This is a genomic window from Streptomyces sp. NPDC001606 (assembly GCF_053596835.1).
On record NZ_JBSFHC010000020.1, the window covers coordinates 110,384 to 164,361 of the forward strand.

The following is a 53,978-nucleotide window of genomic DNA, read 5'->3' on the forward strand; positions in this document are numbered from 1 at the left end:
GCTCCCATGGCCGACATCGAACTCATCAGTAGCGCGTTCAACGACCACGCCGTGCTGGAGCGCCGGTATGCCTTCGAGGGCGAGAACGTTTCCCCGCCCCTGGCGTGGAGCGGTGTTCCGGACGGGGCGACCGAGCTGGTGCTGCTGTGCGAGGACCCCGATGCACCCTCGGGCACCTTCGTGCACTGGGCGGTGGTCGGTATCGACCCTCGCAGCGGGGGCACGGAAGCGGGAAAGAGCCCGCCGGGCGGCACGGAACTCGTCAACGGCTTCGGCGAGCGAGGCTGGGGCGGTCCGCACCCACCGCCCGGGGACGACGCGCACCGGTACTTCTTCCGCATCTACGCGCTCGCGGAACCGTGTGTCCTTCCGGACCAGCCCAGCGCCGAACAGGTGCACCAGGCCGTGGAGAAGCACCAGCTGGCCAGTGGCACCCTGGTGGCGCTCTACCGGCGCTGACCAGCACGGGTAGGCGCCGTCTCCTGGGCCTTGCGGGCGGAGCGGACGCGCTCGTCGCACCACTGCCGGGCCGTCTCGGCGACCTGTTCCAGCGCGCCGGGCTCCTCGAACAGATGGGCGGCGCCCGGGATGACGTGGAGGGCGTGCGGGGCCGACAGCCGGCGGGCCGCTTCCTCGTTCAGTTCCAAGACCTGCTGGTCCTGGCCGCCGACGATCAGCAGGACCGGTGATGTCACCTGTTCCAGGGCGTCGCCCGCGAGATCGGGCCGGCCGCCGCGCGACACCACGGTGAGCACGCGCTCGGGGCGCTCGGCCGCGGCCACCAGTGCAGCGGCGGCGCCCGTGCTGGCGCCGAACAGGACGACCGGCAGGCCACGGGCGTCGGGCTGGGTGTTCAGCCAGTCGATCGCCCCCACGAGCCGTCGGGCGAGGAACGGGATGTCGAAGCGGTGCTCGGCGGTGACCGCGTCGTGCCGCTCCTCCCGTTCGCTGAGCAGGTCCATCAGCAGCGTGCCGAACCCGGCGGTGCGCAGTTCCGCCGCGACCATCCGGTTGCGTGAGCTGTGCCGGCAGCTGCCGCTACCATGTGCGAAGAGCACCACGGCCCGTGCCGGTGCCGGTACGACGAGGTCACCGGAGAGCGTGGCATCGCTGGTGTGCACCAGAACCATGTCGGAGATCATCGGCCTCAACCTTCCACGCCTGCCGATCATGCGGGTCCTGACGACCCGGGTGTCCCCCCACCGCGTACCCACCGATCGGCTGCGGATCCATGGATGCCGGGGTCGCCGACGATCGGGGGGCGGTGGCTTCAAGGGGCCCGCTGCCGTACCGGGGGCGAAGCCGTTTGGGTGTCGTACGGCAGGAAACCCCGGACAGGGCACCGGTCGGATGACACCGTCGGTCCGGCTCAGTCGTACGCGGAGAGCAGGTGAGCGGTCATGCGCTTCCAGGACCGTCGCCACGCGGGCCGGGAGCTGGCCGCCCGGCTGGTGGAGTGGTCGGCCGACAGTGGTCTCGTCGATCCTCTCGTCCTCGCGCTGCCCCGGGGCGGTGTCCCGGTGGCCGCGGAGGTCGCCCGGGCGCTCGGGGCACCGCTCGATGTGCTCGTGGCCCGGAAGATCGGCATCCCCGGCCGCCGGGAGACCGGCATCGGTGCGCTCGTCGCCGACGATCCGCCGCTGTTCGACGCGCGGGCACTGGAGATGCTCGGCCTGAGCGAGGAGCGGCTCGCCCCCGATGTGGCGCGGGAGCGGGCGGAGCTGCACCGTCGCGAGACGCGCTACCGCGGTGAGCGGCCCCGGCCCCGGATCGAGGGCCGGACCGTGATCCTCGTCGACGACGGCCTCGCCACCGGTGTCACGGCGCGTGCCGCCCTGCGCCATCTGCGGAGCCGGAAGCCGGCCCGGCTGGTCCTCGCGGTCCCCGTCTGCGCGCCCGAGGCGGCGGCGGAGCTGCGGGCGGACGCCGATGACCTGCTCTGTCTCCGTCAGCCGTCGGGCTTCCGGGCGGTCGGCCTGTGGTACGACGACTTCGACCAGGTCGGTGATGACGAGGTGGTCGCGGTGCTGCACCGGCACGGCGCCGCTGCGGGCACGGGCTGACGGCGCCCCGCACCGGGACGGACGCCGGGCCGGTCAGCGGCGGGAAGTGGGGCGGGTGGGGGTGGCTATGCGCACCCGCTGCTCCTCCGGGGCGTTCTCGAGGTCGTCGAGCTGAGCGACGATCGTGCTGCGCAGGTCGTCGTAGTCCGCGAAGGAGTAGTCCTGGAAGAGCGTGTAGCCCGTCCACATCAGGTTGGCGCACACGCGGGCGGGGACCCGGCCGGTCTGGGCGCCCATGCCCACCAGGGCGACCGAGGCGATACTGCCCGGCGCCTCGGCGTTCTGCCGGTGGATCGCCTGGAACGCGGCGGCGCAGGCCAGGGCCACGTTCAGGGTCTCGCTGACGTTCTGTGACGACTGTTCCATGGTCGGCGTCGAGATCAGGAACCTCGGGTTGACCGCGCCGGACGGGACGCACACGGCGCTGCCCACCGGGAGGCTGCCGGCGAAGCGGTCGCGGATCGCCCGCTGCACGCGCAGCTGGATGCCCGCTCCGAGGTGCCGCTTGATGGCCGCGTCGACACCGCCGTCCATCCGGCCCCTGGAGTTGGTCGGGGTGACCCAGGCGTCGGCCTTCTCGGTGAGGATCGAGCCCTTGCGGATCTCGATCTCGGGCATGTCGGCGAACGCCGCCCGCCAGGCCTCCACCACACGGGTGTTGATGTCGGTCAGTACCACCCTCAGCGGTGACTGCGCGCGGTTCTCGGTCATGATGCACTCCCCTCGGGACACGGCTCGTCCACTGATCACGACGCTACCGTGCCGCACTGACAACGCCCCTTCGAGCAGGGGCGTGTGACGCACAGTCACGGTTGCGCGCCCGGCGCCCCGTGCTAGCCTGCCGCCAGATTTCCGCCGACCGAGCCCGTGGTTTTGGCGCCGAGGACGTGTGCGTCACCGGTCCGCCAGGACGTCGCTCGACTTCCTCCGCCCTCATCTCTCCCGAGCACGGCGCGGAGATCGAAGCAGACCGGGCGGGACCGCCCTCGTTCCCGTCGCATCCCTGTCCGTACGGTTCGACACTTCGGAGCCTTTTTCGCGATGAGCGCTGCCAACACGCCCGCCCAGCCCGACCCGAACGACCCGCTGGCCCTCACCGAGCTGTTCCAGGGCGGCGGTGAACCGTGGCTTCCGCTGCTCAAGCCGGTCATCGAGGCGCAGCCGGACGCGGCCTCGTTCATCGGTCCCCACCGGGGGCAGGATGTCGTTCCCGTTCGCGAACTGACCTTCCAGGCGCTCAAGCCCAACCCGCCGCACAAGTGGAAGGTCGTCGTCTTCGGCCAGAACCCCTACCCGCGGCCGGAGAGCGCCACCGGCATCGCCATGTTCGACAACACCTTCCACGACTGGAAGGACAGCCAGTTCGGCAGGGTCGTCAGCATCCGCTGCATCATCAAGGCGGCGGCGATGTGGAAGTACGGCATACCCAAGAAGACCCCGATCGCCGACATCCGCGCGCTGTTGAAGAAGCAGGACACCGTGCAGCCGCCGGAGTGGTTCCAGGCGATGCTCACCCAGGGCGTGCTGCTGCTGAACGCGGCGCTGACCGCCAGCAGTGACGGGCCGCGGGGCGCCGACCCGCACACCGCTTTCTGGCGACCGGTCGCGGAGCGGATCGTCGAGGAGATCCTCAAGGCCAAGCAGGACGCCGACCCCGAGGACCGGGGTGTGGTGTTCGCCTGGTGGGGGGCGCACGCCCGCAGCCTGAAGAAGGTCGTCCTCGAGCTACAGAAGAAGTATCCCGAGGTCGAGGTCCGGCACATCGACCACTGCAACCCGGCGGCGCAGGGTGACATCTTCTGCGACGGCGAACACTTCGCCATGGTGAACGACGCCCTCGCCTCGCTGGGCGCCGAGGGGATCGACTGGCTGCCGAGCACGGGGTGGGACGCGGCCGCGGCGGAGGCCGACGGGACGGACGGCGGGGTCGCGGAGCGCATGGGCGCGTTCATCGCGTCCACCATGGAGCTGCACCAGCTGTATCTGGAGCGGCTCGCTAGCGTCAAGGACGAGGGGCTCGCCCTCCCCGAGATCACCGGGGTGTTCGACACCCCGCTCATGGAGTTCCGGGACGCGGTCGCGCCGGTCGCCGCGCTGCTGCCGGGTCTCGACCGGCACATCGGGCTGTCGCACGAGTTCGGCAAGCGGCGCTCGGACGACCCGGCCGGCAAGGGGCTGTCCGCCGACGCGATCGCCGCCCTGTACCTCTACACCTGCGAGTCCGCGTTCTACCGGGAGATCAACGCGATCCTGCGTGCCCCGGACCGCAGCAGGGTCGTACCGTATCTGGCCTATCTGCGGCTGCTGTTCGCTGCGGTGTCGGAACTGCCCGCTCGTACCGAGCCGTTGTGGCGCGGTGTGGCACTGGACCTGCGGGGACAGTACCCGCTCGGCCGGACGGTGACCTGGTGGGGTGTGTCCTCCTGCACCTCCCAGCTCCATGTGGCGCGGTCGTTCCTGGGGAGCCGGGGCAAGCGGACGCTCTTCGAGGTGGTCCCGTCCCGGGCGGTGGGCATCCGCGACTTCTCCGCGTTCACGGGTGAGGAGGAGTTCCTGCTGCTGCCGGGTACGCAGCTGAAGGTGACGGATGTGAAGGCGGAGCGCGGCGGGCTGTGCACCGTACGGCTGACGGAACTGGACGAGGCGCCCCTCGTCTCCTGAGCGACCGGTCGCGGCGGGCGGGGAGCGGTTGGCCGCTCACCGCCGCCGGACCGGCAGGGCGTCCGAGAGGCGGACGAAGGTGTGGCCGCGGGACAGCAGGTGCGGCACGGCGGTCGCGATGCCCTGGGCGGTACCGCCTTCGGGGTGGTTCATGTGGCACAGCACGATCGAACCGGCCGGCGCGGCGGCGACCGTGGAGTGGACCTGCTCGGCGGTGAAGGTGGCGCCGCCGTCGCCGTTGACGGAGAAGCTGGCGAAACGTTCACCCAGATCGCCGACGACCCGTGCGGCGACGTCGTCGCAGTAGGCGGTGCCCGACCGGAAGAAGCGCGGGGGCGCGCCCAGCAGCCGGGTGAGCTTGGCCCGGTTGCCGGCGATCTCGTCGTACACCTCGCCGACGTTTGCGGTCCCGGGGATGCCGTAGGCGGAACGGCCGGAGACGGACAGCGGGCGGTGCCGCGTGCCGTGGTTGGCGATCTCGAACTGCGGCTCGGCCGCCAGCCGGTGGAAGACGGCCGGGTTCTCGTCGATCCAGCGGGAGTTGAGGAACAGCGTCGCCGGGATGCGCCGCTCGCGCAGGAAGTCGATCAGATCCTGGTCGTAGTCGCCGCCGCCCGGGCCGCCGCAGGCGTCGAAGGTCAGCGCGATCTCGCGGCGCGCGCCCGGCAGGGAGTGCACCACTCCGGGAGCGTCGAAGCCCCAGGAGTGCGGTGTGCGGTGCCGGTACCGGGCCACGATCTCCGTACGGGTGACGGCGGGAAGGGCGGCGGGGGCCGGTGCCGAGGGGGCGGCGGCCGGGGCGTGCGGGGCACGGGTGCCGGACGTGGGCGACGCGGCGGAGGGAGCGGCGGCCCCGTCGCCGTGCGGCCCGGAGGGCCCCGCACAGCCGGCGAGCACGCTGCCCGTCATCGCAGCCAGCACTGCGCGGCGACTGGTCGTCATCCGCTCCTCCACACCTCATCGCAGCCGTTCAGGGGCGCCTGACCGCCCCTCAGGGCAACCGTACGCACCGGACGGAGCGCAACCGTGCAGGCAGCGGTAAGAGATCTTCCAGAATCCCCTGCGCGGCCCAGCCCGCCGCCGCGAGGCCGAAAGCCGTGGCGCGCACTGCCGCCGGAGCGGCGGCGGGCCTATGGTGAGCGTCCTGTGTGTCTGCGGTGAGGGGAACTGATGGTGCCCGGAACCAGCGTCCTGCGGTACGCCGCCGTGTGCGCGGCAGCTCTTCTGGCCTGTGCCGGACCCGCCCTGGCGGCGACCTCCGGCGGTGCTCCGGCCGACCCCGACCCGGACGCCGTACGCCTCGACGCGTACTGGACCCCCGACCGCATGGCCGCCGCCCTGCCCGCCGACATGCTGAAAGGCACCGACACGGAGGTCTCCGCCGCCGCGCCCGCCGTGGACGGGCCCCAGCCGGGCGAGTACATCCCGCCGAGCCGGAGCTTCGAGGGGATCCCGCAGGCCGGCACCTTCTTCTGGACGGACGCCACCGGGACCGGCCGTACGTGCAGCGGCTCCGTCGTCCGCAGCCCCGGCCACGACCTGGTCCTCAGCGCGGGGCACTGCCTGAAGGGCTACTCCGGTACGGCCCCGCGCCGCCGCCTCGCCTTCGTCCCGCAGTACCACGACGGCCTCAAGCCCTTCGGCATCTTCCCGGTGCGCACCGGCGGGGTCTATGTCCCGCAGGAGTACTACGACCTGGGCGAGCACGCGGGCGCCGCGTACGACCTGGCCTTCGCGGTCACCGAGCCCAACCAGGACGGAACCCTGGTGCAGGACGCGGTCGGTGCTGTGCAGTTGCTCACCGGGACGGGTTACCGCCATGTGCCGGTGCGGATGATCGGCTACCCGGCGGGCGCCGAGAGGCCGCTGGAGTGCTGGAGCCGGACCACCAGGTGGGTCAGTGACGACCCGGCCGAGCCGGGGGTGTTCCCGCGGATCGCCTGCGACGGGTTCGTCGGCGGGACCAGCGGCGGCCCGATGCTCGTGCCGTGGCCCGGCGGCTGGGCGGTGATCGGGGCGATCGGCGGACTGCACACTGGCGGCGACACGCCCCAGGTCTCCTACAGTGCCTACTTCGGCGAGGCCGCGCGCTCCCTCTACCTCGCCGCGGCCACCGGCGCCCCGCCGGCGGGGGCCGGTGCGAGGCCGTAACTGGTGACGACGGGTTGCGCGGCGGATCACCCTGAGTGCGGGTTCCTTCAGCCGGACCACCCGTGGGCCCCGGCTCCTTCCGTTCGGGCCGGGGCCGGGAGCGGACGGCGTCGGCCGTACCGCCGCCGCCGTCTGGGTGCGCCGTCCGGCCCCCGCGGGTGTGCCGGGTCAGTCGAGGGCCAGGACGTCCGCCGTGCGCTCGGCCATGCCCTGCTCGCCGAGGGCGTTGGGGTGGACGGGGACGATGTTCTGGCCGAAGAGGAGCGGTTCGATCCACCGGGTGCCGACGGCCTGGCACGCGTCGTGGCCCGCGGAGGCCTGGGAGAAGTCCACGAAGGTGGCGCCGGTCTCCTGCGCGGCGCGCTGGACGACGGCGTTGAGGTGGGCCTGGAGGGCGTGCAGGTACGGCACGTCTCCGGAGGCGACCGGCAGTTTCGCGTAACAGGACGGGTCGGCGGTGGCCGGCGTGATCCACGGGTAGCCGAGGATCGCCACCCGGGCGTCCGGCGCCTTGGCCTCGACGGTGCGCAGGGCGTTCTTGAGCGCGGGGTAGGTCTTGGCGTCGATGGCGTCGTCGAAGGAGGTGCCGTAGGTGTCCTTGCAGGGGCTGCCGGTGCCGCCGCTGAGGACGCCAAGGCTGCCGCAGGCCAGGATGGCGCCGATGAAGGTGTTGTTGTCGTTGCCGCCGATGGTCATGGTCACCAGGTCGGTGTCCGCGGTGACGGCGTCGGCCTGCGGGGCGACCCCGGGGTACTGCGAGGCGGTGAAGTCCTTGGTCTGGGCAGCGCCACAGGTGACGTCGGTGAGGTGGGCGCCGGTGCGGGCGGCGATGACGTGCGGGTAGTTCGCCGTGGAACGCAGGCAGACCAGATGGCCGAGGTCGACGGGCAGGACGCCGGAGGCGGCGCTGTAACTGTCGCCGAGTGCGACGTAGTTCAGGGGCTCCGTGGCGTGGGCGGGGCCGGCGGTGAGGCTGAGGGCGAGGGCTCCGACGACGGCGGAGGTCGCGGCGAGGACACGGCGCAGTGCGGGCATGGGCATGTGCTCTCTCTTCTCGGGACGGGGAGTCACCGGGGCGTGCGGGCATGGCGGTGCCCGCAGGCGCACTGGTTCGCGAGAATGCGGCGGCTCGAGCAGGTGGGGGTGCCGGCTGCCGTGGCGTGGGTGGGGACGCACGCCGGACGACGGCCGGGACGGACGGGGCGCGGGATTACCGCTGGGTTTTACCGATAGGTAATGTGCGGCCACCGGGTGGCCGAGTCAACCTTGTTGACCGAACTTCTTACAGCCTTCACCCATCTCGGTGGCCCTCGCCGACGACCCGGGGCGCCGGGTTGCCGCCCTGGCCGAATTCCACCGGGCGGGCCCTGCGGTCCGGCGAATGGCCGACTGTGGTGGGGGCATCGGGGCTGGGGAACTGATAGCTCCTTGAGGGACAGCCGATGCCGAGGGGAAGGAACGCCATGGCCGCCACCATGGACGGAACCGGGGCCACCGCCGGGCCGCCGAGTCTCCAACTGCCCGGCATCGTGCTGGGGGTGGGGCTGGGCGGGTTTCTCGACGGCATCCTGCTGCACCAGCTCCTCCAGTGGCATCACATGCTCAGCAGCACCAACCACGACCGGATCGGCGTGCGCTACTACGACCCGCACACCGTGTCCGGGCTGGAGATGAACACCCTGTGGGACGGCATCTTCCATGTGGTGTGCTGGCTGGCGGTGCTGACCGGCCTGGGGGTGCTGTACGCGCGCGTGACGACGGGCCGGCGCCGGGTGTGGGGCTCGCGGGTGCTGTGGGGGTGGATCCTGGCCGGCTGGGGTCTGTTCAACCTCGTCGAGGGCCTGCTGGACCACCAGATCCTGGGCATCCACCATGTCCACGGCGGTCCGCACCAGCTCTGGTGGGACCTCGGCTTCCTGGCCCTCGGCGCGCTGCTGGTCGCCGGCGGTCTGCTCCTGCGGCGCGGCGCGCGGCCCTTCGAGCCGCAGCCCGTCGACTCGGGGCGGGCGGGGCGGTCCGCCTGATGCACCACGACGGCCCGCACCCCGGGCACATGGACGGCACCGGTCCGCTGGAGTTCCTGCTGCCGTCGCTCGCCCTGCTGGTGTGCGCGGGCGGCTATCTGCGCCTGGCGTCCCGGGCGCGGCGCCGGAACCCCGGGCGCGGGTGGCACCGCTGGCGCACCGTCAGTTTCCTCGCCGGGCTTGCCCTGCTGGCCCTGGCGCTGCTGCCGCCCCTCGCCGGAGTGGCCCACCGCGACTTCCGCGGCCACATGGCCCAGCACCTGCTGATCGGCATGTACGCCCCGCTCGCCCTGGTGCTGGGCGCCCCGGTGACCCTTCTGCTGCGCGCCCTGCCCGCGTCCCGCGCACGGCTGGTCACCGGGGCGCTGCACAGCCGTCCGGCGCGGCTGCTCGCCCATCCGGCCGTCGCCCTGCCGCTGTCCACGGGCAGCCTCGCGGTCCTGTACTGCACACCGCTGTACAACACGGCGATGGCCCATCCGGCCGGTCACTGGCTGCTGCACGCGCACTTCCTGCTGTCGGGCTGCCTGTTCGCCCATGTCATCGCGGGCCCGGACCCCGCTCCGGCCCGTCCCGGGGTGCGGGCCAGGCTGGTCTGTCTGGGCTGCGCCATCGCCGTGCACGCGGTCGTGGCGCAGTTGATGTACGGCGGGTTCTGGGTCGACATCCGGGCCCCCATCCCCGAGGTACAGGGCGGCGCGGAGATCATGTACTACGGCGGTGACATCGCCGAACTCCTGCTGGCGGCGGCGCTCGTGGCCACGTGGCGGCCGGAACGCGGCGTACGCCGACTGGCGGCGCGGGCGTAGCGCGCCGACGGTCGCGATAAGGCCCGCTTCTCCGCCGTTGACAGGGCGGCCTCCGCGGCCAACAGACCCGCTCCAAGTGATTGACGCGGACATGGTCACGTCTTACGGTCTGACCGGTTAACCGAACCTTGTTCGATATATCGTCACCTGGAGTGCGTATGGCCCACCGTCCCCTCCCCTCGCGCCGCTCCTTCCTCGGCCTGGCCGCCGCAACCCCGCTCGCCATGAGCGGCGCGCTGAGCCTGGGTGCCGGAACCGCGCACGCCGCCGGATCCGCCTACGCGATGGCCTACTTCACCGAGTCGCCGAACGGCACCGGCACGGACTACGGGCTGCACCTGGCCGTCAGCACCGACGCCCTGAACTGGATGCCGCTGAACCAGAACAAGCCAGTCGTCACCCCCACCGAGGGGGCGCTCGGTCTGCGCGATCCGTTCATCCTTCGCAAGCAGGACGGCACCTTCGTCGTCCTCGCCACCGACCTCAAGGGCACCGACTGGAGCTATGTCAGCCAGTACGTGCACGTGTGGAACTCGCCCGACCTGAGTACCTTCACCGGCTACCACCGGCTGAAGGTGCACGACATGAACACCCACGCCTGGGCGCCCGAGGCGTTCTGGGACGCGAGCCGGGGCCGGTACGCGCTCATCTACTCCGCGGTGAACAGCAGCGGCCACAACGTGATCATGGTGAACTACACCACCGACTTCGTCACCGCCTCGGCGCCCCAGGTCTTCTTCGACCCCGGCTACGACGTGATCGACGGTGACATGGCCGTCGGGGTGAACGGCGTCAACTACCTGTACTTCAAGAAGAACCAGACGCTGGTCGGAGCCCGCTCCACGAGCCTCGACCCGGGCAGCTTCACCGAATTCAGCACAGGTGTCGCGCACGGCGGCACCGAGGCACCCACCCTGGTGAGGTCCCAGACGTCCGGGAGCTGGTACCTGTACGGGGACACCTACACGCCCAACGGGGTGTTCTACGCCTGGCAGAGCAGCGACCTGTCCTCGGGCACCTGGACCCCGCTCGACCAGAAGACCTACACCCAGCCGGTGAACTCCAAGCACTGCGGCATCACACCGATCAGCACCGGCGAGTACGACAACCTCGTGGCCGCGTGGGGCTCCCCCGCCTGGAACCGGCTCAAGTCCTACAACCACCCGTCCCGCTACGTCCGCCACGCCGACTACACCGGCCGCATCGACGAGTACCCCTTCGACCCGTACACCGACTCCCTGTGGAAGCTCGTGCCGGGCCTCGCCGACAGCTCGGGGGTCTCCTTCCAGTCGGTCAACTTCCCGACCCGCTATCTGCGCCACTACGACTACCAGCTCCGGCTGGACGTCAACGACGGCACGTCCACGTTCGCGGCGGACGCCACCTTCCACCGCGAAGCGGGCCTCGCGGACGCGACCTGGTCGTCGTTCCGGTCGCACAACTTCCCCACCCGCTACATCCGCCACTCGGACTATGTGCTGCGGATCGACCCGGTCGCCTCGGCCACCGACCGGCAGGACGCGACGTTCCGGGTCGGCTACTGATCACCGTAGGTCCCGGCTAGGGCCTCCGCGTCTCGCCGGGCGGGGGCTCCGGGGGCGGGCCGAAGCGGACCTGGATCTTCTCGAAGCCCTTGAAGGCCTCGGTGGTCGCGTACGACCGGTAGGCGCGGCGGTCGGCCGGGCTGAGCCGCACCCGGTCGGTGAACGGGGTCAGCAGACTGCGCGGCCACAGTCGCAGCACCCGCACCGCACCCACCTGCACCGTGATCAGGAAGATCAGCGCCCCCAGGTACAGCCACGCCAGCAGGCCGAGGACGATGCCGAACATGCCGTACGTCGCCGTGGCTCCCTTGAGGACATGGCTGACGTAGTACGAGCCGCCCCACTGGAGCACCTGCCAGGCGCAGGCGCCGCCGCAGGACGCCCAGGCCAGCCGGCGCAGGGGCAGCTCGCGCTCGGTCAGGACCCGTTGGCTGAGCAGCAGCAGCCCGGTGTTCAGCGCCACCGCCGCGACGACGGCGCCGAACCTGGCGCCGGTCGCCGGGCGGGTGCCGAACACCGTCGCCGTCGACACCGCCCAGGACAGCAGCGTGGTCACGCACAGCCCGAGCCCGAGGATCACCAGGAACAGCAGCCCCCGCAGCCGCGAGCGGAGCGGGTCGGGGCGGGCGTGCCGGGGCACGGCCCAGATCTTGTTCAGCGCGTACTGCGCGGCCTGGGCCACGCCCAGGGCGCCGTAGACACTGCCCACCACACCGACGGCCAGGGCGAGGCCGTTGCCGTGCAGGGAGTGCACGTTCCGGCCCAGCTCATCGCCGATGACGGGGAACTGGGCCAGCGCGGAGTCGAACACATGGCGGCGCAGCCCGGGGTCGCCGCTGAGCAGGGTGCCGAGCACGGAGACCAGGATGAGCAGCAGCGGGAAGAGGGAGACGAAGGCGTAGTAGGCGAGCAGGGCGGCGAGGTAGGTGCCCTGGTCGTCGTAGAACTTGTAGACCACGGCCAGCGGGAAGCCCACCCAGCGGTGGCGGCGCTGGTACGCGTCCGTGCGCCCGACGAACCCCATGGCATACGAGTGCCCCGCTCCGGCCCCCGCATGAGCCGGCCCGCAGGCCTGGCGCGCCTCGGCCGCGCTCGTCAGGGATTCCGGGCGTGCCTCACTGATGCGGCGACGCGCTCGACGAGTTCGGGGAGTGCGGCGCGGACGGGTTCGCTCAGGCCCCTGCCCAGCCCGGTGTCGGCCACCTCCATGGCATGGACGAGGAGCCTGGGCGGCAGCCGGTCGAGGGCCTCGGCGAGGGCGAGCGTCTCCCCGAGGCCGAGGGCGTGCGTGCTGGCCGTACCGCCGGGCCGGGCCGCGGCCTCGGCGGCCGACAGGGTATGCAGCCGGCCCGGTGCGGCGGGCCGGGTGCGCAGCGCCTCCACCAGGACCACCAGACCGGCGTCCCGCCACAGGTCCAGCAGCCGGGCCGGTTCGCCGTCGCTGACGACGAGGACGGTGCCGTGCGGTACCCGGTCGCGCAGCGCCTCCACCACCGCCGGGCCCACCCCGTCGTCCCGGCGCAGGGGGTTGCCGACTCCGATCACCAGGGTCGGCGCGGCCGTGCCGGTCATGCGCGCTCCACCGACAGCCGCAGGAAGTGGGCGGAGCAGGAGATGCAGGGGTCGTGGTTGCGGACGGCCCGCTCGCACAGGACCGTGAGCTCCTCGTCCCCGGCGTCGGCCGCGCGGTCGAGACGCCGCTGTACGGCCCGGCGTACGTCGTCCTCGATGGCCGTCTGGTTCTGGGCGGTGGGCGCGATGATGCGGGCCTGGGTGAGGGTGCCGTCGGCAGCGAGGGCGTAGCGGTGGTAGAGCAGCCCCCGGGGTGCCTCGGTGGCGCCCGTGCCGGTCGCCGCGCGGGGTGGTACGTCGACCGACGGGCGGGGCGGGGGTTCGTACGCCTCGATGATCCGAAGCGCCTCCTCCACGGCATGGACGACCTCCACCGCGCGGACGGCGATGCTGCGGAAGGGGTTGCGGCACACCGCGCCGGCCGCCGGATCGCCGAGGCCGGCCTCCCGTGCGGCGTCGGCCGCCACCGGATGCAGCCAGCGCCCGCTGACCGCGTAGCGGGCGAGCGGGCCGGTGAGGTAGCGGCGGCCGTCGAGGGCGGCGGTGCGGGCGGTGGAGTGGGGGACCTGGTCTTCGCGGGCGTGCTGTTCGAAGGCGGACACCGGGAACTCCCGGACGGTCACCGCAGGCCCGGCCCCGCCCTCCTGCGGTGCCGCGATCACGGCAGGGTTTCCGGAGTCGACGGCGTAGCGGCCGGGGTCGCGCAGGGCGAGCAGGTCGTGGTCGCAGTCGGCGTCGGGGAAGTCGAAGCCGGCGACCCAGCGGACGGTCTCCACCGCGTCCTCACGGGCCTGGCGGAGACGTTCGGCGAGCGGGTGGAGCTCCCCCGGCGCCGGCACCCGGTGGAAGCCGCCGACGCGGATGTTGACCGGGTGGACGGGGCGCCCGCCGAGCTGTTCGACGATCGCGTTGCCCGTCTGCTTCAGCCGCAGCCCGCGCTCCACGGCGGAGCGCTGGAGGCGGGCGAGTCCCACGGCGTCGGGCTGGCCGAGGAAGTCGGGTGCGTGCAGAAGGTGGATGTGCAGGGTGTGGCTCTCGATCCACTCACCGCAGTAGAGCAGGCGGCGCAGCTGGGCGAGCGGGCCGTCGACGCTGATGCCGCAGGCGTTCTCGATCGCCTGACAGGCCGTCATCTGGTAGGCGACCGGGCAGATGCCGCAGATGCGGGCGGTGATGTCCGGTGGCTCGGTGTGCCCCCGGCCGGCCAGCAGGGCCTCGAAGAACCGTGGGGGTTCGTAGATGCGCAGCTGGGCCTCGGCGACCCGGCCCTCGTGCAGGCGCAGCCGGAGCGCGGCCTCGCCCTCCACCCGGGCCAGTGCGTCCAGCCGTAGGACGCGTTCTCCGCTCTGGCTCATCCGGGCCTTCCGTCAGGCGTCGTGCTGGGCGTCCGTCCCGGCCTCGGGGGTGTCCGGGCCCTCGGCCAGGAGATCGGGTACAGAGGCATACTCCGGTGCGGCAGCGTTGAAGGTGCGGAAGACACGCACGACGTCCCGCTCGCTCATCCCGTCGCGGCGCAGTTGTCCCACCATGGCACGCAGGTTGGGTTGGGTGCTGGGGCCGAAACAGCCGTAGCAGCCGCGGCCGTACGCCGGACACAGCGCGCCGCAGCCCGCGTGGGTGACGGGACCGAGGCAGGGGGTGCCGTGGGCGACGGTCACGCAGGTGGTGCCGCGGCGCTTGCACTCGAAACAGACGCTGTGGTCCGGGATGCCCGGCCGGCGTCCGGCCAGGAAGGCGGTGATCACCTCGAGGAGCTGGCGGCGGTCGACGGGGCAGCCGCGCAGTTCGAAGTCGACCGGCACATGGGCCGAGATCGGGGTCGAGGTGCCGAGCGTGGCGATGTACTCCGGGCGGGCGTAGACGGCGGCGCGGAACGCGTCGACGTCCGCGAAGTCGCGCAGTGCCTGGATGCCGCCGGCGGTCGCGCAGGCCCCGATGGTCACCAGGCGCCGGGACACGCGCCGGACGTGCCGGATCCGTTCGGCGTCCTCGGCCGTGGTGACGGAGCCCTCGACCAGGGACAGGTCGTAGGGGCCGCGGCCGGCCGCCCGCGCACGTTCCCCGGCGGGGCCCTCGGCGGAGGACATCTCCAGGAAGTGCTCGATCCGGACCCGGCCGGCCAGGTCGAGGAGTTCGTCCTCGCAGTCGAGCAGGGTCAGCTGGCAGCCGTCGCAGGAGGCGAACTTCCACACGGCCAGCGTCGGACGCCGGTCGTCGTCCGGCGACGTGTCCGCACCGGGGGCCGGGGCCTGGGCGGGGTCCATGGTCACAACTCCCTCACCAGGAGCAGGGATCCGAGCCTGTCGTAGGGGACGACCGGGCCGTCGCGGCAGAGCAGGAGCGGGCCGAGCTGGCAGTGGCCGCACAGCGCGGTGCCGCAGTGCATGGTGCGCTCCAGCGACACCTGCACCCGGTACGGCGGCACACCCCGCTCGGTCAGGTCGCGCGCGGTGTGCCGCATCATCACCTCGGGCCCGCAGACGAACGCGCACACCCGGTCGGCGGCGAGGCCGAGCCGGTCCAGGAGCGCGGTGACCACGCCGACCGCACCGGACCAGCCGGGCGCGGGCCGGTCCACGGTCACGGCCACCGTGGCCCCGGCGGCCCGCCACTGGTCCAGCTCCTCCCGGTAGAGCAGGTCGCCAGGTGTGCGGGCGCCCACCAGGACCGCGAGCCGCCCGTATCCGGCGGGCCGGTCCAGGACCGTGTGCACCAGGGGCCGCAGCGGCGCCAGCCCCAGTCCGCCGGCGACGAGGAGTACGTCCCGGCCGGCCGCCGCGCCGAGATCCCAGCCGGTGCCGTACGGTCCGCGCAGCCCGACCGGGTCCCCGGGGCGCAGCCGGTACAGGGCGGTCGACACCGCGCCCACGGCCCGCACGGTGTGCACCGGCCCGCCGTGGCCACCGTGCAGCGCGCTGACCGAGACGGGGATCTCCCCGACCCCGAACGCGTACATCATCGCGAACTGCCCGGGTGCGTACGGGGCGAGCGGCGGGCCGGCGGGGGTCACCTCCAGCGACCGGGTGTCCGCGGTCTCCTCCCGGGTGGCGGCGACCCGGTACGGCAGTGGTGGTGAGGCCCAGCCGGTCACGGCCGCTCCTCCGGCTCCCCCGACCTGGTCCAGTCGTGGAGGGCGGCGGCCTCCTCGGTGATGTCGATACCGACCGGGCACCACACGATGCAGCGTCCGCAGCCGACGCAGCCCGAGGAGCCGAACTGGTCGTACCAGGTGCCGAGTTTGTGGGTCAGCCACTGGCGGTAGCGGCTGCGCGCCGAGGCGCGGACCGGTCCGCCGTGCAGCTCGGAGAAGTTCAGGTCGAAGCAGGAGTCCCAGACCCGCCACCGTTCCGCGTGGTCGCCGGTGAGATCGGTGACGTCCTCGGTGCTGGTGCAGAAGCAGGTCGGACACACCATCGTGCAGTTACCGCAGGTCAGGCAGCGTGCGGCGACATCGTCCCAGCGCGGCGCGTCGAGCGTGCCGGCCATCAGTTCGCGCAGGTCCGCCTCGGGCATGGTGCGGCCCATGTGTGCCGCGGCGGCGTCCACCGCGGTGCGGGCGGCGTCGCGGGTCGCGGGATCCACCGGGTGCCCGGCGGACAGCTCGGCGAGGATCTCGGCGCCTTCCGCGCTGCCGCCGCGCAGCCAGAAGCGGTGGCCGGCGGCGTCGACGACCTCGGTGAGCACGAGGTCGTAGCCGGGCGAGGCCGCGGGTCCGGTGCCCATCGAGACGCAGAAGCAGGTCGCTCCGGGCTCGGTGCACTCGACGGCCACCAGCAGCGCGCCGGTGCGCCTCGCCGTGTAGTCCGGGTCGCGGTGGCGGCCACCGGTGAGGACCCGGTCCTGGACGGCAATGGCCCGCAGGTCGCACGGGCGCACCCCGAGGAAGGCGTAGCGGGTGGCCGGGGGCTCGTCGGCGGTGACGACCATCCCGCCGTCCGCGGTGTCGGCCTGCCACTGCCGGATCCGCGGCGGGTGCAGGAACCGCTTCCACGCCTGCGGGCCGGCCGCGTTGGCGAAGGCGGCGCCGTCCGGCCGCTCGCGCAGCCGGTAGCGGCCCGCCGCCAGCTCCACGCCCCAGCCGTAGGGCAGCTGGTCGGCGGAGTCCAGCTCCGCCAGCACGATCGCGCCGTCCCTCACCGTGGGTCCGACCACCGTGAACCCGCGTCCGGTCAGCAGGTCGACCAGCGCGGCCATGCCGTCCTTGTCGATCACCAGCTCCTCGGCGGACGCGGTGGGGGCGACGGGAGCGGTGGGGTCCGTGTCCATGGATCCTCCTTCCTCGGCCTCCCTCGGTGCCGGTGGGGCCCGGTGCTCGGTGCCGGTCATCCCGCGTGGCGCCGGTTCCACCTGCGACGGTGGTGCGGCCGGAGCCCGGGGAGAAGGGCCGGGAGGGACCGTTCCGGGGCCGTTGGGCCCCTCGATCCCCGTCACGGGATGACGATCCCCTGCTCGCGCGTCACCCGGCCGGGCGGCAGCCCGGGCAGGTACGCGCGAGCGGGCTGCCCCGGCAGGGGCCTGGTGCGCCGGGACAGACCGGCCGCACAGGCCACGTAGTCCCCGGCCGTGAGCAGGCCGACGAGGAGGCCGTGCGGGTCGGTGACCGGAAGGGCGTCGAGATGCTCCTGCGCCATCACGGCCGCCGCGTGCCGGGCCGAGTCGTCCGGGTGGACGGTACAGGTGCGCCGGGCGTGGACCAGATCCCCGACCCTGCGCCGGGACAGTTCCGTCGCGGTGGCCGAGCAGGCGACCGCGAGTTCGGCGCGGTCCACCAACCCGGCGCAGCAGCCGTCCTGGCGGACCACGGGCAGGTGGCACTGCCGGGAGCGTTCCATGACCTCCCAGGCCAGCAGCAGGCTCTCGTTCTCGCCGACCGAGTACGGTGCCGCGTCCATCAGGGTCCGTACGACGGGGTGCTCGTCCGGGTTCCGCAGCGCGGTGCGCTCGTCCATGGCTGCCTCCTTGTCGTACGGGCGGCCGGGTCGGATGATCCACGCGCGCGTGGCCGGAGGGCGGCGCCGGCGGCGCGGGTTCCGGTGTCCCTCACCTGCTTTCACGGTCGCCGTACGGGGCCCGCCTGTCACGGGGCCTCATGGCCCCGGAAGGTGCCGTTGGCCCCCGGTCCGTGGGCGCGGCCCAGGACCGTAGGGGCCGAACAGCCCACGGCAGGGGCCTGTACGGCCTTTGTCCGGCCCGGTACGGCGCCGCAGGCTGAGGGTGGCGTGCTGTGGCCCCGTCGGCCGTGGGCAGGCCGGAAAGGCGAGGCGAGGTTCATGGAGGAGACTCTGCCGCTCGGCCGGATCGCCGGTGTCCGGGTCGGCCTGCACTGGAGTGTCCTGGTCATCGTCGCCCTGGTGACGGTCACGCTGGCGCGCGGCCGGCTGCCCGCCGCCCACCCGGGCCACTCCCCCGCCGCGTACTGGGGGCTCGCCGTGCTGACCGCGGTCGTCTTCCTCGGGTCGCTGCTGGCGCACGAGCTGGCGCACGCCGTGGTGGCCCGGCGCAACGGTGTCGAGGTCGAGGGGATCACGCTGTGGATGCTCGGCGGCGCCGCCCGGCTGCGCGGCGAGGCCCCGTCGCCGGCCGCGGAGCTGCGGATCGCCGGGGTGGGTCCGCTCACCAGCCTGGTCGCCGGTGGCGTCCTGGCCGGGGTGGCCGTGGGCCTCGACGCCCTGCATGTCTCCGGGCTGCTGGTCGAGGCGGTCGCCTGGCTCGCGGCGATCAATGTGCTGCTGGCCGTCTTCAACGCGCTTCCCGCCGCTCCGCTCGACGGCGGGCGGCTGCTGCGGGCCTATCTGTGGCACCGCACCGGTGACCGGCTGCGGGCCACCCGCGGGGCGTCGGCGGCGGGCCGCGGGCTCGGCTGGTTCATGGTGCTGGCCGGCTTCGCGGACGTGCTGTTCGCGGGCGGCCTGTCCGGTCTGTGGGCGGCGCTGCTCGGCTGGTTCCTCGTCGCCGCGGCCACCGCCGAGTCCCGTCAGGCGGAGATGCGGGGAGCCCTGGAGGGGGTTCCGGTGAGCCGGGTCATGACCCCGTCGCCTGTGACCGTCCCGGTGACGGCGACGCTGGCGGGCTTCCTGGCCGAGGGCGCGTTCGGCGCGTACCGGCACTCGGCGTTCCCGGTGCTCGCCTCCGACGGCTCCGTCGCCGGTCTGCTCACCGTCCGGCGGGCGCAGGCGGCAGCGCCGCAGGAGCGTGCGTACACGACGGTCGGTGCGGTGATGCATCCGCTGGGCGAGGTGGTGACGGCCGCGCCGGACGAGCCGGTGCTCGACCTGCTGCCCCGCCTGGAGTCGAGCCCGGGCCGCCGGGCCCTGGTCCTCGACGGCGGCCGCCTCGTCGGCATCCTCACGGTCGCCGACGTCACCCGCGCCCTGGCCTGGCCGGGCAGCCCGGGGGCGCCGGCCCGGAACCGGTGGGGCTCCTGACCTTGTGGTGTCACGTGGCGTCACTCGTGCGGGACCACGGCCACCGGGGCCACGACGTGGTGCAGCACCGCGTGGGCGACGTGGCCGATGTGGGCGCCGACCGGACGGGGGCGGACGCGCCTGCCGACGACGACCAGTGAGGCGTCGTGGCATGCCTGCACCAGTATCTGCGCGGCGCTGCCGCACCGGCTGGCCTCGAGCACCTCGACGTCGGGGAACTTCTGCCGCCAGGGGCGCAGCAGCTCGTTCAGGGCCGTGGCCTGGCCGCGCTCGAGCTCGTCGTACAGCTCGGCGTCGCCGTAGAAGCGGTAGAAGGAGGTGGGCGGCTCGTCCCAGCCGTGCACGGCGCGCAGCCCGGTGCCCCGGCGTACGGCGGCGTCGAAGGCGAACTCGATCAGACTCTCGTGCGGGGTGGAGATGTCGAGGCCGAGGACCACGGGCCGGTAGGGGGTGGCTGCGGACGGCACGCCGGCCGGGTCCTTCTTGTGCTCGTCGGCGGCCTGTTCGCCGGCCCGGACCAGCACCACCGGGCGTTCCGCGTGGGCGAGGACCGACATGCTGACCGAGCCGACCATGAAGCCGCCGATCCCGCCGAGGCCGCGCGATCCCATGGCGAGCAGCTCGGACGCGGCGGCCGCCTCGGCGAGGGCCGCGGCCGGGTTCCCGGTGAGCTGGTCGGTGAGCACCTCGAGGCCGGGGTGGCGCAGCCGGATGCCCTCCGCGGAGTCGCGTGGGATGCTCTCGCTCCAGTGCTGGTGGGTCTCGCTGCCGAGCAGCGGCGCCTGGCCCAGACGTTCGGTGACGGGCTCCGACACATGGACGATCTTCAACGGCAGGTCGCGCAGCTCGGCTTCGCGAGCCGCCCATTCCGCGGCGGCACGGCTCTCGGGAGAGCCGTCGAGGCCGACGGTGACGGTTCGGGGCATGGTCCACCTCCCGGAGCGTGGGATCCCGGGGGCATGGGATCCGACTCCAGCGTCGTGACGCCGTGCCCGCGGCGTCAGGGGCCGCAGGTCCCTGCCCGGGACCGACCGGCCCCGGTGGGACCGGGCGCGGCGCTGCTCTCCCGGAGGCGGCACGGTCCGGGAGGGGGCGTTTCGGAGGTGCGGGGGTGGCGGCCCAGCGGGCGGTGACCGCCACGCCGCTGTGGCATCTGCGTGGCATCTGCGGGTGCTGGCGGGCTGGCTGCCGGCGGGGGGCGGAGGCCGGCTGCTCGTACCGCTGGCCGCAGCGTCGAAGGCGGCCGCTGTGTGCTGGCCGCCGCCGGACGACCGGTCGTGGACTTCTCGCAGTGACGGCCCTCGGCATCCCCGCCTCGGGCACCATGGCGCACTCCTACGTCGAGACGTTCCCGGCGAGGAGGAGGCCTTCCGGGCCTTCGCGCGCTGCCGTCCCGGACCGGTCACCTTCCTCGTGGACACCTATGACACCGAGGCGGGCGTGCGGATCGCGGCCCGGGTGCCGGCCGACCTGCACCGGGGTCCCGGCTGTGCGGTCCGGCTGGACAGCGGTGACCTGGACGCGCCGGCGCGGCGGGCCCGCGCCGTGCTGGAGGCCGCCGGGCTGACCGACGTACGGATCGTCGCGAGCGGCGGGCTCGACGAGTACGGCGTGGACCGGCTGGTGCGCGCAGGCGCCCCGACCGATGTGTACGCCGGCGGCACCCGCGTCGGCACGGCCGCGGACGCGCCGTATCTGACGCGGCGTACGACGGCCGGCCGATGATGAAGCTGCGGTCCGCCCCGGGCGGTCCCGGGCGCTGGAGGAGCTGACCGCACGGGTGCGCGCGGACTTGGAGAGCCGGATCCCCGCAGGGCCGACGGGCCGCTCCCCGGGACCAATGGCCCCTGGCAGCGCCCTCGCGCGGAGGCTTGCATGGGATCGCGGCGGCACTTGCCGCGGCGAGGAGGCGAGGGCGATGACCGCGACCGCATCGCCGGAGCGGGGCGACCGCCCCGCTCCCGGCCACGACCCCCCGACGACCGGCAGCACCATGCACGCCCGGGTGGGTGACGAGATCGTGGTCCGCGGCACCACGGCCGGTGTGATCAGCCGGGACGGCGAGATCGTCGGCCTGCACCATCGGGACGGCACTCCGCCGTACGACATCCGCTGGGCGGAGGACGGGCGGGTCACCCTGTACTTCCCCGGCTCCGACGCCTTTGTCCGGCATCTGACGCACGCGCACGAGCCGCCGAGCGGAGGCGACCATGACCACGCCCGGTGACCGCGGACCCATCGTGGTCGGTGTCGAGGCCGACCCCACCCGGCGGATGGCGCTCGCCTGGGCGGCGGACGAGGCGGCTCGTCGGCGGCTGCCGTTGCGCCCGGTGCTCGCCGAGGGCGTGCCGACCAGGGGCGACCGGGGCCGGTCGGTGCCGCCGTCCTGGGCGGGCTGGAACGAGGAGCTGCACCGCGACGGGAAGCAGGTCCTGGAGGACGTCGTGGACTTCATCACGGCGCGCCGTCCGGAGGTCGAGGTCGACGCGGTGCTCGCCGAGGGCGACGCCCTGTGGGTGCTGCGGGAGCAGAGCCGTGCCGCCACGGCCGTCGTGCTGGGTTCCTGGCATCTGGGCCGGGCCGAGGAGCTGTTCGGTTCGGCGTCGATCGCCCTGCCCCTCGTGGCGCACGCGCGGTGCCCGGTGGTCGTCGTACCGGAGGCGGAGCACGTCACCCAGGATCCCGCGCACTACGTCGTCGGTGTCGACGGCAGCGCGCACTCGGCGGCCGCGGTCGACCTCGCCTTCGAGGAAGCGGCCCTGCGGGGCGCCCGGGTGCGGGCCCTGTACGTCTGGCAGGCGGGTCCGCTCGGGGTGCTGGACCAGCACGCGGCGCAGCAGGAGTGCCGCCGGCTGCTCTCGGAGACGGTGGCGGGCCGGCAAGCCCGCTACCCCGAGGTGGACCTGCGGCACGAGCTGATCGTGGGACATCCCGTGCAGGTGCTCACGCAGGCGTCGGCGCACGCGCTGGGTCTGGTGGTGGGGACCCGGGGGCACGGGGGCTTCGCGGGCATGCTGCTGGGCTCGGTGAGCCAGGGCGTTCTGCACCACGCCCGCTGCCCGGTCATCGCCGTGCCGTCGCAGGCCCGCTGAGGCGGTCTCCCCCGGCCCTCGTACATCGCGCCGGTACGGCGTCCGGATCGTTGTGCCTTCAGCCAGTACGACGTCCGGCCGGCGTGCCGGAAGACTGCCCGCCAGTGGCCACGGCCGGTCCCGGGCGCGGGGGCGGTGCCGGAGCCGGAGACCATGACGAGGACGGGGAGGACGGCACGGTGAGCGTGCAGCAGTACGACGAGATAGGTGAGGCGTTCGAGGGTTTCAAGTCGCTGCCGCTGGCGCGGTACGCGGAGGTTCCCGGTTTTCTGGCCATCGTCGGGGACGTGAGGGGCAGGTCGGTCCTCGACCTGGCCTCCGGCACCGGCTTCTACAGCAGGGAGTTCCGGCGGCGCGGCGCGGCGGAGGTGCTCGGGATCGACATCTCCGGGGAAATGGTCGCGGCGGCGCGGCGGTTCGAGGAGAGTGAGCCGCTCGGGGTGCGCTATCAGGTGGGCGACGTCTCCCGACTTGCCCCTCTGGAACGGAAGTTCGACATCGCCACGGCGGTTCAGCTGCTCAACTACGCGGAGGACGCCGCGGCCATGGAGCGGATGTGCCGCGCCGCGCACGAGAGCCTGATGCCGGGCGGCGCGTTCTTCCTGCTCGGCCAGACGCCCGACTTCCGCTTCGACGGACCGTCCCCTGCCACGTACGGCTTCCGCGCCGAGCTGACCGGCGAGGAGGCCGAGACCGGACCCCGGGTGCGGGTCACGGCGCTGCTCGACCCGCCGATCTCGTTCGTCTCCACCCTCCCGCGCCGCGAGGTCTACGAGGAGTGTCTGCGGGCGGCCGGGTTCGGGGAGGTGACCTGGGTCCCGCTGGAGGTGTCCGACGCCGGCGTGCGCAGGTACGGCGCCGACTACTGGGCGGACTTCCACGCCAATCCGCCGCTGGAGATGCTGCGCTGCCGCGCCTGAGCCGGCCGGTGAGCCCGAGCCGACCGGTCACGGGAAGTCCGGTACCACCGCGACGGGGCAGTCGGCGTGGTGCAGCACGGTGTGCGCCACGCGCCCGAGCTGGAGTCCGCCCCCGCCGCGGCGCCGCGACACGCCGACCACCAGGAGATCGGCGGTGGCGGACCGCTGGAGCAGTGCCTGGCGGGCCGGTCCCTCGAGGACAGACCGGTGCACCCGCACCTCCGGGTGCTCGGCCGTGGGCTCCGCGAGCAGCGTGTCGATCAGCGCGGCGGCCTCCTCCGCGTACGGCAGGCCGGTGCTTTCGGTGAGCAGCGGGTGCGCGGCGGGCTGGTGGGCGGGGCGGCGCCAGGCGCGGACGGCGTCGAGTGGGCACTTGCGGGCCGCTGCCTCGCGCACCGCGAACCGGCTCGCCGTCCCGCTGGTGCCGGGTTCCCCGACGCCGAGCACGACCCGGCCGCGGGTGCCGGCGACACCCGCCGCGCTGCCCCGGACCACGATCACGGGTCCGGTGGCGCGGCCGGCGACGGCGAGTCCGACGGAGCCGAGGAGCAGGCCTTGGAGTCCGCCGCGGCCGCGGCACCCGGTCACCAGGGCGGTGGCGTTGTGGCCCTCGTGCAGCAGCACGTCCACCGGGTCGTCGGCGAGCACCGCGCCTTCGACGGGTACGGCGGGGGCCCGGCGCCGGGCCCGTTCCCCGGCGCGCGCGACGACTGCGTCGCCGTCGTCCGGCTGATCCGCCGACGGCACGGACCGGTCGTCGTACCGCTCCCACAGGGAGGCGTACACGAGCCGCAGCGGAAGGCCGTGCAGCGCGGCCTCGTCGGCCGCCCAGTCCACGGCCAGCAGGCTGGAGTCCGAGCCGTCGACACCCACCACCAGGGGCAGACGCATGGTCCTCACCGCCTTTCGCCGGACCGGCGGCACCACGGGGGCGGTCCCGCTTCCCACGCTCACACAGCCGGGGCGGCGACCGCATGGGCAGGACGGCCCTTCCGGCCGGCAACGGACCCCCTGATCCGAGGAGCCCGGTCCCGGGGGTCAGGTCACGCTCTCCTGACGCACGGTCTCCTCACGCACGATCACGACCGGGCAGTGCGCGTGCTGCGAGACATGCTGGCTGACGGAGCCGAGCAGGGCGCGGGCGAACCCGTTCCGGCCGCGGCTGCCGACGACCAGCACCTCGGCTCCTTCGGCGGCCCGCAGCAGCACCTCGGCGGGGTTGCCGTGCGCGAGGAGGGAGCGGACCGCGCCGGCGGCCTCCGCACCGAGCACGTCGGTCAGTTCCGTGCGCATGCGCTGCCGTGCCTCTTCCTCGTCGACGTCTGTGTCCACGGCGGGCGCCGACCAGCCGTACAGCCCCGGCAGTTCCCACGCCGTGACCGCGTCCACGGTGCCGCCGGCGAGACCGGCATAGCGCACGGCCCAGCGCAGCGCGGCGTACGAGGACGGCGACCCGTCGACACCCACCACGATCCGCGGTCCGGAGACCTCGCTGTCCATGTGTCCACCTCTTCTGCGGCTGACCGGCCCCCGTTGCTTCCACGCTGCACGCGGCAGGCCGATCCCGCCACGGCAGCGGCTCCGGGGTGTGACGGCGGGCCGCGGTCAGCGGCGGTGGCGGGCGGTCCGGTCGGCTACCACGCGTTCCCACTCCCGGCGCCGGCGGGTGCGCCGCCACCGGTCGAGGGAGCGGTCCTCGGCCGGCCCCACCCCGCCCGTGACGGCTGCGCCGGCGGGCGCGGCCGCGCAGCCCACCGCGACCCGGCGGTCATCGGCACCGGCGCGTGGAATCCGGCGGGCAGGGGCCGGACGGGGCGCCGTTCGGACTTGCCGAGCGGGACTCAGCGGTCCAGCGTGAGCCGGACCGTTTCGCCGGGCCGGACGCAGACGGCGCGCTCGGCCAGGCGTACTTCGATCGGCTGCCGGTCGGAGGGCGGCACGGTGATCTCCATGGCCCGGTGCCGCAGGCGCAGCCGTACGCCCCAGTGGCCCTGGTAGCGCAGGGCGAAGCCGTACGACGACAGCTCCGGCAGCGGTACGGGGTCCAGCCACAGGGCGCCGTCCCGGGTCTCCAGTCCGGTCAGTCCCCGCTGGACCAGGTCGAGCGTGCCGGCCATGGCGCCCAGGTGGACGCCCTCCCCCGTGGTGCCGCCCTGGAGGTCGGCGATGTCGCCGCGGAGCGCTTCCTGACAGAAGGTCCAGGCCTCGGCGCGCCGAGCCCGGGCCAGCACCCAGCCGTGCACCAGGCCGCTCAGCGTGGAGCCGTGGCTCGTGCGGTCCAGGTAGTAGTCGACGGTCCGTGCCCAGGTCTCGTCGTCCAGGCGGTAGCCCAGGCGGCCGAAGAGCGCGCGCAGTTCGGACGGCGCGAACAGGTAGCCGAGCATGAGGACGTCGGCCTGCTTGGACGCCTTGTAGCGGTTGACGCTGTCGCCCTCCGCCTCCAGGATCCGGTCCAGCCGCCGGATGTCGTCGTACCGCTTGCGGTAGCCGTCCCAGTCGAGTTCGAGGAGGTCCTCGTACCCGGAGAACTGACTGACGACCCCGTCGTGGAAGGGCACGTACAGCCGGCGGGAGATCTCCTCCCACTGCTCCAGCTCGCCGTCGTCCAGCCCGGTGCGTTCGGCGAGCTCGCGCAGTCGCGGCTCCGGGAGCGCGCGCAGCGCCTCGCCCGCCCGGGCGAGCACCCAGGCCGCCGTGACCGTGGTGTAGGCGTTGTCGTCGAGGCCGGCGGTGCGGGCGTCCGGGTAGGCGTCGTGGTATTCGTCGGGGCCCATCACCCCGCGGATGCGGTAGCGGCCGAGGTGTTCGTCGCGGTCGGCGGAGTCCGCCCAGAAGCGGGCGATCTGGAGCAGCATCTCGGCACCTTTGGTGTGCAGGAAGCCGGTGTCGCCGCTGGCCTCGCAGTAGTGCCACACGTTGTAGGCGATGGCCGAGCCGACGTGGTGCTGGAGGTGGGAGTGGTCCGGCAGCCAGCGCCCGGAGCGGGGGTTGAGGTGCAGTTTCTGGGTCTCCTCGCGGCCGTCGCCGGCGCTCTGCCACGGGTACAGGGCGCCGCGCCGCCCGACGGCCCGCGCCGCCCGGCAGGCCCGCTCCAGCCGCCGGTGCCGGTACTCGAGCAGCGCCCGCGACACCTCGGGGAAGTGCAGGTCGAGATAGCGCAGGGCGAACAGTTCGTCCCAGAAGACATGGCCGCGGTAGGCCTCGCCGTGCAGTCCCCGGGCGGGCACGCCGACATCGAGTTCGGCGGTGTGCGGGGAGAGGGTCTGGAGCACATGGAACAGGTGCAGCCGCAGGATGTGGCCGGGCTCCGCGGGCACGTCGAGATCGGCGCGGCGCCACAGCTGGCCCCAGGCCATGGCGTGGGTCCGCACGAGTTCCTCGAAGGGGGGCGCGCTGCGCACCCGGTCGACGGCGGCGCGCAGCGGGTCGCCGATGGCGGGGTCGCGTGAGGTGTGCAGCGCGACGATCTTGTCGACGGTGTGGGTGCGGCCGGGGCTCAGCGCCAGGCGGGTGCCCTGGACGGCGCGGGTGCCCTCGGCCCCGCGGTGCGGCGGCCCGTCGGCGGTGAGGCGGGCGGCCATGCCGACGCGGATGTCGGAGTGGCGGGTACGGCAGCGCAGCCACACGGTGTCCGGGGAGGGGGCGGTGCCGGCGTGGACGGACGTCAGATGGTGTCCGTCGAGGTCCCGGTAGCGCTGGACGCCCTGGTTGACGACAGCGCCGTCCAGGGCGGCCTCGACGTCGAGGTCCGCGGTGAAGTTCTCCGCCGTGAACTCGGTGCGCAGCGCGGCCAGATGCGGGTCGGCCATGTGCACCAGCCGCAGCTGGCGCAGCGCCAGCACGCGTCCCGCGCCGAGGTCGTAGCGGGTACGGCGCTCCAGCAGGCCGGTGTCGAGGTGCAGGGTGTGCCGGTGCTCCAGCACGCTCGCCGCCCCGGGGGTGAGCCACGGGCCGTCGGTGAGCCGGAACCGGAGCACGAGCCAGTTGGGGAGGTTGACCAGGTCCTCGTTCTCCACGAGCCGGCCGGCGATGTGCGAGGTGAGCCGGTCGTAGCAGCCGGCGGCGTAGGTCCCCGGGTAGTGCACGTCGTCGGCGGCGCATTCGGGCAGGGCGCCGCGGGTGGCGACATATCCGTTGCCGAGGGTGCACAGCGCCTCCCGGAGGCGCTCCCGCCCGGGGTCGTAGCCGTCGTACTCCCAGATCCACGCGGGCGCGGCGGTCGGTTCCGGTGGTGGTGCCTCGGCGGTGCTCATGCCTGGCGCGGCACGGTCGCGACGGGGCACTGGGCGTGGTGCAGCAGCGTGTGGCCCACGGGGCCCAGCTGGAGGCCGAGGCGGGCGGTGCGGTGTTGGGTGCCGACGATGACGAGGTCGGCGGCGGCCGACAGCTCCACCAGGATCCGGCCCGCCGGTCCTTCGCGCGGCCGGCGGTGCGTACGGACGCGTGGATGTGCGGCGACCGCGTCCGCGAGCAGCGCGTCGAGCCGGGCCGCCGCCGTCTGCCCGTCGTCGGCGCGGGTGCCGTGGGCGGGGCTGCGCCAGGCGTGCACGACGTCCAGGGCGCAGTCGCGTGCCTCGGCCTCGCGGAAGGCGAACCGTACGGCGTCGGCGTCGGTGTCGGCGTCCCCGAGGCCGAGCAGGATCCGCCCGTGTGTCCCGCACACCCCGGCCCGGTCGCCGCGCACCACCACGACGGGGCAGCGGGCCTGGCCGGCGACGGTGAGCCCGACCGAGCCGAGCAGCATCGCCGCGAGCTGGCCGCGGCCGCGGGACCCCGTCACCAGCAGGGCGGCCAGGTCGCTCTCGTGGACGAGGGCGGTCGCGGCGTCCTGCGGCACGATGTCGGTGGTGACCTTCACCCCAGGGGCGCGCCGCTCGGCGCGCTCGGCCGCGGAGGCCACGACATGCTCGGCCATCACCTGCTCGGCGGGGCGCCCCGGGTCGACCGACGGCAGCGCGCCCTCGTACCGCTCCCAGAGGGAGGCGTGGACGAGCCTGAGCGGCAGTCCGTGGCGGAGTGCCTCGTCCGCGGCCCAGTCGAGCGCCCGGAGACTCGAGTCCGAGCCGTCGACGCCCACGACCAGAGGGAGTGTCATCGTCGCCACCGCCTTTCCCGAGCTGCCGGCACCCGCGGCACTGGGGCTGGTTTCAGCCTGGCAGGGCCGGTCGGGCGGGGCGAGAGGCCCTTCGGCCCTGCCCGGGCGGCGTCCGGCCCCGCACGCGCTCAGCCGGTGCCGGTGCGGGCCGGCGTGCCGAGCCGGCCGTCACGGACCTCGACGATCCGGTCGGCGGCGGCCAGCTGGGCGCGGTCGTGGGTGACGAGCACCGTGGCGGTGGCCCGCTCGTGGGTGAGGCGGGTGATCAGGTCGATGACGGCGGCGCCGCGTTCGTGGTCGAGGGCGCTGGTGGGCTCGTCGACCAGGAGGACGGTGGGCTCGTTCATCAGGGCGCGGGCGATGTTGACGCGCTGTCGCTGGCCGCCGGAGAGCTGGTGGGGGCGGCGTCCGGCCTGGGCGGCGAGGCCGACCGCGTCGAGCAGCTCCATGGCCCGGCGGCGGGCGCCGGAGGTGGAGCGGCCGTCGAGGTGGGCCATGACCTGGAGCTGTTCGACGGCGGTGAGGGCGGGCAGCAGGTTGGGCTGCTGGAAGACGATGCCGATGGAGCGGCGGCGCAGGGCCGCGCGTTCGGCGCGGCTCAGGCCGGTGGTGCGGGTGCCGTCGACGGCGACCGTGCCGGCGTCGGGGGTGACGAGGGTCGCGGCGACCGCCAGCAGGCTGGACTTTCCGGACCCGGAGGGGCCGACCACCGCGGTGAGGCTGCCCTTGGGCACGTCGAGGCTGACCCGGTCGAGGGCGGTCAGGCGGCCGTCGCCGTCGGGGTAGGTGAGGGTGACATCGGTCAGGTGCAGGCTCATCGGGCGCTCCCGAGGGCGGTCAGCGGGTCGACGGAGGTGATACGGCGGATGGCCAGGGCAGCTCCGGCCGCGCCCAGGAAGATCATCACGGCGGCCGGGAGGAGGAGGGTCGCGGGGCTGAGCAGGAACGGCACGGTGCCGCCGGCGAGGAGGGCTCCGACGCCGGTGGCGAGCGCGGTGCCGGTCAGGGTGCCCGCCGTGAGCAGGACGACGGCCTGGCCGAGCGCGTCCTTCAGGAGGGTGGCCGTGGAGGCGCCGAGCGCCTTGAGGACGGCGACGTCGGCGCTGCGCTGGATGGTCCAGACGGTGAAGAAGGCGCCGATGACCAGGGCGGAGATGGCGAACAGGAAGCCGCGCATCAGTTGCAGGGAGCCGTTCTCGGAGCGGTAGGAGCCGATCGCGGCCAGCGAGCCGTCCTTGGTGAGGGTCTTCGTACCCGCGGCGGCGTCCGCGGCCCGGACGTCGACGCCGGGTGCGGTGTTCAGGGCGATCACGGTCGCGGTGGGGCCGCTGCGGGTGCCGGTAGGCGGTGCGGTTCTCGACCAGACGGCGAGGCTGGTCCAGATCACCGGGGTGTGGCTGAAGGACGCGTCGCCCCGCACGGCGGCCACGGTGAGCCGCTGCCCGGCCAGGGTCACGGTGTCCCCGGGGTGCAGCCGGAGATCGTCGGCGGCGGTCCGTGACAGGACGACGGTACGGGCCCCGGGGGCGCCGCCTGCGGGTGGCAGATGGGAGCCCGGTGCGACCCCGAAGGCGGACACGACGGCGCTGCGGCTCCCGGCGGTGGCCTTGGTGGTGGTGATGCCGAGCGGTTCGGCGCGGGTGACGCCGGGGGTCCGGGCCCAGCTGCGCCACTGCCGTTCGGTGACGGTCGAGTCGGAGTACGACAGCTGCTGTCCGCCGCCGGGCGCGCCGAAGGCGATCCGGTCGACGGCCAGGCCGGTGACGGCGGAGATGTTCTGCCGGCCCAGCCCGGCGGTCAGTCCGGACAGCAGTCCGACCAGCAGGGTGATCAGCACGATGACGGTGCCCATGAGGGCGAAGCGGCCCTTGGCGAACCTCAGGTCTCGGTAGGCGACGAACACGGCGCGGCTACGGCCTTTCACGGTGGAGGCGAGGGGGGTGGTGGTGTGTCACCAACGGTCCCCGGCGGCCGCCCGCGGGGCATCTGGCGGGCGGCACCACTTCGGGAGCCGAAAGGGGCGGAGCAGTTTGTAACTTTCGATGGAGGCCCGGTACGGCCGCTGTCCTTAGGCTGGGAGGACTGTGAACGTCTCCCTCCGCACTCCGGCCCCGACCACCCGCGCACTGACCTGGTGTCTGCACCTGCTCGTCGTCGGCCTGCTCGCCCTGTCCGCCGTCCGTGCCGTCACTGCGGGCGGTCCGCGCGCCGGTGCGGTCGTCGCCGTGGCCGCGGTGTGCGGGCTGGTGTACGCGGCCGGGTTCCTCCTGCGCCGGGCCGGCCGGGTCCGGCGGGCCGCCGCCTGGTGGCTGGCCGCCGTGGGCGCCGTATGGCTGGTGCTGCTGGCGCTGACCGCCGACGGGGTGTGGGTGGCGTTCCCGCTGTACTTCCTGGAGCTGCACCTGCTGCCGCGCCGGTCCGGGGTCGCCGCGGTGGCGGCCACCGCACTCGCCGCGATCACCGCCTTCGCCGCCCACCAGGGCTCCTTCAGCGCCGCGATGGCGATCGGGCCGGGGCTCGGCGCGGCGGTCGCCGTCGCGGTGGTGTGGGGCTACCAGGCCCTGTACCGGGAGAGCGAGCAGCGGCGGCGGCTGATCGAGGAACTCACCGCCACCCGTGCCGACCTGGCCCGCGCCGAGCACGCCGCCGGTGTCCTCGCCGAGCGGGAACGGCTCGCCCGGGAGATCCACGACACGCTGGCGCAGGGGCTGTCCAGCATCCAGTTGCTGCTGCGCGCCGCCGAGCGCGCGCTGCCGGACACCGCGGAGCACGCCGCCCGCTATGTGGGCCAGGCCCGGCAGGCGGCCGTGGACAATCTCGCCGAGGCCCGCCGCTTCGTCGCCGCGCTCACCCCTCCGGCGCTGGACGGCAGCACGCTGGCCGACGCCCTGGAACGGCTCTGCGCCACCACCTCCGCACGGCACCAGCTCGCCGCCCGCTTCCAGGTCACCGGCACACCTGTGGCGCTGCCGACCGCGCACGAGGTCGCACTGCTGCGCGTCGCCCAGTCCGCCCTGGCCAACACCGTCCGGCACGCCCGTGCCACCCGCGCCGAGGTCACCCTCGGCCATCTCGGCGACCGGGTCACGGTGACCGTCCGGGACGACGGCACCGGCTTCGACCCCGACCGGCTGCCGGCACCCGACCCCGAGGCCGGCGGCTTCGGCCTGGCGGCGATGCGCGCCCGGTTGCAGAGCCTGGGCGGCTCCCTCACCGTCGTCTCCACCCCGGGCCAGGGCACGACCCTGACCGCGGGACTCCCCTACGCGGGGGCGGCTGGTGTGGGGGCAGAGAGCGGTCTGGGGGCGGAGGACGGGCCGGGGGCCGAGGGCGTGCCGGGGGCCGGGAGCGTGCCGGGGGCCGGGAGCGTGCCGGGGGCCGGGAGCGTGCCGGGGGCCCAGAGAGGCCCCGGAACCGGAAGCGGACCGGTGTCCGAGACCGCCCCAGGTGTCGGCAACACACCGGCGACCGACCCCGGACAAGGCACCGCCACCAGACCAGCACCCGGAAACGGGCCTCGCCCCGGAAGCGGACCAGGTCCCGAGACGGAACCGGTGACCGAGCCCGAGGCAGTGACCGGAACCGGACCGGAAACCGAGCGCGGGCCGGGCACCGGCAACAGACCGGGAACCGGCACCGGCCCAGGAACCGGCAACAGACCAGGAGCCGGCACCCCGCCGGCAACCGGCACCCCGCCACGCGCCGGCACCACACCGGTGACCGACTATCAGGCACTGCCCGAGAATGGGCCGGACACACCGACCACGTCGGCCACCGGCGCATGCTCCGGGGCACCGACCGATTGCCGAGCCGAGGCCCGCCCGTGACCGACTCCCCCGTCCCCGCCATCCGCCTGCTCCTCGCCGACGACCACCCGGTGGTGCGGGCCGGGCTGCGGGCCGTGCTGGAGACGGAGCCCGGCCTGGCGGTGGTGGCCGAGGCGGCTACCGCCGAGGACGCGGTCACCCGTGCCGCCGTCGGGGACATCGACGTCGTCCTGATGGACCTCCAGTTCAAGGGTGGGATGAACGGCGCCGAGGCCACCTCCCTGATCACCGCCCGGCCGGACGCCCCGCGCGTCGTGATCGTCACGACGTACGACACCGACGCCGACACCCTGCCCGCCATCGAGGCCGGGGCCACCGGCTATCTCCTCAAGGACGCCCCGCCCGAAGAGCTGGCGGCCGCCGTACGGACGGCGGCCGCGGGGCGCACCGCGCTGGCCCCCGCGGTCGCCGACCGGCTGATGCACCGGCTGCGCGCGCCCGGCACCGCCCTGACCCGGCGTGAGACGGAGGTCCTCGGGCTGGTCGCCGAGGGCCTGTCGAACCAGGCCATAGGTGCTCGGCTCCATCTCACCGAGGGAACCGTCAAGTCCCATCTGGCCCGGGTCTACGCGAAACTCGGCGTGGACTCCCGTACCGCGGCCGTCGCCACCGCGACGGGCATGGGTCTCATCCGCCGCTGACGACGCGTCCGGAGCGGAGGCCGGTCCGCGCGGCGCAGGGGCCCGGTCGGCCCCGCGGTGGGGTCCGGGCGGCCCCTGCCCGGCACGGGAACTCGGCGCGCAGGCTGGACGCAGGACCCGGTCGCGGCGGGGCGCTCGCCCTGCCGGTCCGCCTGGCCCGGACGGCCGCCGGGGCCGGCACCGGAGGGAGGCCACCGTGACCATGCCACCCCTGGACCTGGACGAGGTCACCGCGCTCGTGGCGGACGCCGCGGCGGCGCCCTCGCTGCACAACACCCAGCCCTGGACCTTCCGCTTCCTGAGCGACAGCGGTGTGCTGCGCCTGTACGGCGACCCGAGCCGGGCCCTGGCGCGGACCGACCCGGACGACCGGGGCCTGCACCTCGGCTGCGGGGCGGCGCTGTTGAACCTGCGGGTGGCCGCCGCGGGGGCCGGCCTGGGTGCGGCCGTCCGGCTGCTGCCCGATCCGGCCGACCCGGCGCTGCTGGCCGAGGTGGACCTGCGCTCCACCGCGCCGCCCGACGCGTCCCTCGCCCTGCTGTACCCGGCGGTCCGCCGCCGGCACTCCAGCCGGCACCCCTACCGCGAGGACGAGCTCCCGGCCGGTGTGCAGCAGCGGCTGGCCGACGCGGCCCGGGCCGAGGGCGCGGAGCTGCTGTTCCCCGGTCCGTGGCATGTGTCGTCGATCCTCACCCTGGTGCGGGACGCCGAGGGCCGGGAGCAGCAGGATCCCGGTGTCCGGGGGGAGACCGCGTCGTGGGTCCGGTCCGGCCCGGCGCCCGACGGCGTCCCCACCGAGGCCTTCGGGCCGCGCCACCACGCCGGCGACAGCCCGGTACGCGACTTCGCCTCCGGCCGCCCGCTGCCCGGACGGGGCTGGGCGCGCTTCGAGCAGAACCCGCACATCGCCGTGCTGGGCACGGCCCACGACCGGCCGGCGGACTGGCTGCGCGCGGGCCAGGCCCTGGAGCGCGTCCTGCTCCTGGCCACCGTGGAGGGACTGGTCGCCTCGGTGACCTCCCAGCCGCTGGAGTGGCCGGAGCTGCGGTGGGCGGTGCGTGACCCGGGTTCCGCCATGGGCCATGTGCACATGGTGCTCCGGCTCGGCTACGGGCCCGAGGGGCGACCGAGTCCGCGCAGGCCGGTGTCCGATGTGCTGACCGTCGTGGAGGCCGGACACGTCATGGACGCTCGCCCGAGGAGTGAGCCGTGAAGGTGTCCGAGGTGATGACCGCACCGCCGGTCACCGTGCCGCCGCGGGTGTCCCTGGCCCGGGTGGTGCAGTGCATGGACGAGCAGGGCGTCGGCTGCGTGCTCGTCGTGGAGAACGGGACGCTGTGCGGCGTGGTCACCGACCGGGACCTCGCCGTGCGCGGGCTGGGCGGCGGGCTGGACGCGGAGACCCCCGTGGACAAGGTGATGTCGACGGACCTGGTCACCGTGCGGGCCTCGGCCGACGTGCAGGAGGCCTACCGGACCTTCCGCCGCTCGGCGGTGCGCCGCCTGCCGGTGCTGGACGGGCACCGCCCGGTGGGTGTGGTCGCGGTGGACGACCTGCTGCTGGACCTCTTCCGGCGGATGGCCGACCTGCTGGGGCCGGTCGCCTGGAGCGTGCTCCAGGAGCCGCCGGGCCCGCCGGGGGCCGTACCGGTCGACTGAACCGGCACCGCTCCCGTCCCGCGCAGGGGGTTCACCAGCGGACGGCCGTGAAGTCGACGGGCCGGGGCCGCAGCAGTCGGGTGCGGTCCGCGAGGCCGTGCAGTCGGCGGGACATCTCCTCGGCGGGCAGCCGGTGCCGGTCGCCGTGGCCCGGCAGGACCCACTCGAAGCGGATCCGCCCGGCCGTCCTGGTCAGGGAGCGGGCCAGCTCCTCGATGGAGTACCAGGTCACGCTGTCGGCGACTTCGAGATCGCCGGTCGTACGCGACCAGTAGAAGCTGTCGCCGCTGAAGCAGTACCGGTCGTCCGCGAGGTAGAGGACGCTGCCTTCGGTGTGGCCGGGCAGCGGGTGGACGGTGACGCCGGGGGCGATCTCCATCGGTTCGAGCCCGCGGATCACCTGGTCGGCGTCGGGGGCGGCGTCCAGGTCGCCCTCGTGGATCCACAGCCGGGCACCGAAGTGGTCGGCGTAGCGGCGGCCGTGTGCGACATGGTCGCGATGGGTGAGCAGTACGTCGGTGACGGGGCCGGACGCCGTGTAGCGGGCGGCCAGCGCGCTGCTCCAGCGGGGGGTGTCGATCATCATGAAGGTGCCCGACGGCCGCCGCAGGAGGTAGGAGTTGGCTCCGGCGGTGCGGGTCGAGTTGTGGCCGCAGATCAGCACGCCGTCGTCCAGCGCCAGCGGGAACGGGTCGAGTGCCGGGTCCGCGTGCCCGGTTCCCGGGCGGATGGAACGGGTGTGGCAGGCGAACACGGCCGCGTGTAAACGGCGGTTCTCCGTCTCGTTCTCGGGCTGGCGCAGCATCCGGGAGCGTCCGTCGGCCTCGCCGATCAGGTCGGGTGCGAACTGCCGGGCGACATCGCAGTTGGTGCACCGCTCGTCGACGTACCAGTGGTCCATGTCAGGACTCCTTCCGGGAAAGCGGCCCCGACCGGGCCGCCCCGTCAGGGATATCCCTTCCGGGGATGAACCGGTAGGCCCTGCCGGTCTTGTATGTGACGCTGCGTGCTGCTCTCCCCTTCCCGTCATGATGCAATTTGACCCGTTTCGCCGCCCTCATGCATCACCGAGGGCCCCCTTGTCCGGGATGACCGCGGGGCGGGCGCGTAGGGTGCCGGGATGATCGAGGTACCGGAGACGTTCGCCCGGAGCACCGTCGCGCGCGAGGGTGCGGCCGGAGCGGCATGGATCGCCGAACTGCCGGAGATCCTGGAGGAGTTGCTCGCGGGCTGGGGGTGTGTGCAGGACGGTGGCGTGCTGCACGGAGGGGTGGGTGTCGTCGTCCCGGTGCGGCGGCGGGACGGATCGCCGGCCGTGGTGAAGGTGTCGTTCCCGCATCCCGGCAATGTCCACGAGCCGGACGCGTTCGCCGTCTGGGGCGGGCGGGGCGCCGTGCTGCTGCACGAACGCGACGACGACCGCTTCGCGATGCTGCTGGAGCGCGCCCGGACGACGACGCTGGCCGACGCCGAGGACGGCGACGAGCTGGTGACGGTCGCCGGCCGCGTCGGGCACCGGCTCGCCGTCCCCGCCCCGCCCGGCCTGCCCCGGCTGCGGGAGCGGGCCGACGCGTGGGAGTCGGAGCTGCGCAAGGACGCCGTGGAGCCGGGGCACGGCCTGTCGGAGCGTACGGTGGACGCGGCGGTGGCGACGGTACGCGAGCTGGGCCGCAGTCAGCCGGACCTCCTCGTCCACGGCGATCTCCACGCCGGCAACATCCTGCGCGCCGACCGGGAGCCCTGGCTGGCCGTCGACCCCAAGGGCTGTGCGGGCGACCCGGCCTACGACGCGGGCGCGCTGCTGAAGTCACGCGCGCTCGCGCTGGTCACGGCGGACGACCCCCGCCGGGCCGCCCACCGCGTCCTGGACGTCTTCGCCGACGCGGCGGAGCTGGACCGGGTGCGGGTACGGCGCTGGGCCCACTTCCATGTCGTCCAGGCCGTGTTCTGGGGCCGTCGGCACGGCTTCCGCAGGGCCCGCGGCGGACCGGAGCGAGACGACCTGGTCGCTTTCGCGGCCGCGCTGGCGGAGCTGCTCACGGACGCAGCCTGACCGCCCCCCGTGCCCGTCACCGCCGCGCGGGCGGTCCGGCATCCCGTACGACCAAGCCACCCCGCGCCCCGGCATACGTCACCGCTGCGCGGGCGGTTCGGCATCCCGTACGACGAAGCCGCCCCGCCCGTCGAACCGCACCTCGCGCACCGCGTCGAACCCGTCCGCCATCGAGGGCCTGCACAACCGCTGGAGCGTGCCCAGCACCCCGACGTCCGGCACCCTCTCCCGACCCTCCCGGGCAGCGTTGCGCCGCAGCGAACCGGCCACGTCGGGCGGGAACCAGTACGCGGTGACGGTGGCCCCGTACGCCCGGGCCAGCTCCACCAGCGGGCGCCACTCCAGTGGCGAGGGGTTGGTGTTGTCCACGGCCACCGACCGGCCCGCCGCCAGGTGCTCCGCGATCAGCCGCAGCTGCCGGTCCTGCTTGTTCCTGGCGCCGCGCGGGAACAGGCCCTTGCTGACCAGCTCGTGGCCCTCGGCCAGGCACTGCCCGTAGAAGGTGGACTTGCCGGAGGCCTGCAATCCGACCAGCACGGCCAGGTCCGTCGCTGTCGCCATGCCGCACACGATGCCACGCGTCCCGCGCCGTCCGCTCGTCCGGGCCGGCCCTCGGTCCTGCGGTGTAGGTCCATCGGCTCAGGCGCGCCGCGCGGGCCGCGGCTAGGGTCGGCTGCCATGCACACGTCCGACACACATCTTCGGGGCAGGCCGGAGCGGAAACGGGACACACTGGCCCGGCTCGCGTCCGAACGGGACATCTGGCTGGCCACTGCACACCCTGCGCACGGCCCGCACCAGGTACCGCTGTGGTTCCTGTGGGACGGCCGGGCGGTGTGGATGTGCACCGGCGCGGCCTCCGCGACGGCACGCAACGTCCGCGCCGAGCCGCGAGTGCGCCTGGCCCTGCCGGACAGCTTCGATGTGGTCCTGCTCGAGGGCGAGGCCGAATGCTTCCCCGACACGGAGGTCCCCGAGGAGGCCGCGGAGGCCTTCACCGGGAAGTTCGGGTGGGACCCGCGCACCGAGGACAGCCCCTTCCTCTACCTCCGCGTGGCGCCGCGAACGGTACGGGCCTGGCGCGGCGAACGGGAGCTGCGCGGCCGGGTCGTGCTGCGCGACGGGGTGTGGCTGGACTAGTGCACCGACCCGGTCGGTCTCAGCCGGCCGGGCTCCGCTCCCTGCCGACCACACGCTTGACGCCGATGACGACCCGGTAGCGCGGCCGGGTCGCGAACTCCGCCATCTCCCAGACTGCCGGGCGCCCCACCTCCGCGCACAGATGCAGCACCCGCCCTTCCCCCACCCAGACACCGACATGGGCGCCGTAGGCATCGTCGGTGGCGTTGAACAGCACCAGGTCGAGCGGCCGGGCGACCGGTACCCGGGCCGTCGCCCGCGTGTCGGCCCACAGGTCACTCGACCGCAGGGCGGGCGGAGTCAGACCGAAGTGCCGGAGCACCTCGTAGGCGTACAGCTGGCAGTTCGCCCCCTCCGCCAGGCCGGGAAGGCCGGCCACCGCCGAGGACCCCGGAAACCGGGAGCCCACGTAGGGCACCGTCCAGAAAGCGGGCGGCAGTTCGCACAGCACCGGCTCCATGAACGCGTTCTCCCCGGGTCAGGGGGCCGGTGCCGCAGCGGCGTCGTAGGCGGCGCGGGCCGTGGCGATGTCGGCCCGGTGGCGTTCCGCCCAGCCGACGAGTCCGGCAAGGGTCGTGTGGAGTTCGCGGGCCATGGGCGTGAGGCTGTACTCCACTTTGGGGGGCACGGTGGGGTAGACGGTCCGCACGAGCAGGCCGTCGCGCTCCAGCTTGCGCAGGTTCAGGGTGAGCATGCGCCGGCTGATGCCCGTGATGGCACGCTCCAACTCGGTGAACCGGACCGGCCCGTGTGCGGCGGCGACGAGAATGCCGATGCTCCACTTGCCCGCGACATGGTCGAGGACCTCGGTGAGCGGGCACGCCTCGTTGCTGACCTGGTCGGACACATCGGTGTGACTGCGTGACACGAAAGTGCCTCCTTCCGCCGCGCGTCATGGTTACAGAAGATGACCGCTGTAACAAGTCGTGCACCATGGAAGGGAATCCCCGTGCGCAGAACCAACGCAGCAGCACACCCGTCACGTTGGGCGGCACTGGCCGTGCTCTGTGCCGGGCAGCTGATGGTCATCCTCGACGGGACCATCGTGAACGTGGCGCTGCCGTCCATCCAGCGGGACCTCGGCTTCTCCTCGTCGGGCCTGGCCTGGGTGGTCAACGCCTATCTGGTCCCCTTCGGCGGTCTGCTACTGCTCTCCGGGCGGCTCGGCGACCTCGTCGGGCGCAACCGCGTCTTCATCGCCGGCCTGGGTCTCTTCACGACTGCCTCGCTGCTGTGCGGTGTCTCCCAGGGCCCGGCGGCCTTGCTCGCCTCCCGGTTCGTCCAGGGCGTCGGTGGCGCGGTGACGTCCGCTGTCACGCTGGGCATGGTGGTCACCCTGTTCCCGCAGCCGAAGGAGCGGGCCAAGGCCATCGGTGTCTACAGCTTCGTCCAGTCCGCCGGCGGCTCGCTGGGCCTCCTCGCCGGCGGTGTCCTGACCCAGACCATCGGCTGGCACTGGGTCTTCTTCGTCAACGTCCCGATCGGCATCGTGGCCGCGCTGCTGGCCGGACGCGTGCTCGGGTCCGAGCAGGGTGTCGGCCTCGGCACGGGGACCGATGTCGTGGGCGCGCTCCTGGTCACCTCCGCGCTGATGCTCGGCGTCTACACCGTCGTCGGGACCACGGACCACGGCTGGACCTCCGCACACACCCTGGGCTTCGGCGGCGCGGCCCTCGCCCTGCTGCTCGCTTTCGTCGCCCGCCAGGCCAGGGCACCCCATCCGCTGCTGCCGCTGCGTGTGTTCCGCTCACGCGATGTCTCCGCAGCGATGGGCATCCAGGCCCTCATGGTGGCCGGGATGTTCAGCTTCCAGTTCCTCTGCGTGCTCTACCTGCACAAGGTGCTCGGCTACGACGAGATACACACCGGCCTCGGCATCTTCCCCGTCTCGGTCGCGATCGGCGCGCTGTCCCTCGGCCTCGCGCCGAGGCTGATCGCGCGTTTCGGGCCCCGGGCCGTACTGCTTCCGGGACTCTCGCTCATCGCGGCAGGCCTCGCCGTACTCGGCCGCGTACCGGCGGGCGGCAGCTACGCCGTGGACGTCCTTCCCGCGCTGCTGCCGCTCGGCATCGGCTTCGGCCTCGCGATGCCGTCGCTGGCCACGCTCGCGATGTCGGCGGCCACGCCCGAGGACTCCGGGATCGCCTCGGGCATGTTCAACACCATGCAGCAGATGGGCAGCGCCTTTGGTCTCGCGGTCCTCAGCACGCTCGCCACCTCGCACACGGATGCCCTGCTGAGCGGCGGGGCGAGCACCGCCTCGGCACTCACAAGCGGCTATCAGCTCGCGTTCCGCGTCGGCTCGGGCCTCGTCGCCGTCGCTCTCCTCCTCGCTGCCGTACTGCTGCGGTCCGCCACCCCGGCACGACGTCCAGCGGCCGGGAAGAAGCCGGTCACCGAGAGCGCCACTCGCTGACCGGAGTAACTGCTCGATTCAGAAGAGACGGAGTCGCATCCGTGCCCGGCTCTCTGCGTGAGCAGCCTCAGCCGGGCCTGCACCCAGCGTGTCCCGTCAGTGTCGCGTCGGCCCCATGCCCCTCTGCGACCGCCCCGTCATCGCTGTGTCCGGACGCGCAGGGCCTGGACGGACCAGTCGAACACGGGAGCCAGACGCTCCGGGGCCGGCCAGCCGTTGACCACCGCGAGCAGCTGGAGATATCGCTCCCTGCGGGGGTCGCTGATGCTCTCCAGTCGGGTCGCCAGCCGGCGGCGGAGCTCGACGTCGTCGCGGCGGCCGAGGAGGTGCGCGTAGTGCGCGGTGAAGGCCTCGACGATCGGATCAGCCTCGGGCGAGGCCGGGTCGATGCCGGTGGTCAGGGCCGGGCCGGCGTGGTCACGGACGGCTGCGGCGATGTCGCGGCGCGGGACCCGCATGTCGCTCCGGGCCCGCTCGGCCGCCTGCTCCTCGGCCATCCGCCGCAGGGCGGCGCGGAAACCCGGGTCCATGGACATCTCAGCCAGTTCCACCCACGCCTGGAGCTGTTCTGCCTCCGGGTTGTCGGGCAACTCAGGAGTCATCGAGCGCATGGGCCCCGCGAATGCGGGGTCGGCGTCAAGACCGCCGAAGACGGCGTCGAGGAAATCGCCGATCAGGCGTCTGCGTTCGTCCTCGGAAAGCTGGGCCAGCCGGTTCATGAGTTCCGTCTCCTCAGGTGTGGACCCGCGCTCGGCCACTGCCGTCAGTACCGCGCGCCGCAGGCGCAGGACGCGGATCTGCACTGCCAGTGCTTCGGCGTGCGCCGCGGCGACCTCGGGAAGCGAGAGCTCGCGGTCCACGACCTTGCGGATCGTCGGAAGGTCGAGTCCCAGCTCGCGCAGGGTCCGCACGAGGTCCAGGCGTGCGACGGCGTCGATACCGTAGAGGCGGTAGCCGGCCGGGCTGCGATCGGTCGGCGCCACGATTCCGCGATCGGAGTAGAACCGAATGGTCTTGACCGTGAGACCGGTCCGTCGAGCCAGTTCACCGATCGAGTAGAGCGTGTCGCCGTCCATGTCCCCACCTTCGTGTCTCCCCCTACGGGAGACTCAAGTCCCTTCGCCTGCCGGCAGGCAGCCATTCCTCTCGGGGCCGTAGAGCGCCGTGGCGTTGCCCGTGAGCAAGGCCCCGTAGCGGTCCCCGAAGGACCAGTGCCACTACTCCGTGGGGTAGTTCACCAGCCCTGCGGCCGTGAGGACGGTGCCCAGCAGCTCCCGGTTGGCTCGGGCCTCCTCGCTGATGTTCGGGGCGTGGGTGTAGCAGGCGCCGGCGCTCTCTTCCGGGTCCGCGTTCATGCGCGTGCCCCGGTCCAGCTCGTTCCCGTCGGCATCGGCGAGGGTGAGGTCGACGGCGTCGGGAGCATGGTCTGTGCCGTGAGCAGCCGCTCCAGCACGCCTTCCCGCAGGTGGGCGAAGGCGTCGGCCGGGTCCTGCTTGCGGGTGTCGACGAGCAGACGGCCGCCGAGGCGGACGTCCACGAGGCGTTCGCCGGACTCGGTCACGGGTACGGCGGCGACCTTCGGATCCGACATCAGCACGATCGCGTCCATGTCGCCGCCCCTCATCCTGCCGACGTGGCCGGGGGGCGCACGCCGAACCACTGTTCGGCGCCGTACTCCTCGAACCGCTCGACCTCGGTGAAGCCCAGTCTCGCCGCGAGGCGCATCGCCCGGTGGTTGGCGCTCTGGGTGGAGAGCACCACGGGTTCGCCGGGCCGCGCGCCGGTGAGCCAGTCGAGTGCCGCGGCGCACGCCTCGAAGGCGTAACCGTGTCCCCACGCCTCGGGCAGGAACAGGTAACCGAGTTCGGTCTCCCCGGCCTCGGGGCGGACATGTCCCCGGCGCTCGGCGCCGCGGGGATCGAGCGTGATCATGCCGATCATCGTCCCGTCGAGTTCGACCACGAAACAGCTGGGGCGTCGGCCGGGGACGTCAGGCATCGCGCGTTCGAGTTCGTCGCGAGGCCGGGCGCCGCCGATGTAGGTGCCCACCTCGGGCGAGGCGAACAGCTCGACGAAGGCCGCGCGGTCCCGGGCCTCGGACTGGCGGAGCACGAGCCGGTCGGTCGGTAACGGGGCCGTCGGCCAGGTGAAGGTGCCAGGTTCGATCATGGCGGGGAACCTATCGCACGCCCCATGAGAGCGATTGACGGAGAAGCCGGCTGCTGCCCGGCGATCATTTTCCTGCGGTCTGCAACCGGGACCGCTTCGGTACGCGTGTCGATGATCTGAGAAGTGAGCGCGGAGCGGAACCGGGCGGGACGGCGAAGCGGGCGCGGGACAGCGAGCGGACGGAAGGCGACACAGCGTGGGTCACGACCGGATCGTCGAAGCGTTTCGGCGGGAATGCGCAGCCCTCGGCGACGCCGTGGCCGGACTGTCCGAGGCCGAATGGAACCTTCCGACACGCTGCGCTCCTTGGACCGTACGCGACCTGCTCGGGCACGTGTGCGTGGTGATCGACTGGCTTCCGGCCATGCTGGACGCGCCGGAACCGGGCGAGGCGGAGATCTCCGCGGCGGAGTACTACCGCCCGGACGACCGCTTCTCACCGCAGACCAACGGCAAGCGGATCGCCTTGGCCCAGCACCGCGCGGCGAGGCCGGCCGACGGCGCCGCCTTTGCCGAGGAGTTCACCGCGACGTGGCGGCGGGTCGACCGGCTGTGCCAGGGCCAACCCGAGGACCGGACCGTGCGGACACGCCATGGCGACGCCATGCTCCTCTCGGAGTTCCTCCTCACCCGCGTCGTGGAAGTCGCCGTGCACGGCCTCGACCTGGCCGACGCACTCGGACGCGAAGCCTGGCTCACCCCGGGGGCCGGTGACGCCGTGGCGGAGCTGCTCCTGGGCGCGGAGCACGCACCGGCGGCCGACAAGCTGCAGTGGTCCCGCTCCCGCTTCCTGCGCAAGGCCACCGGCCGGGAGCCACTGACCGAGGCGGAGGCCGCGCAGGTCGCACGGCTCGGCATCCGCTGGCTCGCCCTGGGCTGATCGCCGCGCGCAAACCGGTCGTCCGTCTGGGTCGGAGACCGCGCCGAGGTAGAGGCAGGCGTCGCTCGTAGCGGGTGCGGAGCCGGCGTGCACGGCCTTCACCGCTACCCGCTCCCCCGCTCCCCGACCGCGGCGTACACGGTGCCCATCCCACCCGTGCCCAGCACACCGACCACCCGGAAGCGCCCGATCCGAGCAGGGTCCGAAGCACGACGAGCAGCAATCCGCGCCTCCGCGATCAGTGCTGGCCGGCCGCTTCACCGCGCGCCTGTGACCTGCCGCTTTGTGATGTCTGAGCCGTAACCGCGGTGCCCGGCGGTCCATGCCCAATCGGCGACCCAAAGTGGGTACGGTGTTGCTGTTATGGTGCTGGCCGAGGAGGTGGACGTTCGGTGGCAGCAGCTGGTCCTGGGCGAGCGACCACGGCATCGGGTCGGGGCCCGGGGCGTCCGCCCGTGCCGCTGGAGCGCATCGTCGCTACCGCATTGCAGATCGTGGACGATGAAGGGGCCGACGCTCTCTCGATGCGGACGCTGGCCCAGCGCCTGGGCTCGGGCACGGCGACGCTGTACCGGCATTTCGACAACCGGGCAGCGCTGGTCGCCCATGTCGTGGACCGCATGTTCGGCGCCGTGGAACTGAAGGGCGACGAACTCCTCGCGATGGGCTGGCAGCAAGCCCTGCGGACGGTCGCGCACACCATGTTCGAAGCCCTGGCCCGGCACCGGAACGCGGCGCGCCTGATGGTCGAAGAGATTCCCCTGGGGCCGAACGCCATGGCGCTGCGGGAGCACTGCGTCGCGGTGTTGCTCGACAGCGGCTTCCCGCCGCGACTGGCCGCGCACACGTATGCGACCGTCTCTCGCTACGTTCTCGGATTCGCCATACAGGTCAACGGTCATGGCAGCGGCGGGCGAGCCGACGACGCGCAACTGTCCGCCGTCTTTCAGAGCGTCGATCCCGCCTTGTTCCCGGCAACGGTCACCGTCGCCGAGTCGATGCCCGTTCCGATCGAGGACGAGTTCTCCTTCGGACTCGACCTCCTTCTCAGTGGGCTTACCCGCCTGCGCGACGACGCCTGACCAGCCAGGACGATGCGAACCTGAGGCCGCCCGCCTACGGCGACTCGTCAGCGGAAGGCGAAGTGCTCGGCATGGAGATGCTGGCGGGGGACGCCCAGGCGATGGAGGGCGCGAGTGAGGTTTTCGATCATGGCGGCGGGGCCGCAAAGGAAGACGTGTGTGTCGGGGGTGATCGGTCCGGCCTGGGCCTGGATTCTTTCGACGGTCAGACGGCCGTGGCTGCGGCTGAACGTCGGGTGGAGCCGGAACTCGGGGCGGTGTGCTGCCGCTGCGGTGAGTTCCGGGAGGAACGGCGCGTCTTCGGCGGTGGGGGCGCAGTAGAAGAGGTCGGTGCGGGGCGGCGCTGCACCGGGGTGGGTGAGCCAGCCGAGGAAGGGCGCGATACCGATGCCCCCCGCGATCCATATCTGCCGGGGTCCGCCGAGGGTGTGGTCGAACATGCCGTAAGGACCCTTGAGGGTTGCGGCGTGTCCTTCACGTATGTCCGTGTAGAGGCGGCGTGTACCGCGACCCAGGGCACGGATGGTGAGGCGCACCGAGCCGTCGGCCTGCGTTCCTGCGACGCTGAAGGGGTGTTCGTGCCAACTGCCGACCCGCAGGTAGACGAACTGGCCTCCTGTCACGGGAAGGGTCGTCTCGCCGGTGGGCGTGAGGGTGAGGTCGAGGATGTCGGGTGTCGGCCGCTCGACACGGTGGATGGTGTAGTCCGCCCGGGGTTCTCTGTGCCGTAGCACCAGTTCGTCGTAGGTGTAGGCGGTCATGCCGATGGTGGCCATGCTGACGTAGATGGCCAAGAGGGGCATGGATCCGTTGATGATGAGATCGAGGAACCAGCCGTGCACCAGCGCCGACAGGAGCAGCAGGCCGGTGAGGCGGTGCAGGAACAGCCAGCGCTCGTAGGGCAGTCGGAGGATGCGGCCGACCTGGCCGAGTGAGATGAGGACGAGCAGCAGCAGGCCGATGGCGGAGACGGCACCGAGGAGATGGCCCATCCCTACCGACGCGGCCCGGTGGGCGTAGCCGTACTGACTCCCGTCGAAACCGGAGAAGAAGTGGAGGAGCAGGTGGGGGGTGAGCAGGAGAATGGACCATATTGCGTACAGCTTGTGCTGACGGTACATGCGGTCCAGGCCGCCGAACCACTGCTCCAACCACATCAGGCGGGTGGCCAGCACCAGGGTGCAGGACATCAGGTAGACGGACAGGATGCCGGTGAACTCGCCGACGAAATAGACAGCGCCGAGGCCCGCGGGCCTGAGCCGGTCCCAGGCCAGATAGAGCATGACGGCTCCGGTCGTGACCGACAGGGGTCCGACGTGGCGCTTCTTCAGGCGCGCGTCCAAGGGGGCGCGGGCGATCCGGATAGCGTAGATCGCTATCACGATCAGGACGGGCATCGTCTACCCCTCGGGGGTGGGCGCTGTGGACGAAGGGGCGCTGAGGAAGTCAGGGCGGACCGTGCGGTCGCGGCTTGAGCGCCCTCGAGCCCAGATGGCTGGTTCCCGCCCACCTCTAATATTGGCTACAGCGTAGCCGTTTAGCTGGTCCGGGTCCAGTGGTGCAATCGGATGCCTGTTGGCCAGCCCACCCGCGGCGCTTCAGCCGAACAAGGCCGCGAAGTACGAGGCGACAAGCACCGCGCACACGACGGCTGGTGCGAGTTTGGCAACCGGGTCACCCTTGCGCAGGTGTACGACCACAGCTGCGGCGAGCAGCAGGAGAAGCCCGGCTCCCGCGAGGCCACCGAGCGGTGGCACGGCGGGGCCGAGCGCCACCCCGGCGACTCCTGCCAGTTGCAGCACGCCGATGCGGCGGTAGGCGGCGACGGAGAAGCCGGTCTCGGCGGCCAGTTCGCGCGCCTTCGGCAATGCGAGTGCGTTGAGCACTCCGATCGCCCCGAAGATCAGGGCGATGGCGCAGGCGAAGGTGGCGGTGAGGGTCACGAGGTATCTCCATAGCGTCGGCGTCATCGAGTTGCCGGCCGGGTGCATCGCTCGGTGCCCAGACGGGCGATGTGGTCGACCGATGCAGCGGCTCGCCCTAGCGTAATAGCGGAAACAGTGTAACCGTTATCATCGTCGGCGAAGCGGACCGCATCGCGGCGCCAAGAAGGAGAGCCAGACATGAGCAGTCCTCAGATGCACGTGGTCGCCGCGATCATGCGGTTGACCCTCAAAGGCAAGGCTGCCCCGGACCCCGTGGTCGCGTCGAAGGAGCCACCTCGTCCGCCCGCCAAACTGGCACAGCGGCACGACGTGAGGTCGCGCCACATCGACGGTTTCGAATGCCACACCGTCAGTCCGCGCGGGCGCCGGGCGGAGCGAGCGGTCGTCTATCTGCACGGCGGCGCCTACATCAGACACCTCTCGCCCCGGCACTGGCAGTTGATCTCGCAGCTCGCGGATGCCGGTGTACGAGTCGAGGTGCCGCACTACGGGCTGGCGCCGAAGTACACCTATCGTGACGCATATCCCTTCGTCACTGCCGTTTACCGCGACCTGCTCAGCGACCTGGACGCCGGCCAGCTCACGATCATGGGCGACTCCGCCGGCGCGGGCTTGGCTCTGGGCGTGGCGCAGAGCCTGGTCGGCTCGGGTCTCCCCCAGCCGGCCCGAGTAGTACTGATCTCCCCCTGGCTGGATCTGACTCTGACCAACCCTGCGATTCCCGAGGTCGAAGCCCGAGATCCGTTCCTCACCACCAGCAGCCTGCTCGCCGCCGGACGTAGCTGGGCCGACGGGGACGACCCCGTCCAACCCCGGCTCAGTCCCGTCAATGGCCCGCTTGCCCCCCTGGCGCCCATCGACGTCTACATCGGCACTCGCGACGTGTTCTACCCGGACGTTCGGCGCCTGGAAGAACGGGCTGCTGCGGACGGGGCGGCCGTGAATGTCATCGTGTGCGAGGGTGCGGTCCATGCCTACCCGCTCGTCCCTGCTCCCGAGGGGCGTGCTGCGGCCCGCGCCATCGTGCGGTCCGCGGCCTCCTGAGCGGGTTGAGGGGCGATCTTCAGAGGCAGGCGGTCGAGCCGAGCGTCTGCCTCTTCTGCTGTGTCGGCTCTTCGGGCGCGTGGCCATCGCGCCGACGAGGCCGGGGTGTCGTGCGCGTCGGCGCTGTTCATGCGTGGGGGCCGCTGCGGTGTCAGCCGCGAGAGCCCGCGGGCCTGATGCTGCGCAGTAGCCGTTCTCCGGACTCGCGCAGCTGGTCCTTGACCTCGTCGAGGCCGGATGCGAGCAGGACGTGATCGCGTTTGCGCCAAGTGCCGGCGACCATCACGGCTTCGATGTTGGCGATGTCGGCGTGCAGGACCGTGGCGACCGGGTCGTGCGCCGGCCACAGGTTGAGCGCCCGGGCGTCGACGGCGACCAGATCGGCCTGCATGCCCGCCTCGATCCGGCCCACCTTGTCTGCCAGGCCCAGTGCCTTCGCTCCTTCGACCGTGGCCCAGGCAAGCGCCTGTTTGCTGGTGACAGACGGTGTGTTGGCGTACATGCCGGTCGTCTGCCGGTGGTGGGCGTGGTCCAGGCTGCGCTGGTGGGCCAGGGCGATCCGGGCGGCGGTGAGGACCGTGCCGGGTACGGCGGTGTCGATGTCGGTGCCCAGGGAGGGCGCCACGTCCAGGCTCAGCAAGGGTCCCGTGATGGGTGTGCCGTGTCCTTGGCCCAGTTCGTTCTCCGGGGTGATGGTGAAGGTGACGCCCGCCTCGACCAGCGTCTTCAGCCAGTCCGCGGGCAGGTCGGATCCGTGCGCGACGTTGGTCAGGGGGCTGAACAGCCCGGCGTCGCGTACGGCTTCCCAGCCGGGTGAGGGTTCGCCGCCGCTCTGGTGCATCGAGACGACGAGCCCGCGTTCCGCGCCGGCTCGGAAGTCGGCCACCGCGGTCTCCGGCGAGGAATACTGCGGCCCTTGCAGGGCCATGCCCAGGGTCAGGAGGGCGTGCTCGCGGACGGGGCCGTCGAGCAGCCGGTCGATCTCGGCGAGCGGGTGAGGAGTATCCGGGGAGCGGTAGGGAGTGCCGCGCAGGAAGACGGCGCGGATCCCGGCCTGGAGCAGTCCCTCGACGGCCGCGTCGGCGTGCTCGGGGGAGAGTGCATTGTCAGCGTCCAGTCGGCGCCCGCCGAACGCAGCGCGGTCTGCCAGGTGTGCAGATGGGCGTTGACCAGACCGGGGATGATGACGCGGCCGGAGAAGTCGACGACCTCGGCGTCGGGCGCCTCGATGTTTTCACCGACGGCGGCGATGGTCTCGCCGTCGACGAGGATGTCGACCTGCTCGGCGTCCGGCCGGTCCGGCGTCATGGTGATGACGTGCGCCCCGCGCAGCAGTACGCGGCTCATTCAGTGGCCCCCGAACCGGGCGAGGTGTGGCTCGGCTGGAACATGGCGCGGCTCCTTGCCTCCGGCGTCATTGCCCGCACGGCGGCTTGTGTCGTGGTGAGGAAATCCGACGTGGCGATGTGCCCGATGTAGCCGTCGGGACGGATCAGCAGCAGCGTGTCGCCGGTCAGGCCGTAGGCACTGCGCAGCGTGTTCTCGGGGTCGGAGAAGCCCGCGGGCGGCCCGACGGTGAGCCGCTTCAACCGGGCGCCCGTCCTCGGCCAGTCGAGGAGTTCGAGGTCCCGGGCGGCGCCGGGGCCGTAGGCGATGGCGGTGAAGTGCGGTCCCTGCAAGAGGTTGAACAGGCGGGTCTCGGCGCCGTCGGCGCCGAGCAGTCGGGCGTCCGGGGCGCGGTCGCCCACGTGCAGCGTGCTGGTGTCGCCCCTGTCGCCGTCGGCGGGGGCGAGCGGGCCGCCGTAGTAGGTCAGGGAGAGCTGCTGCTCGTCCTTGCCGCGCTTCATGCTGGAGGGGTCCAGCTTGGCGATGCCGCCCCACTTCTCCGTGGACAGGCCCAGGACCCCGGCGGCGATCGGCTGCCGCTCGGCCTCGTAGGTGCCCAGCAGGGCCGGGTCGGCTCCGGCGAGGACCTGGCCGAGCTTCCAGCCGAGGTTGTAGCCGTCCTGCATACCGGTGTTCAGGCCCTGGGCACCGGCCGGGGTGTGGACGTGCGCCGCGTCGCCGACGAGGAAGACACGCCCGCGGCCGTAGTGCTGCGCAAGACGGATGTTGGGCCGGAACACGGACTTCCAGTGGATCTCGTGCAGCTGGATGTGCCGGTTGCGGGTGTGGGAGTGGATCCGGTCGGTGATGGCGCCGATCTCCTGGGGCGGCTTCTCGTCGGGCGTGAGCCGGATCATCCACTGGAACAGGTCGCTGTGGGGCAGCGGGCAGGCGGCGATGAGCTTGCCGCCGAGGCCGGGCCACATGTGCCACCGGTTGCGGGCCAGGCCACTCACGGAGGCATCCACGATCAGCACGCGGTCGGCCTCGTCCGTCGTCCCCACGAAACCGATGTCGAGCTGCTTGCGCACCGCACTGGAGCCGCCGTCGGCCCCCACGGCATAGCGGGCGACGATCTCCTCGACCCCGTCCGCACCCACCACCGTGGCGACCACCGTGTCCTCGTCCTGCGTCAGCTCGGTCAGTTCCTTGCCGAACTCGACCTCGCGGCCGAGCTCACCGAGCCGGGCGTGCAGGGCGCGGTCCGTGCGGAACTGCGGGATCAGCCAGGTGTTCGGGTACGGGACGTCCGGGGTGGCCTCTTTGTGGGGGAACATCTTCCACGGCACACCGATGGGTCCTGCATGGATCCCGAGCTTGGGATAGATGTCGCCGCCGGCCAGCACGTCGTCCAGAGCGCCGAGGTCTTCGAGCACTTCGAGGCTGCGGGGCTGGATGCCCTTGGCGCGCGAGCCGTCGAAAGCGTGGGGGGACCTGTCGATGATCCGGATGTCGAGTCCGCGGCGTACGAGGTCGATCGCCAAGGCGGAGCCGGATGGGCCGGCACCGATGATCAGTACGTCGATGGCCTGCGGCCTGTTCATGAGTCGAGCCTTTCGGTGCGTGCGGACACGAACGGGACGAGCTGATCGGCGACGTCGCGAGGCCGTTCGAACGGGGCCATATGCCCGCATTTGGTAATTACATGATGTTTCTGAGGCTTCAGTAGAGCGCGCGCCGTGTCGAAGTGCACCAGCGGCGTGACGTCGTCCTCGTCGCCCCACAGCAGCAGCGTCGGAATGCCCAGTGCCCCCGTCCGCCGGAAGAGGTCGTCACGGCCGGTGAAAGGCAGGTGCTGGAGGGTGTCGAAGACGGCGTACAGCGAGCCCTCGAAGCGGAACGCGTCGAGGACCATCTCGGTCAGCTTCGCGCCGAGGTCGGGGTCGCGGACGTTGTGCCCCAGGTGTCCTTGAAGTATCTGTCGGCCGCGCCGCCGGGCGATGAGGCCGGCCAGCCGGTCGTTGCGCAGCAGCCGGTGAGGGGAGGTCGGGCGGGGTTTCGCAAGACCGGCCGGGCCCACGAGGGTGAGGGTGGAGACGGAGGCGGGGTACTGGGCGGCGTACGTCATGCCGACCAGCGCGCCCATGGAGGTGCCCACCAGGTGCAGCGGCCGCGCCGTCAGGTCGAGCCGGTCCGTCAGCTCGGCCAGCTGCCGCGTGAACAGCGTCTCGTCGTATCGCGCCTGTACCCGGTCGGAGTAGCCGCGGCCGTAGGCACTACAGGTCAGCGTGCGCAGCCCGCGGGCGTGCAGCTCGCTGACGAGGCCGTCCCAGTAGCACAGCGGGATGGTCAGACCGCCCGCCATCAGGACCACATCCCCGTCCTCGGGCCCCGTCAACTCGTAGTGGGTGACGCCGTCGGACAGCTCGACGAAGCTGCCGCGCAGCGCCCCCCGCGAGTCGGCGGTGAGCTTGCGGTCCTCGCCCGGGGCGACGAAGTACTTCATGGAACGGGGCCTCCTTGCCCTCAGTTCGCGGGAGTGTCGGCGCAGGAGCCGAGGAACGTCGCGATCGCGTCCGCGACCCACTGCGGTTCCTCCTCCGGCAGCAGATGTCCGCCGTGGGGGTGGACGAGCTCCTGGGCGCCGGGGATGTCGCGGGCGAAGTGCTGGCCGTCGATGCTCGCGCTGCGCAGCACCAGCGTGGGCACCGTGATGCGGGGGATCTGCGGGCTGCGGTCCGGCTGGTCGGTGTTGCAGAAGTCGACGAAGGCCGAGCGGTTACCGGGGCGGCTCATGAGCTGATAGGCGCGGTCCACCATGGCGTCGTCCACGATCTGCGCATACGGCCCGACGGCCTCGCGCAGGTTGCGTTCGAGCGCCCCGCGCGGCATCACCCGCCTCAGCAGGGGCCGCACCAGCGGGTTGCGGGTCAGGCGCATCCCGGCGGGCACCGTCTTCTCCGGGTAGCCGGTGGCATTGACCAGCACCAGGCCGGTCAGCCGCTCCGGATGATCCAGTGCGAGGTTCCAGGCGATGTTGCCGCCCAGGGAATTGCCGGCCACCGCGTAGCGCGACACGCCCAGCGCCTCCAGGAAGCCCGCCACCGTCGCGGCGTACGCCGGAATGCGGTAGTCGCGGTCCTTGCGCGGGCCCGTCAGTCCGAACGCCGGCAGGTCGGGACGGATGACATCGAACGCATCCGACAGCAGATCCGTCGCGCGGTCGAAATGCTGCAGGGATGAGGCACTGCCGTGCAGCAGCACGAGTGCCGGGCCGTGCCCAGCACGCTTGTAGTGCATCCGCAGGCCGTCCACCTCGACGAACCGGGAATCGGACTGGGGCTCAGACCAGGTACTCATAATGGATACACTGTTACCGATATGATGGCCGTGTCAAGCGGAAGCCCTCGCCTGTTACGGCCCGACGTCTCAGCCGAGACGCTCGCCAGGACGACCGTCGGCCCGCTCGTCTACGAGTGCTGGCGCCGGGGGTGGTCGCGATGTCAGTGCGCAAGGACACCGCACCCGCAACAGCGGGCAGGTTTATGTGACTTCGCCTCAGCCGTCCCTCTCTGATCATTAGGCTGCTGCCATGGCAGACGGCGCCCGGCACAGCCGGAGGTGTGGTGCCGTGCCGTCGGACCGTCCACCCGGGAGATCGGAGAACGCCCCATGTCCCTCCTCCCCCACCGCCCGCACGACGGCGTCTTCGATGTCGCGGTGATCGGCGGCGGCATCGTCGGCGCGGCCATCGCACGCGAACTGTCCGGCTACGACGTCTCCGTGGCCCTGCTGGAAGCCCGCGACGACGTGGGCGACGGCACCAGCAAGGCCAACACGGCGATCCTGCACACCGGATTCGACGCCGTACCGGACACCCTCGAGGCGCGGCTCGTCGCCCGCGGCCACCATCTGCTGCGCGCGTACGCCGAGGCCACCGGCATCCCCGTCGAGCGCACGGGCGCGGTGCTGGTGGCCTGGAGCGAGGAGGAACTGCGGGCACTGCCGGGGCTGAAGGAGAAGGCCGAGGCCAACGACTACCCGCACTGCCGGATCGTCGGCGCCGACGAGATCTACGCCGCGCTGCCCCACCTGGGCGCGGGTGTGCGCGGCGGACTCACGGTGCCGGACGAGTCGGTCATCTGCACCTGGACGACCAATCTGGCGCTGGCCACGGACGCCCGGCAGCGCGGCACCACCATCCTGCTCGGCCACGCGGTGACCGGTGCCGGCACCGGCGAGGAGACCACCACCCTGCACACCGCGGCCGGCGAGGTGCACGCCCGCTGGGTCGTCAACGCGGCCGGGCTCGGCGCCGATCACCTGGACCGGCTCTTCGGCCACGACCGGTTCACCGTGACCCCGCGCCGCGGCGAACTGTTCGTCTTCGACAAGCTCGCCCGCCCCCTGGTCGACAGGATCGTCCTGCCGGTGCCGTCCTCCCGCGGCAAGGGGGTCCTCATCTCCCCGACCGTCTACGGCAACGTCATGCTCGGTCCGACCGCCGAGGACCTCACCGACCGCACCGACACCGGCACTTCCGAGGAGGGCTTCGCCTTCCTCCTCGCCCAGGCCGAACGCCTCATGCCGCGGCTTGCGACCGAGGAGGTGACGGCGAGTTACGCGGGTCTGCGCGCCGCCATCGACCGCCCCGACTATCTCATCGAGGCAGACCCGGACCGGCGCTATCTCCTGGCCGGCGGCATCCGCTCCACCGGGCTGTCGGCCGGCATGGCCATCGCGGAGCACGCCCGCGAACTGCTGGCGGAGGCCGGACTGGAGCTGCGGCCCCGCACCGACCTGCCCGGCCCGCCCCGCATGCCCCCCATCGGCGAGGCCGCCCGCCGCCCCTACCAGGACGCCGCCCTCATCGACCGGGACCCCGCCTACGGCAGGGTCGTCTGCTTCTGCGAGCGGGTCACCGAGGGCGAGATCCGTGACGCCTGCCGCGCACCCGTCCCGGCCCGGAACCTCGGGGGGCTGCGCCGCCGCACCCGGGCCATGAACGGCCGCTGCCAGGGCACGTACTGCGGTGCCGCCGTAACAGCCCTGCTCGAACAGCACCGCACCCCCGACGACCGCCCCGGCCCGAGCAAGGACGACCGCCGATGACCCAGCAGCCGCCCCTGATCACCCCCGACGTCCTCGTCGTCGGCGGCGGACCGGCCGGTCTCACCGCCGCCGCCGAGCTCGCCGCACTCGGTGCCGGACACATCCTCGTCGTCGACCGCGAGGAAACGGCGGGTGGCATCCCCCGGCACAGCGGCCGCACCGGCTACGGCCTGCGCGACCTGCACCGCGTCCTGTCCGGCCCCGCCTACGCCCGCCATCTCGTCCGCAGGGCAGCCACGGCCGGGGCCGAGATCCGTACCCGCACGATGGTCACCGGCTGGGCCGACGAGCACACCGCCGAGGTCACGAGCCCCGGCGGCCGGTACC

The 53,978-nt window shown here is 72.9% G+C and carries 53 protein-coding genes and 3 pseudogenes (1 of these 56 cut by a window edge); 24 read left to right on the plus strand and 32 right to left on the minus strand.

The window, feature by feature from the left end; translation table 11 throughout:
* The first annotated feature begins 6 nt into the window (after positions 1-6).
* Positions 7-459, plus strand: a complete 453-nt coding sequence (locus ACWCV9_RS30190; RefSeq protein ID WP_450791272.1) for a YbhB/YbcL family Raf kinase inhibitor-like protein — start codon at positions 7-9, stop codon at positions 457-459.
* Here the strand turns inward: ACWCV9_RS30190 and ACWCV9_RS30195 are convergent.
* Positions 447-1,142 (minus strand): dienelactone hydrolase family protein, encoded by a 696-nt coding sequence (locus ACWCV9_RS30195; RefSeq protein WP_450791274.1) that lies wholly within the window; start codon positions 1,140-1,142, stop codon positions 447-449. The genes ACWCV9_RS30190 and ACWCV9_RS30195 overlap by 13 nt on opposite strands.
* Before the next feature lie 258 nt (positions 1,143-1,400).
* Here ACWCV9_RS30195 and ACWCV9_RS30200 point away from each other — a divergent pair, with 258 nt between their 5' ends.
* Positions 1,401-2,063: a phosphoribosyltransferase gene (locus ACWCV9_RS30200; RefSeq protein WP_450791275.1), complete on the plus strand. Its 663-nt coding sequence runs from the start codon at positions 1,401-1,403 to the stop codon at positions 2,061-2,063.
* A gap of 33 nt (positions 2,064-2,096) precedes the next feature.
* Here ACWCV9_RS30200 and ACWCV9_RS30205 read toward each other — a convergent pair whose 3' ends face one another.
* On the minus strand, positions 2,097-2,774 hold the full coding sequence (locus tag ACWCV9_RS30205; protein ID WP_385846424.1) for a macro domain-containing protein: 678 nt from the start codon (positions 2,772-2,774) through the stop codon (positions 2,097-2,099).
* 330 nt (positions 2,775-3,104) lie between these two features.
* Between ACWCV9_RS30205 and ACWCV9_RS30210 the strand changes: the two genes are divergently transcribed.
* Complete coding sequence (locus ACWCV9_RS30210) at positions 3,105-4,724, plus strand: ADP-ribosyltransferase domain-containing protein (RefSeq protein WP_450791277.1); 1,620 nt, start codon at positions 3,105-3,107, stop codon at positions 4,722-4,724.
* Between the two features lie 36 nt (positions 4,725-4,760).
* Here ACWCV9_RS30210 and ACWCV9_RS30215 read toward each other — a convergent pair whose 3' ends face one another.
* Positions 4,761-5,666: a polysaccharide deacetylase family protein gene (locus ACWCV9_RS30215; RefSeq protein ID WP_450791279.1), complete on the minus strand. Its 906-nt coding sequence runs from the start codon at positions 5,664-5,666 to the stop codon at positions 4,761-4,763.
* A 228-nt stretch (positions 5,667-5,894) separates the two neighbouring features.
* Between ACWCV9_RS30215 and ACWCV9_RS30220 the strand changes: the two genes are divergently transcribed.
* Positions 5,895-6,875 (plus strand): trypsin-like serine peptidase, encoded by a 981-nt coding sequence (locus ACWCV9_RS30220; RefSeq protein WP_450791280.1) that lies wholly within the window; start codon positions 5,895-5,897, stop codon positions 6,873-6,875.
* A gap of 168 nt (positions 6,876-7,043) precedes the next feature.
* Here the strand turns inward: ACWCV9_RS30220 and ACWCV9_RS30225 are convergent, their stop codons facing one another.
* Positions 7,044-7,916, minus strand: a complete 873-nt coding sequence (locus tag ACWCV9_RS30225) for an SGNH/GDSL hydrolase family protein (protein ID WP_450791282.1) — start codon at positions 7,914-7,916, stop codon at positions 7,044-7,046.
* 422 nt (positions 7,917-8,338) lie between these two features.
* Here ACWCV9_RS30225 and ACWCV9_RS30230 point away from each other — a divergent pair, with 422 nt between their 5' ends.
* The 3 genes from ACWCV9_RS30230 (at position 8,339) to ACWCV9_RS30240 (ending at position 11,252) form a co-directional block, all read left to right on the plus strand.
* Positions 8,339-8,899 carry a DUF2243 domain-containing protein gene (locus tag ACWCV9_RS30230; protein ID WP_450791283.1) on the plus strand — a complete coding sequence of 187 codons (561 nt, stop codon included), beginning with the start codon at positions 8,339-8,341 and terminating at the stop codon, positions 8,897-8,899.
* The gene (locus ACWCV9_RS30235; RefSeq protein WP_450791285.1) at positions 8,899-9,708 is read left to right on the plus strand and encodes a cytochrome c oxidase assembly protein; all 810 of its coding nucleotides are present in this window, start codon (positions 8,899-8,901) and stop codon (positions 9,706-9,708) included. The genes ACWCV9_RS30230 and ACWCV9_RS30235 overlap by 1 nt, the downstream gene beginning before the upstream one ends.
* 158 nt (positions 9,709-9,866) lie before the next feature.
* Complete coding sequence (locus ACWCV9_RS30240; RefSeq protein WP_450791287.1) at positions 9,867-11,252, plus strand: glycoside hydrolase family 43 protein; 1,386 nt, start codon at positions 9,867-9,869, stop codon at positions 11,250-11,252.
* Positions 11,253-11,268: 16 nt separating this feature from the next.
* Here ACWCV9_RS30240 and ACWCV9_RS30245 read toward each other — a convergent pair whose 3' ends face one another.
* The 7 genes from ACWCV9_RS30245 to ACWCV9_RS30275 all read right to left on the minus strand — a co-directional run bounded on the left by ACWCV9_RS30245 (position 11,269) and on the right by ACWCV9_RS30275 (position 17,773).
* Positions 11,269-12,276 (minus strand): YihY/virulence factor BrkB family protein, encoded by a 1,008-nt coding sequence (locus tag ACWCV9_RS30245; RefSeq protein WP_450791289.1) that lies wholly within the window; start codon positions 12,274-12,276, stop codon positions 11,269-11,271.
* Positions 12,277-12,347: 71 nt separating this feature from the next.
* Complete coding sequence (locus tag ACWCV9_RS30250) at positions 12,348-12,824, minus strand: hydrogenase maturation protease (RefSeq protein ID WP_450791291.1); 477 nt, start codon at positions 12,822-12,824, stop codon at positions 12,348-12,350.
* Positions 12,821-14,179: a Ni/Fe hydrogenase subunit alpha gene (locus tag ACWCV9_RS30255; protein ID WP_450791293.1), complete on the minus strand. Its 1,359-nt coding sequence runs from the start codon at positions 14,177-14,179 to the stop codon at positions 12,821-12,823. The genes ACWCV9_RS30250 and ACWCV9_RS30255 overlap by 4 nt, the downstream gene beginning before the upstream one ends.
* 12 nt (positions 14,180-14,191) lie before the next feature.
* A complete protein-coding gene (locus ACWCV9_RS30260; RefSeq protein ID WP_450791295.1) occupies positions 14,192-15,088 on the minus strand; it encodes an NADH-quinone oxidoreductase subunit B family protein in 897 nt (298 codons plus the stop codon).
* Between the two features lie 2 nt (positions 15,089-15,090).
* Positions 15,091-15,915, minus strand: coding sequence for an FAD/NAD(P)-binding protein (locus tag ACWCV9_RS30265; RefSeq protein ID WP_450791297.1), 825 nt, complete (start codon positions 15,913-15,915; stop codon positions 15,091-15,093).
* Complete coding sequence (locus ACWCV9_RS30270; RefSeq protein WP_450791299.1) at positions 15,912-17,090, minus strand: 4Fe-4S dicluster domain-containing protein; 1,179 nt, start codon at positions 17,088-17,090, stop codon at positions 15,912-15,914. Before ACWCV9_RS30270 ends, ACWCV9_RS30265 begins: the two co-directional genes overlap by 4 nt.
* Positions 17,091-17,251: 161 nt before the next feature.
* A complete protein-coding gene (locus ACWCV9_RS30275) occupies positions 17,252-17,773 on the minus strand; it encodes a CBS domain-containing protein (RefSeq protein WP_450791301.1) in 522 nt (173 codons plus the stop codon).
* Between the two features lie 321 nt (positions 17,774-18,094).
* Between ACWCV9_RS30275 and ACWCV9_RS30280 the strand changes: the two genes are divergently transcribed.
* Positions 18,095-19,249: a site-2 protease family protein gene (locus tag ACWCV9_RS30280; protein WP_450791303.1), complete on the plus strand. Its 1,155-nt coding sequence runs from the start codon at positions 18,095-18,097 to the stop codon at positions 19,247-19,249.
* Positions 19,250-19,269: 20 nt separating this feature from the next.
* Here ACWCV9_RS30280 and ACWCV9_RS30285 read toward each other — a convergent pair whose 3' ends face one another.
* Positions 19,270-20,175, minus strand: coding sequence for a universal stress protein (locus tag ACWCV9_RS30285; protein ID WP_450791305.1), 906 nt, complete (start codon positions 20,173-20,175; stop codon positions 19,270-19,272).
* 309 nt (positions 20,176-20,484) lie between these two features.
* Between ACWCV9_RS30285 and ACWCV9_RS30290 the strand changes: the two are divergent.
* From ACWCV9_RS30290 to ACWCV9_RS30305, 4 genes and pseudogenes are all read left to right on the plus strand, one after another.
* A pseudogene (locus ACWCV9_RS30290) lies at positions 20,485-21,009 on the plus strand (nicotinate phosphoribosyltransferase); the annotation flags it as partial.
* 158 nt (positions 21,010-21,167) lie between these two features.
* Positions 21,168-21,476, plus strand: coding sequence for a DUF1918 domain-containing protein (locus ACWCV9_RS30295; RefSeq protein ID WP_450791307.1), 309 nt, complete (start codon positions 21,168-21,170; stop codon positions 21,474-21,476).
* The gene (locus tag ACWCV9_RS30300) at positions 21,460-22,341 is read left to right on the plus strand and encodes a universal stress protein (protein WP_450791309.1); all 882 of its coding nucleotides are present in this window, start codon (positions 21,460-21,462) and stop codon (positions 22,339-22,341) included. The genes ACWCV9_RS30295 and ACWCV9_RS30300 overlap by 17 nt, the downstream gene beginning before the upstream one ends.
* 179 nt (positions 22,342-22,520) lie before the next feature.
* Positions 22,521-23,261 carry a class I SAM-dependent methyltransferase gene (locus tag ACWCV9_RS30305; protein ID WP_450791311.1) on the plus strand — a complete coding sequence of 247 codons (741 nt, stop codon included), beginning with the start codon at positions 22,521-22,523 and terminating at the stop codon, positions 23,259-23,261.
* Positions 23,262-23,288: 27 nt separating this feature from the next.
* Here the strand turns inward: ACWCV9_RS30305 and ACWCV9_RS30310 are convergent, their stop codons facing one another.
* From ACWCV9_RS30310 to ACWCV9_RS30335, 6 genes are all read right to left on the minus strand, one after another.
* On the minus strand, positions 23,289-24,152 hold the full coding sequence (locus ACWCV9_RS30310; RefSeq protein WP_450791313.1) for a universal stress protein: 864 nt from the start codon (positions 24,150-24,152) through the stop codon (positions 23,289-23,291).
* 147 nt (positions 24,153-24,299) lie between these two features.
* The gene (locus tag ACWCV9_RS30315) at positions 24,300-24,761 is read right to left on the minus strand and encodes a universal stress protein (RefSeq protein ID WP_450791315.1); all 462 of its coding nucleotides are present in this window, start codon (positions 24,759-24,761) and stop codon (positions 24,300-24,302) included.
* A 341-nt stretch (positions 24,762-25,102) separates the two neighbouring features.
* Complete coding sequence (locus tag ACWCV9_RS30320; protein ID WP_450791317.1) at positions 25,103-27,514, minus strand: glycoside hydrolase family 65 protein; 2,412 nt, start codon at positions 27,512-27,514, stop codon at positions 25,103-25,105.
* Complete coding sequence (locus ACWCV9_RS30325) at positions 27,511-28,356, minus strand: universal stress protein (RefSeq protein WP_450791318.1); 846 nt, start codon at positions 28,354-28,356, stop codon at positions 27,511-27,513. The genes ACWCV9_RS30320 and ACWCV9_RS30325 overlap by 4 nt, the downstream gene beginning before the upstream one ends.
* A gap of 128 nt (positions 28,357-28,484) precedes the next feature.
* Positions 28,485-29,174: an ABC transporter ATP-binding protein gene (locus tag ACWCV9_RS30330; RefSeq protein ID WP_450791320.1), complete on the minus strand. Its 690-nt coding sequence runs from the start codon at positions 29,172-29,174 to the stop codon at positions 28,485-28,487.
* Positions 29,171-30,259, minus strand: coding sequence for an ABC transporter permease (locus ACWCV9_RS30335; protein WP_450791399.1), 1,089 nt, complete (start codon positions 30,257-30,259; stop codon positions 29,171-29,173). The genes ACWCV9_RS30330 and ACWCV9_RS30335 overlap by 4 nt, the downstream gene beginning before the upstream one ends.
* Positions 30,260-30,440: 181 nt before the next feature.
* On the opposite strand from ACWCV9_RS30335, the pseudogene ACWCV9_RS30340 reads away from it, so the two are divergent.
* The 4 genes and pseudogenes from ACWCV9_RS30340 to ACWCV9_RS30355 all read left to right on the plus strand — a co-directional run.
* A pseudogene (locus tag ACWCV9_RS30340) lies at positions 30,441-31,649 on the plus strand (sensor histidine kinase); the annotation flags it as partial.
* A 530-nt stretch (positions 31,650-32,179) separates the two neighbouring features.
* Positions 32,180-32,824, plus strand: a complete 645-nt coding sequence (locus ACWCV9_RS30345) for a response regulator (RefSeq protein WP_450791322.1) — start codon at positions 32,180-32,182, stop codon at positions 32,822-32,824.
* 196 nt (positions 32,825-33,020) lie between these two features.
* Positions 33,021-34,037 (plus strand): Acg family FMN-binding oxidoreductase, encoded by a 1,017-nt coding sequence (locus ACWCV9_RS30350; protein ID WP_450791324.1) that lies wholly within the window; start codon positions 33,021-33,023, stop codon positions 34,035-34,037.
* Entirely contained in the window at positions 34,034-34,483 is a 450-nt protein-coding gene (locus ACWCV9_RS30355; RefSeq protein ID WP_450791325.1) for a CBS domain-containing protein, read from the plus strand. Before ACWCV9_RS30350 ends, ACWCV9_RS30355 begins: the two co-directional genes overlap by 4 nt.
* A gap of 31 nt (positions 34,484-34,514) precedes the next feature.
* Here the strand turns inward: ACWCV9_RS30355 and ACWCV9_RS30360 are convergent, their stop codons facing one another.
* Positions 34,515-35,384: an MBL fold metallo-hydrolase gene (locus tag ACWCV9_RS30360; protein ID WP_450791327.1), complete on the minus strand. Its 870-nt coding sequence runs from the start codon at positions 35,382-35,384 to the stop codon at positions 34,515-34,517.
* 219 nt (positions 35,385-35,603) lie between these two features.
* Between ACWCV9_RS30360 and ACWCV9_RS30365 the strand changes: the two genes are divergently transcribed.
* Complete coding sequence (locus ACWCV9_RS30365) at positions 35,604-36,536, plus strand: aminoglycoside phosphotransferase family protein (protein WP_450791329.1); 933 nt, start codon at positions 35,604-35,606, stop codon at positions 36,534-36,536.
* A 78-nt stretch (positions 36,537-36,614) separates the two neighbouring features.
* On the opposite strand, the gene ACWCV9_RS30370 is transcribed toward ACWCV9_RS30365, so the two are convergent.
* The gene (locus ACWCV9_RS30370; protein ID WP_450791331.1) at positions 36,615-37,097 is read right to left on the minus strand and encodes an AAA family ATPase; all 483 of its coding nucleotides are present in this window, start codon (positions 37,095-37,097) and stop codon (positions 36,615-36,617) included.
* Between the two features lie 117 nt (positions 37,098-37,214).
* On the opposite strand from ACWCV9_RS30370, the gene ACWCV9_RS30375 reads away from it, so the two are divergent.
* Complete coding sequence (locus tag ACWCV9_RS30375; RefSeq protein WP_450791333.1) at positions 37,215-37,676, plus strand: pyridoxamine 5'-phosphate oxidase family protein; 462 nt, start codon at positions 37,215-37,217, stop codon at positions 37,674-37,676.
* Positions 37,677-37,695: 19 nt separating this feature from the next.
* Here ACWCV9_RS30375 and ACWCV9_RS30380 read toward each other — a convergent pair whose 3' ends face one another.
* Entirely contained in the window at positions 37,696-38,136 is a 441-nt protein-coding gene (locus ACWCV9_RS30380) for a hydrolase (protein WP_450791335.1), read from the minus strand.
* A gap of 18 nt (positions 38,137-38,154) precedes the next feature.
* Positions 38,155-38,544 (minus strand): winged helix-turn-helix transcriptional regulator, encoded by a 390-nt coding sequence (locus ACWCV9_RS30385; protein WP_450791337.1) that lies wholly within the window; start codon positions 38,542-38,544, stop codon positions 38,155-38,157.
* 39 nt (positions 38,545-38,583) lie between these two features.
* Between ACWCV9_RS30385 and ACWCV9_RS30390 the strand changes: the two genes are divergently transcribed.
* The gene (locus ACWCV9_RS30390; protein ID WP_450791339.1) at positions 38,584-40,092 is read left to right on the plus strand and encodes an MFS transporter; all 1,509 of its coding nucleotides are present in this window, start codon (positions 38,584-38,586) and stop codon (positions 40,090-40,092) included.
* 137 nt (positions 40,093-40,229) lie between these two features.
* On the opposite strand, the gene ACWCV9_RS30395 is transcribed toward ACWCV9_RS30390, so the two are convergent.
* The 3 genes and pseudogenes from ACWCV9_RS30395 to ACWCV9_RS30405 form a co-directional block, all read right to left on the minus strand.
* The gene (locus ACWCV9_RS30395; protein ID WP_450791341.1) at positions 40,230-41,168 is read right to left on the minus strand and encodes a MerR family transcriptional regulator; all 939 of its coding nucleotides are present in this window, start codon (positions 41,166-41,168) and stop codon (positions 40,230-40,232) included.
* A gap of 33 nt (positions 41,169-41,201) precedes the next feature.
* Positions 41,202-41,701, minus strand: a pseudogene (locus ACWCV9_RS30400) (M15 family metallopeptidase).
* A gap of 11 nt (positions 41,702-41,712) precedes the next feature.
* Positions 41,713-42,261, minus strand: a complete 549-nt coding sequence (locus ACWCV9_RS30405; RefSeq protein ID WP_450791343.1) for a GNAT family N-acetyltransferase — start codon at positions 42,259-42,261, stop codon at positions 41,713-41,715.
* 196 nt (positions 42,262-42,457) lie between these two features.
* Here ACWCV9_RS30405 and ACWCV9_RS30410 point away from each other — a divergent pair, with 196 nt between their 5' ends.
* Together ACWCV9_RS30410 and ACWCV9_RS30415 are read left to right on the plus strand one after the other, a co-directional pair.
* Complete coding sequence (locus ACWCV9_RS30410; protein ID WP_450791344.1) at positions 42,458-43,141, plus strand: maleylpyruvate isomerase N-terminal domain-containing protein; 684 nt, start codon at positions 42,458-42,460, stop codon at positions 43,139-43,141.
* Between the two features lie 455 nt (positions 43,142-43,596).
* Positions 43,597-44,223, plus strand: coding sequence for a TetR/AcrR family transcriptional regulator (locus ACWCV9_RS30415; protein WP_450791346.1), 627 nt, complete (start codon positions 43,597-43,599; stop codon positions 44,221-44,223).
* Between the two features lie 47 nt (positions 44,224-44,270).
* Here ACWCV9_RS30415 and ACWCV9_RS30420 read toward each other — a convergent pair whose 3' ends face one another.
* Together ACWCV9_RS30420 and ACWCV9_RS30425 are read right to left on the minus strand one after the other, a co-directional pair.
* Positions 44,271-45,620, minus strand: coding sequence for a ferredoxin reductase family protein (locus ACWCV9_RS30420; protein WP_450791348.1), 1,350 nt, complete (start codon positions 45,618-45,620; stop codon positions 44,271-44,273).
* Between the two features lie 201 nt (positions 45,621-45,821).
* On the minus strand, positions 45,822-46,166 hold the full coding sequence (locus ACWCV9_RS30425; protein ID WP_450791350.1) for a DoxX family protein: 345 nt from the start codon (positions 46,164-46,166) through the stop codon (positions 45,822-45,824).
* Positions 46,167-46,346: 180 nt separating this feature from the next.
* Between ACWCV9_RS30425 and ACWCV9_RS30430 the strand changes: the two genes are divergently transcribed.
* Entirely contained in the window at positions 46,347-47,213 is an 867-nt protein-coding gene (locus ACWCV9_RS30430; protein ID WP_450791352.1) for an alpha/beta hydrolase fold domain-containing protein, read from the plus strand.
* A gap of 151 nt (positions 47,214-47,364) precedes the next feature.
* Here ACWCV9_RS30430 and ACWCV9_RS30435 read toward each other — a convergent pair whose 3' ends face one another.
* Genes ACWCV9_RS30435 through ACWCV9_RS30455 form a run of 5 tightly spaced genes read right to left on the minus strand, consistent with a single transcriptional unit; the run spans position 47,365 to position 51,899 of the window.
* Positions 47,365-48,261 carry an amidohydrolase family protein gene (locus ACWCV9_RS30435; RefSeq protein WP_450791401.1) on the minus strand — a complete coding sequence of 299 codons (897 nt, stop codon included), beginning with the start codon at positions 48,259-48,261 and terminating at the stop codon, positions 47,365-47,367.
* Positions 48,150-48,560, minus strand: a complete 411-nt coding sequence (locus ACWCV9_RS30440) for a hypothetical protein (protein WP_450791354.1) — start codon at positions 48,558-48,560, stop codon at positions 48,150-48,152. Before ACWCV9_RS30440 ends, ACWCV9_RS30435 begins: the two co-directional genes overlap by 112 nt.
* Positions 48,557-50,143 (minus strand): FAD-dependent oxidoreductase, encoded by a 1,587-nt coding sequence (locus ACWCV9_RS30445; protein ID WP_450791356.1) that lies wholly within the window; start codon positions 50,141-50,143, stop codon positions 48,557-48,559. Before ACWCV9_RS30445 ends, ACWCV9_RS30440 begins: the two co-directional genes overlap by 4 nt.
* A complete protein-coding gene (locus tag ACWCV9_RS30450) occupies positions 50,140-51,045 on the minus strand; it encodes an alpha/beta fold hydrolase (RefSeq protein WP_450791357.1) in 906 nt (301 codons plus the stop codon). The genes ACWCV9_RS30445 and ACWCV9_RS30450 overlap by 4 nt, the downstream gene beginning before the upstream one ends.
* A gap of 20 nt (positions 51,046-51,065) precedes the next feature.
* Positions 51,066-51,899 (minus strand): alpha/beta fold hydrolase, encoded by an 834-nt coding sequence (locus ACWCV9_RS30455; protein WP_450791359.1) that lies wholly within the window; start codon positions 51,897-51,899, stop codon positions 51,066-51,068.
* A 312-nt stretch (positions 51,900-52,211) separates the two neighbouring features.
* Here ACWCV9_RS30455 and ACWCV9_RS30460 point away from each other — a divergent pair, with 312 nt between their 5' ends.
* Both ACWCV9_RS30460 and ACWCV9_RS30465 read left to right on the plus strand, forming a co-directional pair.
* Positions 52,212-53,651 carry an FAD-dependent oxidoreductase gene (locus ACWCV9_RS30460; RefSeq protein ID WP_450791361.1) on the plus strand — a complete coding sequence of 480 codons (1,440 nt, stop codon included), beginning with the start codon at positions 52,212-52,214 and terminating at the stop codon, positions 53,649-53,651.
* Positions 53,648-53,978, plus strand: the 5' portion of a protein-coding gene (locus ACWCV9_RS30465; RefSeq protein ID WP_450791363.1) for an NAD(P)/FAD-dependent oxidoreductase. The gene runs 950 nt beyond the window's last position; 331 of the gene's 1,281 nt are visible here — the first part of the coding sequence; the start codon lies at positions 53,648-53,650; its stop codon lies off the right edge, out of view. Before ACWCV9_RS30460 ends, ACWCV9_RS30465 begins: the two co-directional genes overlap by 4 nt.

Excerpts from the sequence above, each read along its gene's own strand:
- ACWCV9_RS30190 (WP_450791272.1), top strand. The coding sequence starts at position 7 with ATGGCCGACATCGAACTCATCAGTAGCGCGTTCAACGACCACGCCGTG.
- ACWCV9_RS30195 (WP_450791274.1), bottom strand. The coding sequence starts at position 1,142 with ATGATCTCCGACATGGTTCTGGTGCACACCAGCGATGCCACGCTCTCC.
- ACWCV9_RS30200 (WP_450791275.1), top strand. The coding sequence starts at position 1,401 with ATGCGCTTCCAGGACCGTCGCCACGCGGGCCGGGAGCTGGCCGCCCGG.
- ACWCV9_RS30205 (WP_385846424.1), bottom strand. The coding sequence starts at position 2,774 with ATGACCGAGAACCGCGCGCAGTCACCGCTGAGGGTGGTACTGACCGAC.
- ACWCV9_RS30210 (WP_450791277.1), top strand. The coding sequence starts at position 3,105 with ATGAGCGCTGCCAACACGCCCGCCCAGCCCGACCCGAACGACCCGCTG.
- ACWCV9_RS30215 (WP_450791279.1), bottom strand. The coding sequence starts at position 5,666 with ATGACGACCAGTCGCCGCGCAGTGCTGGCTGCGATGACGGGCAGCGTG.
- ACWCV9_RS30220 (WP_450791280.1), top strand. The coding sequence starts at position 5,895 with ATGGTGCCCGGAACCAGCGTCCTGCGGTACGCCGCCGTGTGCGCGGCA.
- ACWCV9_RS30225 (WP_450791282.1), bottom strand. The coding sequence starts at position 7,916 with ATGCCCATGCCCGCACTGCGCCGTGTCCTCGCCGCGACCTCCGCCGTC.
- ACWCV9_RS30230 (WP_450791283.1), top strand. The coding sequence starts at position 8,339 with ATGGCCGCCACCATGGACGGAACCGGGGCCACCGCCGGGCCGCCGAGT.
- ACWCV9_RS30235 (WP_450791285.1), top strand. The coding sequence starts at position 8,899 with ATGCACCACGACGGCCCGCACCCCGGGCACATGGACGGCACCGGTCCG.
- ACWCV9_RS30240 (WP_450791287.1), top strand. The coding sequence starts at position 9,867 with ATGGCCCACCGTCCCCTCCCCTCGCGCCGCTCCTTCCTCGGCCTGGCC.
- ACWCV9_RS30245 (WP_450791289.1), bottom strand. The coding sequence starts at position 12,276 with ATGGGGTTCGTCGGGCGCACGGACGCGTACCAGCGCCGCCACCGCTGG.
- ACWCV9_RS30250 (WP_450791291.1), bottom strand. The coding sequence starts at position 12,824 with ATGACCGGCACGGCCGCGCCGACCCTGGTGATCGGAGTCGGCAACCCC.
- ACWCV9_RS30255 (WP_450791293.1), bottom strand. The coding sequence starts at position 14,179 with ATGAGCCAGAGCGGAGAACGCGTCCTACGGCTGGACGCACTGGCCCGG.
- ACWCV9_RS30260 (WP_450791295.1), bottom strand. The coding sequence starts at position 15,088 with ATGGACCCCGCCCAGGCCCCGGCCCCCGGTGCGGACACGTCGCCGGAC.
- ACWCV9_RS30270 (WP_450791299.1), bottom strand. The coding sequence starts at position 17,090 with ATGGACACGGACCCCACCGCTCCCGTCGCCCCCACCGCGTCCGCCGAG.
- ACWCV9_RS30275 (WP_450791301.1), bottom strand. The coding sequence starts at position 17,773 with ATGGACGAGCGCACCGCGCTGCGGAACCCGGACGAGCACCCCGTCGTA.
- ACWCV9_RS30280 (WP_450791303.1), top strand. The coding sequence starts at position 18,095 with ATGGAGGAGACTCTGCCGCTCGGCCGGATCGCCGGTGTCCGGGTCGGC.
- ACWCV9_RS30285 (WP_450791305.1), bottom strand. The coding sequence starts at position 20,175 with ATGCCCCGAACCGTCACCGTCGGCCTCGACGGCTCTCCCGAGAGCCGT.
- ACWCV9_RS30295 (WP_450791307.1), top strand. The coding sequence starts at position 21,168 with ATGACCGCGACCGCATCGCCGGAGCGGGGCGACCGCCCCGCTCCCGGC.
- ACWCV9_RS30300 (WP_450791309.1), top strand. The coding sequence starts at position 21,460 with ATGACCACGCCCGGTGACCGCGGACCCATCGTGGTCGGTGTCGAGGCC.
- ACWCV9_RS30310 (WP_450791313.1), bottom strand. The coding sequence starts at position 24,152 with ATGCGTCTGCCCCTGGTGGTGGGTGTCGACGGCTCGGACTCCAGCCTG.
- ACWCV9_RS30315 (WP_450791315.1), bottom strand. The coding sequence starts at position 24,761 with ATGGACAGCGAGGTCTCCGGACCGCGGATCGTGGTGGGTGTCGACGGG.
- ACWCV9_RS30320 (WP_450791317.1), bottom strand. The coding sequence starts at position 27,514 with ATGAGCACCGCCGAGGCACCACCACCGGAACCGACCGCCGCGCCCGCG.
- ACWCV9_RS30325 (WP_450791318.1), bottom strand. The coding sequence starts at position 28,356 with ATGACACTCCCTCTGGTCGTGGGCGTCGACGGCTCGGACTCGAGTCTC.
- ACWCV9_RS30330 (WP_450791320.1), bottom strand. The coding sequence starts at position 29,174 with ATGAGCCTGCACCTGACCGATGTCACCCTCACCTACCCCGACGGCGAC.
- ACWCV9_RS30360 (WP_450791327.1), bottom strand. The coding sequence starts at position 35,384 with ATGGACCACTGGTACGTCGACGAGCGGTGCACCAACTGCGATGTCGCC.
- ACWCV9_RS30365 (WP_450791329.1), top strand. The coding sequence starts at position 35,604 with ATGATCGAGGTACCGGAGACGTTCGCCCGGAGCACCGTCGCGCGCGAG.
- ACWCV9_RS30370 (WP_450791331.1), bottom strand. The coding sequence starts at position 37,097 with ATGGCGACAGCGACGGACCTGGCCGTGCTGGTCGGATTGCAGGCCTCC.
- ACWCV9_RS30375 (WP_450791333.1), top strand. The coding sequence starts at position 37,215 with ATGCACACGTCCGACACACATCTTCGGGGCAGGCCGGAGCGGAAACGG.
- ACWCV9_RS30380 (WP_450791335.1), bottom strand. The coding sequence starts at position 38,136 with ATGGAGCCGGTGCTGTGCGAACTGCCGCCCGCTTTCTGGACGGTGCCC.
- ACWCV9_RS30390 (WP_450791339.1), top strand. The coding sequence starts at position 38,584 with ATGACCGCTGTAACAAGTCGTGCACCATGGAAGGGAATCCCCGTGCGC.
- ACWCV9_RS30395 (WP_450791341.1), bottom strand. The coding sequence starts at position 41,168 with ATGGACGGCGACACGCTCTACTCGATCGGTGAACTGGCTCGACGGACC.
- ACWCV9_RS30405 (WP_450791343.1), bottom strand. The coding sequence starts at position 42,261 with ATGATCGAACCTGGCACCTTCACCTGGCCGACGGCCCCGTTACCGACC.
- ACWCV9_RS30420 (WP_450791348.1), bottom strand. The coding sequence starts at position 45,620 with ATGCCCGTCCTGATCGTGATAGCGATCTACGCTATCCGGATCGCCCGC.
- ACWCV9_RS30430 (WP_450791352.1), top strand. The coding sequence starts at position 46,347 with ATGAGCAGTCCTCAGATGCACGTGGTCGCCGCGATCATGCGGTTGACC.
- ACWCV9_RS30440 (WP_450791354.1), bottom strand. The coding sequence starts at position 48,560 with ATGAGCCGCGTACTGCTGCGCGGGGCGCACGTCATCACCATGACGCCG.
- ACWCV9_RS30445 (WP_450791356.1), bottom strand. The coding sequence starts at position 50,143 with ATGAACAGGCCGCAGGCCATCGACGTACTGATCATCGGTGCCGGCCCA.
- ACWCV9_RS30450 (WP_450791357.1), bottom strand. The coding sequence starts at position 51,045 with ATGAAGTACTTCGTCGCCCCGGGCGAGGACCGCAAGCTCACCGCCGAC.
- ACWCV9_RS30455 (WP_450791359.1), bottom strand. The coding sequence starts at position 51,899 with ATGAGTACCTGGTCTGAGCCCCAGTCCGATTCCCGGTTCGTCGAGGTG.
- ACWCV9_RS30460 (WP_450791361.1), top strand. The coding sequence starts at position 52,212 with ATGTCCCTCCTCCCCCACCGCCCGCACGACGGCGTCTTCGATGTCGCG.